This window comes from Sphingomonas sp. dw_22, from assembly GCF_018449795.1.
In the GTDB taxonomy this organism is placed as follows: Bacteria; Pseudomonadota; Alphaproteobacteria; order Sphingomonadales; family Sphingomonadaceae; genus Sphingomonas.
This window is the reverse complement of record NZ_JAAVVE010000020.1, coordinates 1-57,671: the sequence shown is the minus strand read 5'-3', so window position 1 is coordinate 57,671 and position 57,671 is coordinate 1. Positions and strand designations below refer to the sequence as shown.

The window sequence follows — 57,671 nt, the reverse complement described above, 5'->3', positions numbered from 1 at the left end:
GCCTCGCCATGCGCCTTCTCGCTGCCGGCGCGCGGGGAACCCCAGCCGATCACCGAATGGACGAGGATGAAGGTCGGGCGATCGTCGGTGGCGCGGAACGCCGCGAGCGCCTGCTCCAGCGCGTTGGTGTCGTTGGCGTCGTCGATATGGAGGACGTTCCAGCCATAGGCTTCGAAACGCTTGCCGACATCCTCGTCGAAGGCGAGGGCGGTCGATCCCTCGATCGTGATGTGGTTGCTGTCGTAGATCCAGCACAGGTTGGAGAGCTTGAGGTGCGCCGCGATCGATGCCGCCTCGGACGAGACGCCCTCCATCATGTCGCCGTCGCCGCACAGCACATAGACGTCATGGTCGAACAGCGTGAAGCCGTCGCGGTTGAAGCGTGCGGCCAGTGCTCGCTCGGCGATCGCCATGCCCACCGAATTCCCGCAGCCCTGGCCAAGCGGCCCGGTGGTGGTCTCGACGCCGGTGGTCATCCGGTATTCGGGATGACCGGGCGTCTTGGAATCGAGCTGGCGGAACGCCTTGATGTCGTCGAGGCTCACCGCGGGCTTGCCGGTCGGTTTGCCGTCCGCGTCGATCTCCCGCACGCCGGCGAGGTGCAGCACGGCGTAGAGCAGCATCGAGGCGTGGCCGACCGACAACACGAACCGGTCGCGATTGGGCCAGTCCGGCGCCTCGGGATCGTAGCGCAGGAAATCGCGCCACAGCGTGTAGGCCACCGGGGCCAGCGCCATCGGCGTCCCCGGATGGCCGGAATTCGCCTTCTGCACGGCATCCATGGCCAGGGTTCGGATGGTGTCGATTGTGAGGCGGGAGGAAGATCCGTCCTCGTGGAGGCCGGCTATTGCGGGAGCTTCGGTCATCACTGTCCTTGATCCATGTAAGCGCCAAACGAGGGATGGCCGGGAAGGATGCGGCCGGAAAGCGACTTTCGGTCTTTATCTTCGTCCGGCCGGTCGCGGCGCACGACGCCCTGCTCGGTTCCGAGGTAGAGCGTGTTGATCTCGCGCAGGAACAGGCCGTGCCCGAGCATGCCGGGGATCTCCGAGAGTGCCGCCGCCAGCGCCGCCGGATCGGCGATCGGCCCGAAGGCGCAGTCGAGTACCCAATTTTCCTGGTCGGTGCGGAAGGGGGCATCGTCCGTAGCCTTGCGCAGCGCCGGTGCGCCGCCGAGCTGGGCTATCCGCCGCTCCGCATAGGCGCGCGCGAACGGAAGTATCTCGACCGGGACGGGCCGGCCGCCGAGCTGCGCCACCTCCTTGGAGGAATCCGCGATCGCGATCATCCGCGCCGCGGCCGAGGCGACGATCTTCTCGCGCAGCATGGCGCCGCCCGCGCCCTTGATCGCCCGCAGCATCGGATCGATCTCGTCGACGCCGTCGATGCCCAGGTCGATCGCGGCGACATCGGCGAAGTCGATCACGCGGATGCCGGCTGCCCGTGCCGCCTCGGCGGTGCGTTGCGACGTTGCGACGGCCTCCACCGCCAGACCTTCGGCCACCCGGGCCGCGAGCGCCGCGACGGCATAGGCGGCGGTGCTGCCGGTACCGAGGCCGACGATCATGCCGCTGGCGACTTCGGCGACCGCGGTCTCCGCCGCGGCGCGCTTGCGATCGTCGGCGGACGGCATCGTCATCTCAGCACAGGCTGCCGGGTTCGGCGGCTGCTGGCGGGCGCGAGCCCATCTGGTGGGAAGCTGATCTTAGATGCTTCAATGCCAGCACCACCCTGCAATGCCCGGAACACTGTATTTGGGCGCAGTGTTCGCGGCCACAAGGGGGCTTGATAACGTTTGCCGCCCGATGTCTGCCTTTACCGTCTCGTACCGTCTACAGGTCGATCGACGCCGACAGCTTGAACGTGCGCGGCGTGCCCTGGAGCAGGGCGGCGTTGAAGCTGTCGAAGGCTGAGGCCCAGTAGCGCTTGTTCGCGACGTTATCGACGTTGAAGCGCAGCGTCAGCGGCATCTGGCCGACCAGCGCGACATAGCGGGCGCCGAGATCGAAGCGCGTCCAGCTCGGGATTTCCAGCGTGTTGGCGGCATTGACCTGCTGCTTGCCGGTCTGGACGAAGCGGCCGGTGAGCGTGGCGCCGGGGAGGAAGGGCGTGTCCCACTCCACATTGGCGTTGACGAGATAGTCCGGCACGCCGACCGCGGTGTTGCCCTCGTTCACGCCGCCCGCCGTCTTGCGCAGCTCGGCATCGTTGAGCGACGCGCCGGCGATGATGCGCAGGCCGTCGACCGGCTGGCCGTCGACGCTGAACTCGATGCCGCGATTGCGCTGCTCGCCATAGACGCCGAAGCGCTGGAAGCCGGGATTTTCCGGATCGGGCGCGGCATAGGCGTTGGGCTGGGTGGTCTGGAACAGCGCGAGGCTGGCGTTGAAGCGGCCGAAGCCGAGCTTGCCGCCGATTTCGTACTGCGTCGACTTGTAGGGCGCGAAGATCTCGCCTTGGTTGATGACGGTGGGATCGATCGGCGCGGACGGACCCTGGGCGAGCCCTTCGATGCGATTGGCGAACAGCGAGACGTGATCGACCGGCTTCACCACCAGGCCGATAACGGGCGTGATCGCGTCCTCGTCATATTCGGTCGTCAGGTCGCGGGCGACGATGCCGTTTGCCGGATCGTCGGTGGCGGCATAGCCTTTCGCCACTATGGTCTGCAGCCGCAGGCCGGCGGTCAGCAGGATCCGGTCGTTCCAGAAACCGAGCGTGTCCGATGCGAAGACGCTGCCCAGCCGCGTGCGGCTGATCGGAAAGGGATCGTTCAGATCGCCGCCGACCAGGCTCGAACTCGGCAATGCGATATCGGGGGTATCGTAGAGATTGGTCGCATAGCCGGCGAAATCCGGCCCGTAGCGGAAATCATAGGCGTTGCGATTGACCTGCCAGACATAGCTGCCGCCGAAATTGATCTCATGGCTGATGCCGCCGCTGGCCAGCTTGACGCGCAGCCCGACCTGCGCGGCTTCGTTATTGTCGGTGCGCGGCACGTAGAGCGCGTTGCCGGTGCCGGCACCGGTCAGCGCATCGGTGACGGTGATGCCGTCATAGATGCCGTCCTCCGATCCGTCACGCGCGCCGAACGAGGCGTAGAGCATCGCATTGTCGGCGATGTCCCATTCGCCCTTCACCATTCCGAAGATGTCGCGCAGCGTCGTGTAGCTGAACGACTGGCCGTAATTGTGATCGGCCTCGGGCACCTTGGGGATCGTAGCGGACGCGATCGTCACCTTGGGGCGCAGGTGGCGCACCTGGACGCGCTGATAGGCGAGATCGAGCGACAGGCGGACGTCGGTGCCGCGATAATCGAGCGCGCCGCCCAGCACATAGGTGCTGCGGAATTCGTCGTCGATCGCGACGTCGCCCTCGCGCCCGGCGCCGTTGATGCGCACCCCGATCGCGCCGTCGGCGAAGCGGCGCGACATGTCGAAGCTGCCGCCGACATGGCCGCTGGAGGTGTAGTTGGCGGTGACGCGGGTGAGGGGATTGTCGCCGGCGCGCTTGGGGATCAGGTTGACGCTGCCGCCCTGGCCGCTGCCGCCGGGCGCGGCGCCGTTGAGGAAGGCGCTGGCACCGTTCAGCACCTGGACCTGATCGTAGAGCTCGGGCGCGATAAGCTGGCGCGGGGCGAGGCCGTAGAGTCCATCCAGGCCGATATCGTCTCCGAAGAGCGTGAAGCCGCGGATGACGAACTGCTCGGCGGCATTGCCGAAGCCATAGGTGGTGCGGATCGAGGGATCGTTCTCAAGCACCTGGCCCAGCGTCTGCGGCTGCTGGTTGAGGATCAGCGCGGCATTGTAGCTCTTGATGCTGAACGGCAGATCCTCGGCCGGCTTGTCGCCGAGCACGCCGGCATTGCCGCTGCGGATCACCTGGGTCTGATTGTCGCGCTGCGCGGTGACGACGATCTCGTCGTTCGGCGTCTCCTCCTGCGGCGGGGCCTCCTGCGCGAAGGCGGGAGAGGCAAGCGCCAGCGCGGAAACGGTGGCGAGGAAGCGCAGCGAAACAGGGGACATGGCAGGGCCTTTCATCGAAATCAGGTGCGTTTGAAGCGCATCGCCCAGGCGATAGCGGCGACGGGAATGGAGAGGGCGATCCATGACAGCGCATCGCGTATGCCGTCGCCGGTCAGCGCGCTGACCAGGCCGACGATGCTGGCGACCGCGACGAGCGCGGGAATGGCGAAAGTGGAGCGGATCATTCGGCCGCCACCGGGGCCATGCGGCCGCCGCTTTCGACTTCGCGCACGCGCTGGTCGAGCGGGGCGCGGCGCTTGCCGAGCCAGAGATACAGGCCGGAGCCGAGCACGACGATCGTGAACAGGTCGAGCACTGCCCACAGGATCTTGAGGATCGGGCCGCCATAATCGCCGAAATGGAGCGGTCGTGAGAGCGACAGCGCCTGATTGTACCAGGGCATCGGCCTTACGTCGGTGAGCGCGCCGGTCTCGGCATCGATCAGCGCGGGGGTGAGCAGCCGCTCGGTGAGCGGCGTGCCGCCCTGGAAGAACACGGCATAATGATGCTTGCTGCTGAACGCGCCGCCGGGAAAGGCGATGAACTGCGGATTGTTGCCCGGCAATGCCTTGCGCGCTTCGGCCATCGCCTTGTCGAGCGAGCCGTAGCGCGACGGCGGCAGCGCCTCGCGCCCGGCATAGGCCCGCGTCATCTCGGCGAGCTCGTTCATCTGCCACAGCTTGGTGATGGGCGTGGCGAGCGCGTTGATGACGCCGGTCACGCCGACGACCAGCATCCAGGCGAGCGCGACGATGCCGAGCAGATTGTGATAGTCGAGCCACTTGATCCGCTTGCTGCGGCTGGTGCGCAGCGTGCCGAAATCGAGCTTGCGCATGAACGGGGCATAGAGAACCGTGCCCGAGACCAGCGCGGCGACGAACAGGACGCCCATCGCCCCCAGGAACAGCATCCCCGGCAGGCCCAGGAACATGTCGGTATGGAGCGTGAGCAGGAAGTGCATCACGCCGTCCTCATTCTCCTGGCCGACGGAGGCGCCGGTCGCGCGATCGAGCAGCTGGATCGTCATCCCGCTCCCGGCGACGTCCGGCCGGGCGCCGGTGGTGATCGTCATCAGCGAGCGATCATTGTCGAACGCCATGAACAGCGGCACCTCGCCCGGCCGTGCGGCCAGTGCTTTTGCCAGCATCGTATCGAGCGGCAGCCCGCCTTTCGATGACGCGACCGCGCCCTTGGCGAGCGCCGGGGTCGTTTCGGTCAGCGCGTCGATCTCGGCATGGAAGATCAGCGGCAGGCCGGTAACGCACAGCATCAGCAGGAAAGCCGTGCAGACGAGGCTCGTCCATTTGTGCACGAGATACCAGGCGCGGATCGCCGAACGGGTCATGGCTCAGGCTATACGGTATTGCGAGGCATTATCAAGAAGGCGAATGGTGCATCGCCAGAAAGGGGGCCGGGGTGACGATGGGGGTTTTGCTGCCGTTGTACTCTAAACTCCGGATGTCGGTCCGTTCTGGGGTTCCCTGATCGTCTCACCTGCCTAAAGAATGATCGGAGGGAGGAGGCCCCGTGGAAACGATCACGCTCATTCTGGTTCTGCTGTTCGCCGTGGTCGTGAGCGGCGTGGTGTCGCGCGCATTGCCTTTGGCCATTCCGCGGCCTCTGGTGCAGATCGCGCTCGGCGGTGCCGTCGGGCTGGTCGCGGACTGGCGGGTCACGCTCGATCCCGAGATATTCTTCCTGCTGTTCCTGCCGCCGCTGCTGTTCCTCGACGGCTGGCGGATTCCGCGCGAGGAGCTGTTCAAGGACGGCAAGACCATCCTCGAGCTGGCGCTCGGCCTGGTCGTGTTCACCGTGCTCGGCATCGGGTTGCTCATCCACTGGATGATCCCCGCGATGCCGCTCGCGGTCGCGTTCGCGCTTGCCGCAGTGGTGTCGCCGACCGATCCGATCGCGGTATCGGCCATCGCCCAGCGCGTGCCGATTCCGAAGCGGATGATGCACATCCTCGAAGGCGAATCGCTCCTCAACGACGCATCAGGCCTGGTCTGCCTGCGCTTCGCGATCGCCGCAGCCCTCACCGGCGCCTTCTCGGTCCAGGACGCCGCGCTCAACTTCCTGTGGGTCGCGGTCGGCGGAGTGGTGGTCGGGGCCGGGGTGACCTTCGCGGTGGTCCAGGCCAAGGGCTGGATCAGCGCGCGCTTCGGCGAGGACAGCGGCTCGCAGATCCTCATCAGCCTGCTCATTCCGTTCGCGGCCTATCTCGTCGCCGAGCACCTCCATTGCTCGGGCATCCTTGCGGCCGTTGCCGCGGGGCTGGCGATGGGCTTCGCCGAAAGCTCGGGGCAGGCGCTCGCTGCGACCCGCATCCGCCGCAACACGGTGTGGGACACGATCCAGTTCACCGCGAACGGCGTCATCTTCGTCCTGCTCGGCGAGCAATTGCCGCTCATCCTGGGAGGGGCCGCCGAGACGGTCCGGCTGACCGGCCATGACCAATTCTGGTGGCTGGGAGTCTATGTCGTCGCCATCAATGCCGGGCTGGCGGCGCTCCGCTTCCTGTGGGTGTGGCTGTCCTTCCGCCTTACCTTGCTCCGCAAGGGCGTGACCGGCCGCACCCCGAGCTGGCGGATCATCACCGCCATGTCCTTCGCCGGCGTGCGCGGCGCGATCACCCTCGCGGGTGTCCTCACCCTTCCGCTGGCGATGAATGACGGCTCGCCCTTTCCGGCGCGCGACCTCGCCATCTTCCTGGCGATGGGCGTCATCATCGTGTCGCTGGTCGTCGCCAGCGTCGGGCTTCCCTGGCTGCTCAACGGATTGCAGATGCCGGCGGAGCCGTCGCAGCAGGCAGAGATCGAGGCGGCGCGCCTGGCGGCGGCCCTGGCGGCGATCGCCGAAGTCGAGCGCGTCGAACATGCGCTCGCGGAAGCCGAGGGCGACGCCGATCTTCATGTCGAGGTGGCTGCGCGGATCATGGACATCTATCGCCGCCGGATCGAGACCCGCACGCTCGTTTCCGAAGACGCGGCGACGGCCAAGCGGATCGACAGGCTCGAACGAGACCTCCGCCTCGCGGCCCTGCGCGCCGAGCGGACCGAGATATTCCGGCGGGTGCGCGAGCGCGAGCTGGGCAGCGAGAGCGCGCGCAAGCTGATCCGCGAGCTCGATCTGATGGAAACCCGATATGCCGGCTGATCGGCGGGGCGAGGGTGTGCGCCGGGCCGCTCGCCTCAGCGCGCCGAACTCCACGGCTTGCTCAGGAGCACGGCCGAATTGATGAGGCCGACCAGCGAATAGGTCTGCGGGTAATTGCCCCATAATTCCCCGGTGACGGGATCGATGTCCTCCGAGAGCAGGCCGGCGCGCGTGCGCCGCGACAGCATTTCCTCGAACAATGCGCGCGCATCGGCGTCGCGGCCGGTGGCATGCAGCGCCTCGATCAGCCAGAAGGTGCAGACGTTGAAGGCGGTCTCCGGCAAACCGAAATCGTCCTCCGTCGCATAGCGGAGCATATGGGTGCCGCGCCGCAATCCCGTCTCGACCGCCTCCAGCGTCGAACGGAAGCGGGGATCGTCGGGCTTGAGGAAGCGCAGGTCGAGCAGCTGGAGGATGCTGGCATCGAGATCGTCGCCGTCGAACGTCGCCGACAGCCGGCTCGTCCCGGCGCGCCATGCCGCCTGCTCGATCCGGGTGCGGACGATCTCGGCGCGATCGCGCCAGAAGCGCTCGCGATCCTCCAGCCCCAGCGTCTCGGCGATGTTCGCCAGCCGGTCGCATGCCGCCCAGCACATCGCCGCGGAATAGGTATGGACATGCGCGCGGGTGCGCAGTTCCCACAGGCCCGCATCGGGCTGGTCATGCGCGGCCCAGGCGCGCTCGCCGACCGGCTCCAGCGCCTTGAACTCCTCCACGCCCGCCACCCGATAGAGGCGCTGGTCGAGGAATGCCTGCGCGTTCGAGAGTATGATCTGGCCATAGGCATCGTGCTGGACCTGCCGATAGGCATCGTTGCCGATGCGCACCGGCCCCATGCCGCGATAGCCGTTCAGGCCCTGGGCGACATGCTCCTCCAGCGTCGCCTCGCCGCCGACGCCGTAGAGCGGCTGGATATGGCCGCCTTTGGCATTGTCGACGATGTTGCGCAGATATTCGAGATAGGATTCCAGCACGTCGAGCGCGCCGAGCCGGTTGAGCGCCTGGACGGTGAAATAGGCGTCGCGGATCCAGCAAAAGCGATAGTCCCAGTTGCGCTGCGAATCCGCATGCTCGGGGATCGAGGTGGTGAGCGCGGCGACGATCGCGCCGCTTTCCTCGTGCTGGCAGAGCTTGAGCGTGATCGCCGCCCGGATCACCGCCTCCTGCCATTCGAGCGGCGTCGCCAGGCCGCGCACCCAATGGCGCCATTCCTCGATCGTGCGCTGGAGCATGGTTTCCACGCCGAAGCGCAGATCGTCCGAGAAGCTCTCGTCGGGGCCGAGGAAGAAGTGGAGCGGGCGTTCTACGCGGAACATGCGCTCCGCCTCGATATTCTCGGGCGGCGCGGTGGTGGTCAGCCGCAGCGTCATCTCCGAAAGCAGGTAGCGGATATGGTTGGAACCGCGCGTGCGGGGCGGATCGCCGCCACCCCAGTTCATCGACGGGCGCAGGCGGACGCGGATGCGCGGGCTGCCCTGGACCGGCCGGACGATCCGCGCAAAGGCGACCGGGCGGTACATCCGGCCATGGACGCGGAAGCGGGGGCAGAAATCGACCACTTCGATCGCGTTGCCCGCCTTGTCGACGTGTCGCGTGACCAGGATAGGCGTGTTGCGGCGATATTCCTGCTCGGTGCTGACGCAGTCCTCCAGGTCGATTTCCCAGAAGCCGCGCGCGCCCTCGCCGGCGCGGGGCGCATCGTCGAGCAGCGAGGAGAAGACCGGATCGCCGTCGACGCGCGGCACGCAGCCCCAGACGAAACGGCCGGCGCGATCGACCAGCGCCGATACCTGGCAATTGCCGATCGGCCAGAGATCGAGCGTGGCCGTCATTGCGGCGCCTCGCCGAGCCAGGCACGCGCGGATGCCGGATCCGGCAGGCGGTAACGCGCCGCGGTGGGGCGCGGCGGGCCGATCAGGATGCCGGTGCCGCCCAGTTCCAGTACCGCCTCGAATCCGTCCTCATCGGTGACGTCGTCGCCGAGGAAGATCGGCCGCGTGCCGGCCATCGGCGGGCGGCTCATGAGGCGGCGCACCGCGCCGCCCTTGCTGCCGCCCGGCGGGCGCAGCTCCACCACCATCTTGCCCTGCTGGAGCGAGAGACCGAGCTCCGCCGCCAGCTCGGCGCCGAGCGCCTGGGCGGCGGCTTCCGCCTGCGGCGCCATGCGATAATGGAGCGCCACGCCGAAGCTCTTCTCCTCCACCAGGGTTCCCGGATGGCCCTTCGCGAACGCCTTCATTCGCTTGGCCGCCGTCTCCAGTTCCGGTGGCGGGACGGGATGCGCGGAAATGCCGTCCCAGCGATGCTCGCAGCCATGGCTGCCCGACAGCGCGATCCGCTGGGTCAGGGGGCCCAGCAAGGCGTCGAGCTGGGCGATCGAGCGGCCGCTCACGATGGCGATCCGTCCCGCATGCCGTTCGTGCAGAAGCGCGACGAGTGTGCGCAGCGTCTCGTCGACGGCGACCATGTCGGGACGATCCGCCAGGTCGACCAGGGTGCCGTCGAAATCCATGAACAGGCTTGCCCCGTCCAGCAGGGCGGGCGGCGGCGGAGGAAGCGTCATGATCGCACGCGCCGCCGTTGGGGCGCCGGCGCGTCCTCGAAGGCGAGAATGCGCTGCTTCTGCCGGATGCGGGCGGCGTCGATCAGCATCCGGCCCGCCCAGCGATAGACATTCTGCTCCCGGACCTGCTGGCGCATCAGCCGCATGCGCTCGCGCTGCTGCTGGGCGGGCATGCGCAGCGCGGTGTCGAGCGCGGTCGCCATTTCGCGCTCGTCATAGGGATTGACGATCAGCGCCTCCGAAAGCTCGCGCGAAGCACCGGTAAAGCTCGACAGGATCAATACCCCCTCCTCATCCTCGCGAGAGGCAACGAATTCCTTGGCAACAAGGTTCATGCCGTCGTGCAGGCTGCTGACGATGCACAGGTCGGCGGCGCGGAACAGCTCGAACACCTCGGCCGGCTCATGGTGCCGCACGATGAGGCGGATCGGCTGATAGCCGCCTTCGCCATGGCGGGCGTTGATCTCCTCCGCGAGCGCCACGGCCTCGTCCTGGAGGCTGCGATAGCTGGCGAGCTTGCTGCGGGTGGGCGCCGCGACCTGGACGAAGGTGAACTTGCCGCGCCATTCCGGCATCAAGGTGAGCAGGAGATCGATCGACCGCATGCGATCGAGGATGCCCTTGGTATAATCGAACCGCTCGATGCCGACGGCCAGCTTTGCATCCGGCGCCAGCCCCAGGGCTTCCCGGACCCGGGCGCGGCAGACCTCGACCGGGCGCTGGCCCTCCAGGCCCTTGGGAGGCCATTCGATCGAGATGGGATAGGGCCGCACCATCGCCTCGTGCCCGCCCAGCGTCACCGTCGCATGCTCCCGGTCGATGCGGCTTTCGACGAAGCGATCGACGGTCTCCAGGAAATTGTTGCAGTGGAACTGGGTGTGGAAGCCCAGGACGCTGCTGCCGAGCAGCCCCGCCAGTATCTCTTCCTTCCACGGGCAGATCCCGAAGGTTTCGGCGTTCGGCCAGGGGATGTGCCAGAAGGTGATGATCGTCGCGTTGGGCAGGCGCTCGCGGATCATGCGCGGCGCGAGCGCGAAGTGATAATCCTGCACGAGCACGATGGGGTCTTCGGTGCGCGCCTCCTGCACCACGGCTTCGGCGAAACGGGCGTTGATCTCGCGATACATCTGCCAGTCGCCGTCGCGGAAGATGGGCCGCACGAAGGCGATATGGCAGAGCGGCCAGAGGCCTTCGTTGGCGAAGCCGTAATAATAGCCGTCCTGCTCGTCCTCGGTGATCCACAGGCGGCGCAGCGTGTAGGAGGGATCGTCGGGCGGGACGGCGAGGTGATCGTTGCTGTCCACCGTCTCGCGGTCGGCCGTCCCGCTGCCATGCGCGATCCAGGTGCCGCGGCAGGCCCGCATGACCGGCTCCAGCGCGGAGACCACACCGCTCGCGGGCGTCTGGAGGACGATGCCGTCGTCGGTTCGGTTGTGGATATAGGGCTCGCGATTGGCGAGGACGATCACTTCCGCCTGGGGCAGCGCCTCCGCGAGCAGCTCTTCGAGCGATTCCGGCGTCCATTCCTTCTCGGGCGCCTCGGTGGGCGTGCGGCCCGAGTCCAGATTCTTCAGGAGCTTCTGGATCTCCTGCGCCATCGAGGATCGGTCGCCATTGGGCGCAGTCGTAGCCCGCCCCGCGCGGACGTCCTCCACGGCCCGGCGCAGCGCATCCATCCAGCCCCGGACGAACGCCAGGATGAAGAAGAAGCCGACGAGCGCGGCAAGGATCGCGACGCCCACGACCGCCGCCACCACATAGGTCCGCACCCGGCCGGATCGCGCATCGATATAGCTGAGATCGTGGAAGACGACGAGATAGGCCCTTCCTTCCGGCAGGGTGATCGGAAAGGATGCGACCAGCACGCGCTTCCGGTTGCTCCGCATGCTCGAAAAGCTCTCGGATTCCGAGTTCACCGCCTGGTCGCAGGAAAAGGCGCGGGGCAGCTGCCCGGTAAAGGCGTGCAGGCTGCCGCCTTCGCCGCAAAGCCCCACGGCGAGGATGTGATCGTCGCGGGCCACGCCCTCGAGGATGCCGATGAGGCGCGGCGTATCGCCGGTGGCGACGGCGCGGGAGATCGAGGCCTGGGTGGATTCATACACCAGCCGCGAGCGGGATTCGACCTCGGCTCTGGACCATTGCTCCACCATGGAGCCCGAATAGGGGGCGACGAACAACGTGATCGCCGCGAGCAGCCCCAGCACGGCAAGGCCGAGATGATAGGGCGAATATCTCCAGGGTCGATGGGACGCGCGACGGTTCAATTTGGTCCTTCGGCAAGCATTGTCGCCTGTCCGCCAGCATGGGGCGGGGCATCGGGCAAATCGGATGCGGCAGGCCGTGCCGGTGCGTCCGTGAGCGGAGCCGGGAGCCACGACTCGTTCATTCCGGCGAGGAGGGGCGGGAGGGTGTTGTCGCGGCGGTAAGCCCTGGCACCCGGCCGAAGTGAAATCCCGCGGCCATTCCATTATTGTTATTGCGACGCGCTATCGATAGACGCGATCGGGCTATTTTGGACACGCTCCGGCCTGATGCCCTCTTCCCGTCGTTCCCTTGCGGACCTGGTCCGGCGCCTCCACGCGCCGCTCACGGCCTTTGTCCGCAGCCGGCAGCGGGGCGAGGAGGCGTCCGACATCGTGCAGGAGACCTGGCTGCGCGCCAGCCCGGGGCTGGAGACGGGCGGTGTCGCCAATCCGCGCGCCTATCTTTATCGCATCGCGACCAATGTGATGGTCGACCATGCCCAGCGCGCACGGCGCCAGGCCGAGATGACGGCGAGCGGCGAGGAGGCCGAGCAGGTTCCGTCCTCCGAACCTTCCGCGGAGGCGGCGGCGATCGCGCGCAGCGAACTCGCGCACCTGCGCCGTATCGTCGATGAACTGCCGCCGCGCTGCCGCGAGGTCTTCGTGCTGCGCAAGTTCGATCAGGTCGATCCGGCGGTGATCGCCGAGCGGCTGGGGATCACGCGCGGCATGGTGGAAAAGCATCTGCGCAACGCGCTGCTCCATATCGCGGCGCGGATGGGCGAGATCGATGATGCGGAATAATTTTGCCGGCGAGGTCGTGTTTCCGGCGGCTGCCCGGTCATGGTCTGCGAGAGGGTGCGTGGCGACACGCGGAAACGGAGTGGGATGAGGGTGGCGCAGGACAGGTTTCCGATTGCGCCGTCGATCGCGGCCGAGGCGGCGGACTGGATCGTCCGGCAGGACGGCGGGCCGCTGGGCGCGGAGGAAACCGCGCGCCTCGCCGCCTGGCGGGCCGCCGATCCGCGCCATGAAGCGGCGCTGCGTCGGCTGTCGGGCTTGTGGGATCGTTGCGACGCGCTCGCGGCCGTTCCGCCGCTGCCGTTGCCCGTGGCGGCGCGGCCGAGGGGACGCGCCGCGATGCCTGGCCTTGCGCGCCGGCCGGGGCGTCTTGCCGCCGGTGTTGCCGTTGCGGCCTGCCTTGTCCTGACGATGGCTGGACCGCTCGAAACGATGCTGACCCGGCTGCGTGCCGATTATACGACTGGCGCGGGCGAGCGGCGGAGCGTGCGCCTGCCGGACGGATCGACGGCCATGCTCGATTCCGGAAGCGCGATCGCGCTCGAATATCGCGCCGATCGGCGGGTCGTGCGGTTGCTGGCCGGAGAGGCGGCTTTCCAGGTGACGCCCGATCCCCAGCGGCCGTTCACGGTCGCGGCCGCCGGGGGCACGAGCACGGCGCGCGGCACGGCCTTCCTCGTGCGCCGCGAGGGCGGCGGCGCGGAGGTCACCGTCACCGAGCATCGCGTGGAAGTGGCGGCGGAGCAGGGGCCTGCGCGGATCGTGCCCGAGGGTTGGGAAGTGTCCTATGGCGGGGACGGGCGCGTCGGCGTGCCCCGGCGCGTCGATGTGGCCGCCGCGACCGGCTGGATGCGGGGGAAGCTGATCGTCGAGGATCGGCCGCTCGCCGAGGTGGTCGGGGAACTCGCCCGTCATCATGCGGGCTATCTCGGCGTCAGCGGCGCGGCCGGGCGGATGCGGGTGAGCGGCGTCTATGATCTCGATCGTCCGCTGGCGGCGGTCGCGGTGCTGCAATCCTCGCTCGGCCTGCGCTCGATGCGCGTCACCGATCGGTTCATCCTGCTTTACCGTCCGAAAAAAATCTGAAGCCGATGGTCGTGTTTTCCGCGGCACCCCGGTCTTTGCTATTGAGAGTGGTTCGCAACAGTGCGGCCGCCATGGCAAAGGGAGCCCTCGGGGGTAGATGAGCAACAGGAACGACAAGCTGAACCGGAACATCCATGCGCGGCGCCGGGCGATGGCCCTGCTGCTGGCGGCGGCGGGGACGATCGCGATCGATGCGGGCATCGCGGTGCCCGCGCACGCCCAGGCGGCGGGCGAGCATCGCTACGACATTCCCGCGGGTCCGCTGGCGATGGCGCTCAACCGCTTCGCCGAGGAGAGCGGGTTGCAGCTTTCCTATGACGCGGCGCTTACCCAGGGGCGCACCACGCCGGGCGTGCAGGGTGCGCTTTCGCCGGCGGATGCGCTCAGCCGGCTGCTGGCGGGGACGGGGCTCACCTGGCGCTTCACCGGCCCGAACGCCGTCACGCTCGAGGCCGCGCCATCGGCGGGCGGGGTGATCGCCCTCGATACGCTGCGCGTGCAGGGCGGCGACCTGTCCGGCACGGGCGCCGGCCCGGTGCGCGGCGACGAGAGCCCGGCCGCGCTGGCCGACCGGCCCTATCGCACCGCCGGATCGTCCAGCTATATCTCGCAGGAGCAGATCCAGCGCTTTCGCGGCACTTCGACGGGCGACATGTTCAAAGGCGTGCCCGGCGTGATCTCCGGCATGAACCGCAACGGCGCCGCGCTGAACATCAACATCCGCGGCCTGGCCGGCATGGACCGGATCAAGACCACGATCGACGGCAGCGAGCAGACCACGACGAGCTGGCGCGGCTATGCCGGCGTCGACGACCGCGTCTATGTCGATCCCGACCTGATCGGTGCGATCACCATCGCCAAGGGGCCGACCGACGATGCGGCCGGCACCGGCGCGATCGGCGGCAGCGTGCAGATCCGCACGCTCAATGCCGAGGACATCGTGCCCGAGGGCGAGCATTTCGCCGCGCGCGTGCGTGCGGGCATGAGCGACAACGCCATTTCCCCGACCGCGCCTTTCGTGATGAAGCCGCCGGCGTTCATGCAGACGCCGCGCACCGACGGCTCGGCGCTGTTCGACTTCAACAACGGCTTCGGCAACATCGCCATCGCCACGAGGCAGGACAGTTTCGACATAATCGCCGCCTTTGCCCGGCGGCGCTCGGGCAATTACATGGTCGGCCAGAAGGGCACGACGACCTATGCCGACGAGCGCGGCGCCACGCGGGCGCTGTCGCTGGTCAAGCCGGGGCAGGAAGCGTTCAACACCTCGGAGGACGTGACCTCCGGCCTCGTCAAGGCGACGTTCCGCTTCGGCGACGGCCATGCGCTCCAGCTCGGCTATAGCCGCTACGAGAATGAGTATGGCGAGGCGCAGCCCACCATGCTGAACAGCCAGATCACCTGGCGCCAGACCAACCTCTCGCGCACGAACACCGACACCTATACCGCGCGCTATCGCTGGAATCCCGGCAGCGACTGGGTCGACCTCAAGGCCAATCTGTGGATGAGCCGCGTCGATGCGGTGCTGCGCTACAATTCGCTGCCGACCAGGGACGATCCGATCCCGACCCTGTCGCGGCTCTATGGCGGCGACATCAGCAACAGGAGCGTGATCGATACCGGGCAGGGCGTGCTGACGCTCCATTATGGCGGCACCTACAGCCATGAGCGGGCACGCTCGCCGCTGAGCAACATCCTGGAAGTGGGCGTCAACGGCGACCGCGACCTCTACGGCCTGTTCGCCAATGGCGAGTGGAAGCCGCTGGGCTGGCTGACCGCCAATCTCGGCGCGCGGCTCGACGGCTATCATTTGACCGACAAGAGCGATCCGGCGCTGTTCCCGGCCAATTGGGCGATCCGCGGCTACAACAGCCGGGAGGGCGCCAATGCCAGCATCAGCGCGAGCATCGTCGCCGAGCCGGTGCGCGGGCTGCAATTCTACGCGCTGCATGCCGGCGGCTATCGCCCGCCGACGATCCGCGAGACGGGCCTGAGCGTCTCCTTCCTCTATCCCAATCCGGACCTGAAGCCGGAGACGGCGAGCAACTGGGAGATCGGCACGAACTTCTCGCGAGACGGCCTGCTGTTCGGCAAGGACAAGGCGCGGCTGAAACTCTCGTATTTCTGGAACAACTATAACGACTATATCAGCCGCGTCGAAATGCCGCGCGAGATGCAGACCATCGCCTATTTCACGGTGGTCAATATCGACAAGGTGCGGTTCACCGGCGTCGAGGCTTCGGGCAGCTATGACGTGGACAAGGTCTTCTTCGAAGGCGCGCTCACTTATTACGACAGCGCCACCTTCTGCGACGGTGCCAACCCTTGCGGCAACAAGATGCCGGACGGCGCCTATACCGCGAACGACATCCCGCCGCGCTTCTCCGCCAGCGCGACATTGGGCGTGCGGCTGTTCCGCGACCGGCTGGAGCTTTCGGGCCGGGTTTCGCGGATCGGCTCGCGGCTGGTCGCCGCGCAGCAGGTGCTGGGGCTCAACAATGTCGGCATCTGGGTGCCCTATACCGTGGTGGACCTGTCGGGCAGCGTGAAGCTGACGCGCGAATTCTCGCTCCAGCTCAGCGCCGAGAACCTGACTGATCGTTATTATATTGACGCCCTCAACAATTCCGCGCTGCCTTCGCCGGGACGGACCATCCGTGCCGGCCTGACGGCGCGCTTCTGAAAGGACCGGGACATGACCGTCACCCTGCTGGAATCGAGCCGCGCCAAGCGGCTCAAGGCCGCCACCGTCCAGGCGCATGACGCGCTCGACACGCGGATCATGGCCGCCGCGCCCTTCGCCAGCCGCGAGCGCTATCTGCGCTTCCTCGCCATGCAGCACGGCTTCCACCACGACATCGCCGCATTGTACCGGAATCCGGCGCTTGCCGGCGTGGTGCCCGATCTCGCCGGGCGCGCGCGGCTTGGGGCAATCGAGGCCGATTTCGCCGATCTCGGTGCGGTGCCGCCGCCCGTGGCGCCGCCGCTGTTCGGCCTGGACGTCGATCTGCCGACGGCGTTCGGCTGGCTGTATGTAGCCGAAGGCTCGAACCTCGGCGCCGCCTTCCTCGCCAAGGAGGCGCGCGCGCTGGGGCTCAGCGATCAGTTTGGCGCGCGGCATCTGGCCGGGCATCCGGACGGACGGGCACTGCACTGGCGCGGCTTCACCGCGGCGCTGGACCTGCTGGCGCTCGACGATGCGGGCGAGGGCCGCGTGATCGCCGGGGCGGTCGCGGCGTTCGGCCGGGTGCATGGGCTGGTGGATCGGGTATTCGATGCCTGAACCGGAGCCAGGACCGGAGCAGGAAGAGGGACCGCGCCTGCATGCGCGGATCGGGCGCGGTCTCTATGCCGCGCTCGGTTTCGTCATGCTTGCGCTGGCGGTGATCGGGGCGCTGCTGCCGGTGATGCCGACCACCATCTTCGCCATCCTGGCGGCATGGTGCTTCGGCCGGTCCTCGCCGCGCTTCGAAGCCTGGCTGCTCGATCATCCCCGCTTCGGGCCGACGCTGCGCGCCTGGCGGGCCGAGGGCGCGATCGCGCCGCGCGCGAAGCTGTTCGCGTGCGGCGGCATGGCGCTGGGGTTCGTGCTGTTTTTGGAGGGCGCGCATCCCCATTGGCCGTTGATCGCGCTGGTCGCGCTGCTGCTGGCGGCATGCGCGACCTATATCCTCACGCGGCCCACGCCCGGACGGCGGCGGTGAGCGGACTGGCGGCGCGATCTCCCTTGCAGGAACGGCACATACCCGCTTCGCCTCTGGCGTCTGCGCCCTATGTGCCCACGCCGCGCCACCGCTATGTCGGCGGCCGCAACTGGCGTTCCCGCATGGCGGGCATGTCGGCGTCGCTGGCAGTGCAGCTTGCCGTCGCGCTCGCGTTCCTCGTGCAGTTCAACCATTCCTGGTCGGCCGATGTGCCGCGCCCGGCCGCCCCGTCGCTGACCGTCACCCTGCTCCCGCTCGCCGCGCCGCCCGAGCCCGTACAGGAAAGGCAGGCGGACAAGCCGGTCCAGCAGCATCTGCGGGCATCGGAGACGCGGCCCGTGCCGCAGCCGCAAGTGCAGATCCCCCGAAGCCAGCCCGCGCCGCCGCCGGAAGCCCAGCCTGTGGCAGCCCCGAGCGATCCGGCGCCGGCTTCGCCCGCCGCTGCCCCGCCTTCGCTCGCGGCGCCGCCGGCGCCGGTGGCGTCGAGCAATGCGCGGCGGAACTGGCAGGGCGAGATATTGGCGCGGCTGGCGCGCTTCCGCCGCTATCCGGCGGGCGCCCGGGCACGGCGCGCGCAAGGCGTGGCCTATGTCCGCTTCCGCATGGACCGCGGCGGGCATGTGCTGAGCCTGGCGCTCGATCGCTCCTCGGGCGCCACGGACCTCGATCGCGCGGCGATGGAGACGGTGCGCCGGGCCGATCCGCTGCCCCGCATCCCGGACGACCTGCCCGATGAAGTGGAGCTCTCGGTGCCGGTGGAGTTCCTGCTGCGCTGAGCTGTCATGCCGGCCGCCGGGCAGGAGTTTCTGGCCTTCGGCTGGGGACGTCGCGTATCGCTGGGTTCTACAGCCGGCTGAACCCGGGAGGAACCATGCCCGTTACCGATATCGCCACCCGCACCTACGATCATGGCTGGCGGCTCGATCCGATCGTGCGCAGCCTGCTCGATACCGATTTCTACAAGCTGCTGATGCTGCAGATGATCCGCCATCTGCACGGCGACGTGCAGGCGACCTTCTCGCTCATCAACCGCAGCAGGACGGTGCGGCTGGCCGAGGTGATCGACGAGCAGGAGCTGCGCAGCCAGCTCGATCACGCCCGGACGGTACGCTTTTCGAAGAAGGAGCTGATCTGGCTCGCCGGCAACAGCTTCTACGGCCGCGAGCGCATGTTCGCGCCCGACTTCATCGCCTGGCTCGCCGATTTCCAGCTGCCCGAATATGAACTGCGCACCGTCGATGGCCAGTTCGAGCTCAGCTTCGCCGGGCCGTGGACGCATACGACGATGTGGGAAATCCCGGCGCTTGCGATCGTCAACGAGCTGCGCTCGCGCGCGGCGCTGAAGGGCAAGGGAAGGTTCGAGCTCGACATCCTCTATGCCCGCGCCAAGGCGAAGCTGTGGGGCAAGGTCGAGCGGTTGCGCGAGCTGCCCGATCTCGTCCTCTCCGATTTCGGTACGCGGCGGCGGCACGGCTTTCTGTGGCAGCGCTGGTGCGTCGAGGCGCTGAAGGAGGGGCTCGGCAGCCGCTTCATCGGCAGCTCGAACGTGCTGCTGGCGATGGACAATGATCTGGAGGCGATCGGCACCAATGCGCATGAGCTGCCGATGGTGCTGGCCGCGCTTGCCGACGACGATGCGGGCGTCGCCGTGGCGCCCTATCGCGTGCTGGAGGAGTGGCAGGCGCATTATGACGGCAATCTGCTGATCGCGCTTCCGGATGCGTTCGGCACCGCTGCGTTCCTGCGGAACGCGCCCGATTGGCTGGCGGACTGGACCGGGTTCCGACCGGACAGCGCGCCGCCGATCGCGGCGGGCGAACAGATCATCGACTGGTGGAAGGCGCGGGGCAGGGATCCGGCGACCAGGCTGCTGATCTTCTCGGACGGGATGGACGTCGATACGATCGAGCAGACCTATCGCCACTTCCATGGTCGCGTGCGGATGAGCTTCGGCTGGGGCACCAACCTGACCAACGACTTTCGCGGATGCGATCCCGCCGGCGGCCACGGCCTCGAGCCGATCTCGCTGGTCGCCAAGGTGACGAGCGCCAATGGCCGCCCCGCCGTCAAGCTGTCCGACAATCCGGCGAAGGCGACCGGCGATCCCGCGGAGATTGCCCGCTATCTGCGGATATTCGGAGAAGCGGGGAGGGCGCTGCAAGACGTCTCGGTGTGAGCTGCACGGCGTGCGCTGTCATAAAAGGTGCAAATCTACTCGATAGCGAGCCCCTCGTTCAGGGGGGGCGCTCGTGAGTTGGCTTCGTCCAATCGATATCTGGTTTTCCGAGCAGGTGCTGCCGCACGAGCGTCACTATGTCCGCCTGGCGCGGCGCTGGACCCGGAACGCGGACGAAGCGACGGACATGGTCCAGGAAGCCTATCTCAAGCTGCTGCAATATGAGGACTGGCGGGCGATCCACGATCCGCGATCGTACACGGTGACGACGATCCGCAACCTCGTCCTGCAGCGGATACGCCGGTCGCAGATCGTTTCGATTGCCGACATACCGGCGCAGGATCTCCTCGAAGTGCGCGACGAGCGCCCGGGCGTCTTCGATATCGTGGCGAACCGCGAGGCACTGGCCGGACTCCTGGCGGATGTCGAGCGGCTCGCACCGGCCTGCCGGCGCGTCATCCGCATGCGCAAGTTCGAGGATCTGCCGCCCCGCGAGATCGCGCGGCGCCTGGATATCAGCCTCTCGACGGTCGAGACGCATCTGGCGCGCGGCATGCAGCAGCTCATGAACATGCGGCGCGCGCTGTATATACATGATCCGGCAGCCGCGCCGGGCAATGGCAATGAAGACGAAAGGCTTGCATCCCGCTGAAGCGGGAATGCCCGGACGAGCGCAGTAGCGGTTTTGCTAGTGCCAGGCATCTTGGTGTGTTGTAGCGACTAAGGTGTCATGGACGAGGCTGTGCGGGATCAGGAAAATATCGACGGCGAAGCTGCCGCCTGGCTGGCCGCCATCGATTGCGGCACGGCCGATCGGGCCGCGTTCGAGCGCTGGCGTGCGGCCGATCCTGCGCATGCGCTTGCCTTTATCCGGGCGACCCAGCTCGGCCAGGGACTGGACCTGCTGCGCGAGACCGGCCTGGCGGAGAAGCCGGTTTTCCCGGATGCGCCGGAGGAGTCGCCGAACGATGTCCGTCCGCTCGATCGCCGGCGTTTCCTGAAGGCAGGCGGGGCAGGGGCGCTCGCGCTGGGCGCGGTCGGTATCGGCTGGTCCGTGGCGGCTGCCGCGCAGGACGCGCAGACCGCTATAGGCGAGAGCCGGCGGATCGTGATTGGCAGGGGTATCTCGCTCGACCTGAATACGGATAGCCATATTCGCTGGCGCACGCGCGATGCGGGCTTCCAGATCCAACTGCTGAAGGGGGAGCTTCTTCTCGAGCGCGAGCCGGGGAGCGCACCGTGCAGCATCGTCTGCCAGGACGTGCGGATCGAGCCGGCGGCGGGCCGCATAGATACGCGGCTGCGCGAGAATGGAGTCGAGGTCGCCGTGCTGCATGGCGAGGCGAATGTCCGCTCGATATCCGCCTCGGGCGTGACGCGCGTCGCCACGATGCAGCGGACCCTGCTCGGCAAGGATGCCCGGCCGGTGCTGTCCAGCATGTCGGAGACCCAGGCGGTGGCCACCGAAGCCTGGAAAAGGGGCGAGGTGCAATTCAACGGCGAGCAGCTCGACTACGCGGTCGCGGAGTATAACCGCTATCTGTCCCGCCCGCTGGTGATAGCCGACGAATCGATCAGCCGGATACGGCTGGGCGGGCGCTTCTCGAACTCCGACCCCTCCGATTTCCTCAAGGCGCTTTCGGTCATCTATGGCGTGCGCGTGCATGAGGAAGCGGACCGCGTGCGCCTCAGCCGTACCTAGCGCCGGAATTATTTCCTCCCCTGTAGCGGTTTCCACCGCCTCGCGCATCCGGACCCATGAGCGGCGATCGCTGCCGTCATCCAGAGTCCAATCGTCCGGGGGAAATCATTTTGTCTTCGCTTCGCCACGCCCTTCTCGGCGCGACCATATTGGCTGCCAGCACGACATCGGCGCTGCCGGCGAGTGCCGCGGCCGTCGCGTCTCCTACCCAGAATCTCGTCGATTTCAGCATTCCTCCGCAAAATCTCGGCAGCGCGCTGAACCAGTTGGCGCAGCAGGCCAATGTCCGGATCGCCTTCCCTGCGGAAGTGGTGGCGAAGCATCGGGCTTCGGGCCTGAAAGGGCGCATGACGGCAGTCGAGGCCGCGCGGCGGCTGGTCGAGCCCATCCATCTCAAGGTGATCGAATCGAGCAACGGCTCGATCATGGTCGTGCAGAATGCATCGGCCGCTTCGCAGGCGGAGCAGGGCGGGAAAGGGACGGTCTCCGGCCAGGTCGTCAATCCCGCGACCGGCGAATATCTGCGCGACGCCATCGTCGAGGTGGTGGCTGCGGATGGCGATCGCACCACGACCACCTCGGGCGACAGCGGCGAATATCGCCTGCGCGACCTTCCGGCCGGCCCGGCCAGGGTGACGGTCCGGTTCACCGGCTATGCCGATGAGACGGCCGACGTCCAGATCCGTCCCGACAGAATCGCGAAGCTCGATTTCAGCCTCTACGAGGCCGGGCGGGACAACCGGGCGAAGGACAGCGAGATCGTCGTCGTCGGCGGCGTGCGCGAGGGCGACGCCCAGGCGATCATGCAGCAGCGCCGCTCGATGGACATCACCGAGGTTCTCTCCGCCGATTCCTACGGCGACATCGGCGACGGCAACCCCGCCGAATTCCTGAAATACATGCCCGGCGTGGATACGGACGGCACCAACGGCACCGCGATCAACGTCTATCTGCGCGGCCTGCCGCAGGATTATACGACGGTCACGCTCAACGGCATGAACCTGGTCTCCGCCGACGCCAATACCGGCGCAGGCTCGGCGCGCGTCTTCAGCTTCGAGGCGATGTCGCTCGCGGGCATCGATTCGATCGAGATATCCAAGACCACCAGCGCCGACGTCGATGCCAACGCGCCGGCCGGCACGATCAATATCCGCACCAAGCGCGCCTTCGACCGCAAGCGGGGCCTGCTGACGGTGCAGCTCAGCGGCGCCACGCACGAGGATATGTGGGACGGCAAGACCGGCACCGGTCCCCAGGACGGCGGCTGGGGCCGCAAGCGGTTCCTGCCCAACGGCCAGATCAGCTACGCCAACAGCTTCTTCGATCATCGCCTCGGCGTGATGGCGAGCATCGGCAAGACCGATACCTATATCGAGCGCGAGCAGATCACGCTCAGCCGCAACTATGTGCCCACGGCCAAGAGTCCCGATCCGCTAGGGATCACCGCGATCGCGCCGGAAGCGGAAGGCCGCGAGACCCAGCGCCTTTCCGCGACGCTCAGCCTGGACTTCAAGGCCACCGACAATCTGGTGCTTTCGGTGATGGGCATGGCCTCGCGGGGCAGCGTCTATCAGAGCGACATCACGCCCACCTACACGACCGGCATCCGCTCGGCCGGCGTGGCCGGCGATCCGTACTATGACTTCACCACGCAGCAATCGGCGACGGCCAAGACGCTTGCGACGACGAGCTCGACCCAATTCAAGGTCAATAACGGCAATTTCGTCGCGCCCAGCTTCGAGTGGAACCACAAGAACGTCAAGCTGGACGGCTATTTCGTCTATTCGGACGCGACCAGCTATTATGATACGCCGCAACGGGGCGAGGTCGTCACCATGACGAGTGCCCTGTCGTCGGTCGGCAATTTCTCGGCGCAGCGCGCCGGGAGCCTGAAGGACGCGGATTGGGACATCACCCAGACCAGCGGCAAGGACTGGAGCAACCCCGATTCCTATACCCTGGCCGGCACGCCGACCATCCGCACCACGAACGGGAGCACGGCCGAAACCTATCTGAAGGCCGGGGCGATGAACCTGACCTATGACTCGGTGTTCGGTGGGGTGCCGGTCGAGTTCAAGACCGGCTTCAAGATCGCCGACGCGATCTACAAGTTCGACGATACGTCCGGTAACAATCTCTATGCATATACCGGCCCGATGACGAATGCCGAGTTCCTGCGCGCGGTCCAGAGCAGCAGCCAGCTTTCCTATGGGGACAGCAGCGGCAGCATCAGCACGCTCTCCGGCTCCGACTATCTGTATACGCCGAGCCTGGCCAAGCTCTACCAGATGTACAGGCAGAATCCGGGCGAGTGGCAGCACACGCTGACCGCGGCGAACTGGTATGCCGCCAACGTCGCCAACAAGTCGCATTACGAAGAGAATACCAAGGCCGTCTATCTGATGGGCACCGCCGAGCTGACCCGGAAGCTGAAGGTCCGGGCGGGCGTGCGCTGGGAGCATACCGGGACGACGACGCTCGGCTTCGATCCGCTGTCGGCCGGGGCGGTGGAGTCGGCCGGTTATGCGGTTTCGGCCAGCACGGGCCGGGCGACGACGATCGAGGGCCTGCAATATCAGTATCTGACGAACCCGATGGGCGCGCGCGAGGCCGATTATTCGTTCTTCTTCCCCAGCGCCTCGCTGAAATACGAGTTCGACCATCAGACCCAGCTACAGCTCGGCTATAGCCGGACCATCCTGCGGCCGGAGCCCGACGTGCTGTCCGGCGTCACGGTGGTCGATGAGGTCAACCAGACGGTTTCCCAGCCGAATCCCGGCCTCAAGCCCGCGATATCGGACAATTTCTCGGCGCGGCTGGCGCGCTATTTCGAGCCGGTCGGCATCGTGGCGGTCGGAGTCTACATGAACCGGGTCAAGGGCCTGTTCCAGCAGCAGGAACTCACCGCGCAGGACGTCGGCTACACCGGCACCGACTATGCCGATTATACCTTCATCACCACCACCACGGTTCCCGGCAACGCGGTCAACATCAAGGGCGTCGAGGTGGAGTTCAACCATTCGATGAACTATCTGCCCAAGCCGTTCGACAAGCTGTCGATCCGCGGCTCGTTCATGTACAATCACCCCGATATTCCGGTCGTGCGCGTTGCCGACAAGATCGCAACCTTCTCCTTGTCGTGGAGCGGCGGGCCGGTGAAGCTGTACCTGAACAGCGTCTGGACCGGCGACAAATATCGCAGCACCACCCCCTCCTGGTTCGACGATCGCCTGGATATGAGCCTGTCCGGCAGTTATCGTTTCTATCGCCATCGCAGGAACTCGGTGGAGACGTTCTTCTCGATCTCGAACCTGCTCAACAAGTCCGTCAACGTGATCGTGCCGGGAAGCCTGGCGAAGACCGGCACGCTGGCCGATCACACCGCGATCTACGTCCATAACGGGCGGAACGGGACATTCGGCATCCGCGCGCGCTTCTAGGCGCGCCCATCAACCTCCGGGCAAAGGAAACCTACGCATGTCGAATACGCCTCCGTTCACGCGCCGCCGCTTGTTCACCGGCGCGGCGCAACTCGCCTCGCTGGCGGCCGCTACCGCGCTGCTGCCGCCCAATGTGCAGAAGCTGATGGCGCAGACGCCGAGCCGCCGGGGTTCGCTCAAGGACATCAAGCACGTCGTCCTGCTGATGCAGGAGAACCGCTCGTTCGACCATTATTTCGGCACGCTGTCCGGAGTGCGCGGCTTCGGCGACCCGCACGCGCTCACTTTGTCCAGCGGCAAGAGCGTGTTCCACCAGCCCGATGCGGAGAACCCGAACGGCCATATGCTGCCGTTCCACCTCGACACCGCTTCGACCAATGCGCAGAAGCTGCCTTCGACCAGCCATGCCTGGAAGGTCCAGCACCAGGCCTGGAACGGCGGCAGGATGGACCAGTGGCTGCCGGCGCACCGCGCGGTGGATGGCGCGCACGGCCCCTATACGATGGGCTATTTCAAGCGCGAGGACATTCCGTTCCACTATGCGCTGGCCGAGGCGTTCACGATCTGCGACGCCTATCACTGCTCGGTGATGGGGCCGACCTGGCCCAACCGGCTCTATTACCTGACCGGCACCATCGACCCGGACGGGCAGGCTGGCGGCCCGGTCACCAGCAACAAGAAGCCGCCGGAAGGGTTTCGCTGGACGACCTATGCCGAGCGGCTGGAAGCGGCCGGCATCGACTGGCGCGTCTATCAATATGGCGAACTGGGCAAGCGTGCCCATAACATGTTCAAATATTTCCCGCATTTCGCGGATGCGCCCGCCGGCTCGCCGCTCGCCGTGAAGGGGCTGCCCGACTCGGACGAGGAGCGGTTCGCGAACGACGTGCTCCACGATCGCCTGCCGCCCGTCTCGTGGATATTCCCCAGCGCCGAGGCGAACGAGCACCCCGACAACATGCCCGCCGCCGGCGCCGATTTCATCGCCCGCAGGCTCAACGAGCTCGCCGTCAATCCGGACGTGTGGGCCAAGACCGTCTTCATCCTCAACTATGACGAGAATGACGGGCTGTTCGATCACGTGGCACCGCCGGTGCCGCCCGCGGGTACGGCGAGCGAATTCGTGGGCGGCCTGCCGATCGGCGGCGGCTTTCGCGTGCCGTGCATCATCGTCTCGCCCTGGACGGCGGGCGGCTGGGTGTGCAGCCAGCCGTTCGACCACACGTCGGTCCTGCAATTCCTGGAGCGCTTCACCGGCGTTCGCGAGCCCAATATCACCGACTGGCGCCGCAAGGCCTTCGGCGACCTGACCGCGGCGTTCCGTTTCGGCGATCCAGCCGGCAAGCCGCCGGTCCTGCCCGGTACGGAAGAGGTGCTGCGCCGCGCGAACTATGCCGCCGCGAACCTGCCCGCGCCGCCCATTCCCGGCGCCGAGCAGCAGGTGCCCGTCCAGGAGCCCGGCAAGCGCAAGCGCGTGGAATAGGCGTGGTGCGTGCCGCCTGGTTCCTGGTTCCGTGCGCGGCGTGGATAGTCTCCACGCCCGCATGCGAAAGCGCCGCGCGGAGCGGCGTATCCGGCGGCCATGCGCGCGCCGGGGCGGCGCAGGGCAGGGCGCTCTACGCTGCGCGGTGCGCTGCCTGCCATGGCCCCGACATGGAAGGCATCGACGATTCCCCGCCGCTTATCGGCGTCCGCTTCGACAAGGAGTGGCGCGGCAAGCCGGCCGAACTGTTCTCCAAGATCAAGCTCTCGATGCCGCAGGACGATCCGGGATCGCTCTCGGCGGAGCAGGCGGCCGATATCGTCGCGGCGATACTCGATGCCAACGGCGTGGCCTTCGCACCGTCGGCGGCCCGCGCCAGGCCGTGACGGCTTCCCGATCCCACGCTCCGATGAGGTACAGATGACGAATCGCGGTTTCCGTTTTCGCGCGGCGTGCGCTTCGATGGCCGTCGCGGTCTTCCTGCCGGGAGCCTCGCCGCTGCCGGGGCCCGTTGCCGCCGCCGCGCCGCGGCAGCAGCGGGGATGCGGCGAATTCACGATCGCCGTCATACCCGACACGCAGAATTACGTGGACTATCAGCACCAGAAGGCGACCGGCTATCCGGTCGACGGCGCCGAGATGTTCTTCGAGCAGATGCGGTACATCGCCGATCACGCGAAGGGCGCCGGCGGTGATATCGTGTTCGCGACGCATCTCGGCGATGTCTGGCAGCATTATTCGCTCTGGATGGATCCGGGGCACGCCGAACGCGGCTTCAAGGGCATGCCCAACTCGCAGAGTTCCGAAGTCGCCGAATCTCCCAGGAAGGAGACCCGTTCCTTCGAGATCCCGACCGCCATCAAGGGCTTCCGGCTTCTCTCCGGTAAGCTGCCCTTCTCGGTGGTGCCGGGCAATCATGATTTCGATGCGCTGTGGACCGATCCCGAACATCCTGCGCAGCCGGAACAGCGGGGGCGATTGAAGACCGGCATCCGTCATCTCGGCGGGGTTGCAGGTTTCCAGTCGGCCTTTTCCGATCAATCGGAATTCTTCAAGGGGCAGGCCTGGTATGTCGCGTCCCATGACGGTGGCGCCGACAGTGCCCAGGTCTTCACCGCCGGCTCGTGCAAGTTCCTCCATATCGGCCTGCAATATCAGGCGCCGGACGAGTCCCTGGCCTGGGCCGAGCGCGTCCTCTATCGCTTCCCCGGGGTGCCGACGATCGTCACGACCCATGACTATCTGGACCGTGCCGGCGAGCATGACGACAATTCCAACCCGGACAACAGCATCCTCGATCCACGCGACAACAATCCCCAGATGCTGTGGGACAAGTTCATCAGCCGGCACGACCAGATCTTCATGGTGCTGAGCGGCCATATCGGCGGGCAGGGCTACCGCGCCGAGCCCAATCTATATGGGCATGCGGTCCACCAGATCATGGCCGACTATCAGGGTCGCTGGCAGGTGGCGAAGGATCTCGGCAGGAAGGATGCTGGCGCCACGCTCGGCGACGGCTGGCTGCGGCTGATGACGTTCCACCTGGATGGGGACAAGCCCGATGTGCGCGTCCGCACCTATTCGACGCATTATGGGAAATTCAGCACCGAGATGAAGGACTATGCCGCCTGGTACAAAGGGCATGACGGCATGTCGAAGCTCACCGACGCCGATTATCTGCGCCGCGACGATTTCACGATCGACCTGGGCGATTTCCGCTCGCGGTTCGGCGCGCGGGCTGGGGGCGGCAACCGGTAACGCTCAGGCGAGATCGTCGCGCCCGAGCGACTTATCCGCCTGCAGCCGTTGCGCGGCGCATTCGCGGACGAGGAAATCCAGCAGCGCCCGCACCGAGGGCAACAGCCCGCGCCGCGAGGCGAATGTCGCATGGACGATGCCTGCGGGCGGATGCCAGCCCGGCAGCACTTCGACCAGCCTGCCGGCGGCGAGATCCTCCCAGATCATCATCATCGGGAGCTGGACGATGCCGACACCGGCATAGGCGGCATCGCGCAATGCCGGCATGTCGTCGGTGACCAGGCGAGGGGCGTGGCGCACCGCCGCCGTCCGGCCGTCCTCATGGCGCAGGTGCCAGACATGCTCGCGCTGCGGCGGCCCAAGATCGAGGCTGGGCAGGCCGGCGAGATCGGCGGGAGACAAGGGCGCCTGCGGTACGAGCGCGGGACTGGCGACCAGGCATTGTGTGCTCTCGTCCAACTGGCGCATCACCAGATCGCTCGGCGCCAGCGGCGGAAAGCGCACGCGGATCGCGATATCGAACCCTTCGGCGATGACGTCGACGCGCCGGTTGGTGCCCTCCAGATGCACCTCGATCGCCGGATGCTCGGCCATGAACCGGGCGACGAGCGCGCCGAACTGAAAGGAGAGCAGGGCAGTGGGGCAGCTGATCCGGATGACGCCGCGCGGTTCGGCGCGCACCTGGGCGATCACCTGTTCGGCGGCTTCGGCCTCGACCAGCATCGCGGCGCAGCGATCATAATATTCGCGGCCGATCTCGGTGATCGAGAAGCGGCGCGAGGAGCGATTGAGCAGGCGCACGCCCAGCCTTTCCTCCAGCAGCAGGATGCGGCGGCTGAGCTTCGATTTCTGGATGCCCAGCGCTCGGCCGGCAGGCGCGAAACCGCCATGATCGACCACCTGGACGAAATAGAAGAGGTCGTTGAGATCCTGCATATCGTCCTGTGGATAGGACGCTGCGTCGAGTGTCGCAATCTTTCGCCGCTAACGTCCTGCGCTTATCTCTGCATCAACGGCAACCGGCAAGCCATTCGCCGGCCGCCACGGAGAAGTTCGATGCGCAAGAAGATACTCGGCCGCTACGGCAACGATCGCGGCCATTGGGTGGGTGACGGTTTCCCGGTCCGCTCGCTGTTTTCCTATCATGACCTCGGCGCGCATATCAGCCCGTTCCTGCTGCTTGACTATGCGGGGCCGCACCAGTTCGCGCCGACGACCGAGCGGCGCGGCGTCGGCCAACATCCCCATCGCGGTTTCGAGACGGTGACCATCGTCTATGACGGCGAAGTCGAGCATCGCGATTCCGCCGGCAATGGCGGCGTGATCGGACCCGGCGACGTCCAGTGGATGACCGCCGCGGGCGGGATCATCCATGAGGAATATCATTCTCCGGCCTATGCCGAAGCGGGCGGGCCGTTCCGGATGGTGCAGCTCTGGGTCAATCTGCCCGCCAGGGACAAGATGGCGCCCGCCGGCTATCAGGGCATCCTCTCCGCCGATGTGCCGGTGGTCGATCTGCCGGGCGGCGCGGGCAGGGCGCGGATCATCGCCGGCGACTATCTGGGCACCAGGGGACCGGCGCGCACCTTCACCCCGATCAACGTGTGGGACGTGCGGCTGAACCGGCGCGCTGACGTTGGACCTGCCCGAGGGGCATACCGCCATGCTGGTCGTGCTGGATGGGCATGTCACGGTGGAGGGCGAGCCGCTCCGCGATGCTGAGATGCTGCTGCTCGATCGCGCGGGCAGCGAGGTGACGCTCCAGAGCTTCGGCGAGGCGACCCTGCTCGTCCTCACCGGCGAGCCGATCGACGAGCCGATCGCCGGCCATGGCCCGTTCGTGATGAACAGCCAGGCCGAGATCCGCCAGGCGATCGACGACTTCAACAACGGCCGCTTCGCGACGATCGCGGCCTGATCCCCGCCCCGGTCCGGCAAGGGACCGGGGCACCCTTCCATCGCCATCGGGACGGCGTGCGCTCGCTCCGTCTCCAGCCGCCGGACGCTGGTCCGCGCGGAAACCCAGCGAGCGCCCGAAAGGAATGCATCATGCCCACCGACGACACCCTGCTGACGAGCGACAATCACGCGCTCCTGCTGATCGACCATCAATATCTGCAATTGCTGGCCGTGCGCTCGCACGCCAACGACACGATCGTGAACAACACGGTGATGCTGGCCAAGGGCGCCAGGATCTTCGGCGTGCCGACGCTGTTCACCACCGCCTTCGCCGAACGGCAGGAACTGATCCAGGAGATCCAGGCCGTGCATCCCGAGCAGGTTCCGATCGACCGCAGCGGCCTGAATAGCTGGGACGACGAACGCGTCCGCGACTGGGTCAAGGCTAGCGGCAAGAAGAAGCTGGTGATGGCGGGCCTCTGGACCGAAGTCTGCCTGACCATGCCGGTGCTCTCGGCGATCGCGGCCGGGCATGAGGTCTATATCGTCACCGATGCTTCGGGCGGCGGCAGCGTCGAGGGGCATGAGCGCGCCGTGCAGCGCATGATGCAGATGGGCGCGCGCCCGCTCACCGTCGCCTCCTATGTCAGCGAGCTCCAGCGCGACTGGGGCCGGACGGAGACGGCCGACGACGTCGCCAATCTGTTCGCCGAGCTGGGCGGCGGATTCGGACAGGGGCTCCGCTGGGAGTGGCAGCTGCTGGGCCTGAAGGAAGGCACCCGCTGAGCCCCCGCCGCCCGAAGAGGACGTCCCCCAAGCCTCTTCGGGCGGCATTGCTGCCGCTCGCGCGTTGCTTCCACATGCCGCATACTTTGCTGGTCTAAGCTATTTTCGTTCGATCAATTTTGTAACTCTAAAGTACATTAATAACTATTCTTCAATAAAATTGCCGAATACATAAAAAGTATGCCAAATATACTCCGGATTTGATCGTAGCTCGATCTTCCAACCTACAATGGCTGTGCCGCCATTGTTTGGATGGGGCGATTGGAGTGGCGATGATAACTAGAGATTCAGCCGAGGGGATCGCTAATGCCGGCGCGAATGCGCTTGCTTCCGGCTTGGTGTCCTATGCCGAGGCCCGGCATGGGGACGAGCATGTCCGCGTGCCGGCGGAGCAGCTCGATGCGCTGATGGATCGGGTGGGCGAGCTCACGATCATCCAGAGCCGCGTGTCCCAGGTCGCCAATGGCGATCTCGCGGTGAGCAGGCTCGCGCTGCACTCGGTCTCCGAGGAGATCGAACGGCTGGCCAGCGAGCTGCGCGACACGATGATGGTGCTGCGCATGGTGCCGGTCGCCAGCCTGTTCGGCCGCTTCCGCCGCCTCGTCCATGATCTGGCGCACGACGCCGGCAAAACGATCGAGCTCGTCACCGAAGGCGAGGCGACCGAGATCGACAAGACCGTGATGGAACGGCTCGCCGATCCGATCGTCCATCTGATCGACAATGCCTGCAGCCATGGGCTGGAGACGCCCGGGGAACGTATCGCCGCCGGCAAGCCTGCCGCGGGGCAGGTCAAGCTCTCCGCCCACCAGGCGGGCGGCGAGGTGATGATAACGATCTGCGACGACGGCCGCGGCATCGATCGCGATCGGGTCCGCGCCAAGGCCGAGGCCCAGGGGCTGATCCAGCCCGGCCAGATTCTGAGCGACCAGGAACTGCTGCACCTGATCTTCCATTCCGGCTTCTCCACGGCGGCGCATGGTGTCGGCATGGATGGGGTCAAGCGCGTCATCGAGAGCCTGCGCGGCTCGATCGATATCGAAAGCACGCCTGGCGAAGGCTCCACCGTCACGCTGCGCATTCCGCTGACGCTCGCGATCATCGACGGGCTGCTCGTCCGCATCGGCAACGGCCGCTACGTGATCCCGCTAGCGGCGGTCGAGGAATGCATCGAGCTGAGCCTCGAAGAGGATCTGCGCTCGCGGGGCCGCAGCTTCATCACGCTGCGCGACCGGCTGGTGCCGTTCCTGCGCCTGCGCGAATTGTTCGTCACCGGCACCGAGCCCGACACCTATCAGAAGATCGTGGTGATCGCGACCGGCGCCGAGCGGGTGGGGCTGGTGGTCGATCAGATCGTCGGCAGCCACCAGACGGTCATCAAGTCGATGTCGTCGCTTCATCACGACGTGGCGACCTTTGCCGGCGCGACGATCCTGGGGGATGGCGAGGTCGCGCTGATCCTCGACGTCGCACAGCTCGTCACCCTCGGCCAGAACCAGGAGGGATAAGCCATGCATGAAGCCGCCCACACCCAATGGGATGCGAACGGCCAGCTCGAAGTGCTGACGTTCAACCTGCAGGAAGAGACGTTCGCGCTGGAAGCCATATCGGTTCGCGAGATCCTCGACCTGCTGCCTGAAACGGCGGTGCCGGGGGCGAGGCCACTGGTCGGCAGCGTCGTCAATTTCCGCGGCAAGATCATTCCGATCGCCGACCTGCGCCTCGCCTTCGGCATGCCCCAGGGCGCGCCGACCGTCGACAGCCGCATCGTCGTGATCGAGACCGAGATCGACGGCGAGACGCTGCAGCTCGGCATCCGCACCGACAAGGTGCACGAAGTGACCATTCTCGCCCGCGACGCGAGCGAGGAGCCCCCGGCGGTCGGCATGCGCTGGCGCCGCGACTATGTCCGCGAACTGGTCCGCAGGCAGGACGGCGTGATCGTCCTGCCCGACCTCCCCGCAATCTTCCACGCGCTTACCGGCGACGGCGATCCCGCCGTTGCACCGTCATCCATTCACTGAACCCATCAAGATCAAGGAAGCCTGCCATGCGTGCCACGATCAAGCTCAAACTCGGGGTGACATTCGCCCTGCTCCTCATCATCATGTCCACCGTCACCGTGCTGGGCATCGCCCGCCTTGCCACGCTCAACGACGCGATCGGCCAGGTCATCAACGGCCCGGCCGCGCAGCTCGATCGTGCCCGTGCCATCGACGGGGGCGTCAGCATGATGATCCGTGCCGAGAAGAACCTGGTGATGACCAGCGACCCGGAGATGCGGCGCGAATTCGAAAGCTCGATCACGACCTGGCGCGGGCGCGTCAACGAGGCGGTCGAGCAGGCCAATGCCGGCGCTTCCGAGCGGACCAGGCCGATATGGAAGCAGCTCCGCGACCATTGGAACGACTTCCAGCCGGTGAACGAGCGCGTCCGGGCGCTGAGTGCCACAGACAAGGCGGCCGCCGCGGCGCTCAGCATGGGCGAATCCCGCGAGAAGGCGTCGGTCCTCACCAAGACCGTCGAGCAACTGGTCGATGCGCAGCAGACGATGATGAAGGAAGCCGACGACGAGACCGAGGCGCTCTATACCAATGCGCGCGGCCTGTTGTTCATCGCGGCGGGCATCGCCCTGGTGATCGCGATCGCCAGCGCGGTGTGGATTTCCCGGATCGTCTCGGGCGGCCTGCGCCGCATCTCGGTGGCGATCAATGCCGTGGCGATCGGCGACCTCGACCAGGAGGTGAAGGTCACGTCGAACGACGAGATCAAGGATCTGGTCGACACGGTGAACAGTATGACCGGTAATCTTCGCGTCAGCGCCACCCTTGCCGACAAGATCGCCGATGGCGACCTGACCGTCGATCACAAACCGCTCTCCGACAAGGACAAGCTGGGCCTGGCGCTGGTGCGGATGGTCGAGCGCCTGCGCGGCGTGGTGGGCGACGCGAACGTCGCGGCGGAGAATGTCTCGACGGGCAGCCAGGAATTGTCGTCGAGCTCGGAACAGGTGTCGCAAGGCGCCACCGAACAGGCCGCCGCTGCGCAGGAAGCCTCCGCGTCGATGGAAGAGATGGCGTCCAACATCAAGCAGAACGCCGATAACGCGGCGCAGACCGAGAAGATCGCCCGCCAGTCGTCCAAGGACGCGGAAGCAAGCGGCGTGGCGGTCGATCGCGCGGTGGGCGCGATGCGCACGATCGCCGAGAAAATCTCGATCGTCCAGGAGATCGCTCGCCAGACAGACTTGCTGGCGCTGAATGCAGCGGTGGAAGCTGCTCGGGCCGGCGAACATGGCCGCGGCTTCGCGGTGGTGGCGTCGGAAGTGCGCAAGCTCGCCGAGCGCAGCCAGACCGCGGCCGCGGAAATCGGCGAGGTGTCGTCCGACACCGTCAAGGCCGCGACCGAGGCGGGCGAGATGCTGACCCGGCTGGTGCCGGACATCCGCCGGACGGCCGAACTGGTCTCCGAGATCAGCGCGGCCTGCCGCGAGCAGGATGTCGGCGCCGCCCAGATCAACGAGGCGATCCAGCAGCTCGACCAGGTGACGCAGCAGAATGCCGGCGCCTCCGAGCAGATCTCGGCCACGTCGGAAGAGCTCGCCGCCCAGGCCGAGGAGCTCCAGACCAGCATCGCCTATTTCCGGGTCCATTCGGCCGATGGACGTGCCCAGCATGCGCAATCCGCCGCGCGTTCCAGGCAGTCGCCCGTTCATGGACTGGGGCAAAAACAGCCTGCCGCAGCCAAGCCGCGCATCAATTCGATTGTGCACCAGCAGGCCCGTGCCAAAGGCTATGAGCTTGAGCTCGTAACTGGCGGTCCCGACTCGAAAGATGCTGATTTCAGAGCACAAACGGCATGATGGCGCCGGACGGATCCGGTCCGTTCCCTTCCGTCCGGGGCAAGGACCGTCGCCGTGTCCGTAGCCCGCGTCCTTAAGACCCTCGAACGTCAGGAAGCATTCCACATTCCGAAGGGGCCGGAATATCTGCTTGGCCTCACCGATAGGCGCGGTGAGGGTATCCCCAGGTCGATTTGCGCTTGAAACGCGGATTTCCGCACGCGGTGCCCCTCGGGGCACCCCGGCCCCCACCGTCACCAGGTGAGCAGGATGAATACCGATACGGCCGTTACGAGGCGGCGGCGGGGTCGCCCGAAGAGCAAAGTCACACGGGAGGCCATCGTCGCCGTCGCGCGGGAGCTGTTCCTGGAAATCGGACCCGACGTCCCGATCGAGGTGATCGCGACGCGCGCGAGGATCTCCAAACCCCTCCTGTATCGGCAATTCCTGGACAAGGACGATCTCATGGAAGCCGTGCTGCAACGCGAGGCCGAGCAATCGATATCGCAGCAGCAGGAAAGCACATATGCGGCAATGGAGTTTACCGAGGCGCTTGTGGCTTTCGGGGTGCGCTATGTCGGGTTCGTCAACGATCAGCTAAGGGGATGGGGGCATCTTATCGTCTCGCTGCTGCCGCGACATCCCGATCTTGCCCGCCGTTTCTTCGAGAAGGGGCCGGCCAGGGAGCATGCCTATCTGATCGCGCTCATCGCCGCGGGCGCCGCGGAAAAGATCCTCGTCGTGGACAATCCCGCCGAGGCGGCGGGCGATCTCCTCGGCTCCTGGCTCGGCATCCCCGGCCTGGAGATCAATCTCCGGGCACGCGATCCCATGTCGGAGGACGAGATCGCGATGCGCGTCGAACGGGGCGTCGCGCGGTTCATGCAATTCCACGCGGCGCAGGAACCATCACCGTATTGATGATGACCGGTGTCATTCAGCGCATCGCCCCGAAGGCTGGGCCGATGCCTTGATCGCGTTGGGGGCGGGACCATTTTCTTTCGATGCGCTAATGGCGGGGCTGACCAGGCGCTGAAAGGCCTGGCCCGTTCGTTGCGAAGGGAAGGGTGGCGACATGTCGAGCGATGAACCTGAAGGCGTAAGGCCCTATCCCGGCCCGGCCGGGGGATGGGGTGCGCTGCGGGCGGTGGCGCGGGCGGTGCGCGAGCAGATGGGCTTCAGCACGCAAACCCGGGCGCTGCTCCAGATGAACCAGCCGGATGGCTTCGATTGCCCCGGCTGCGCATGGCCCGATCCCAAGCACACCTCGTCCTTCGAATTCTGCGAGAACGGCGCCAAGGCCGTCACCTGGGAAGCGACCGCCAAGCGGGTCGATCCCGACTTCTTCGCCCGGCACAGCGTCAGCGAGCTGTGGGGATGGTCCGACTACGCGCTGGAGGACGCCGGGCGGCTGACCACGCCGCTGCGCTATGACGCCGCGACCGACCATTTCGTGCCGATCGGCTGGGACGACGCCTTCGCGCGCATCGGCGCCGCGATGCAGGCCATGGACCATCCCGACCGCATGGAATTCTATGCGTCCGGCCGCGCGTCGAACGAGGCGGCCTTCCTCTATCAGTTGCTTGCCCGCGCCTATGGCACCAACAATTTCCCCGACTGCTCCAACATGTGTCACGAAGCGACCAGCGTCGGGCTGCCGCAGTCGATCGGGGTCGGCAAGGGCACCGTGACGCTCGAGGATTTCGAGCATGCCGACGCAGTCTTCTGCATCGGTCACAATCCCGGAACCAACCATCCGCGCATGCTCGGTACGCTGCGCGAGGTCTCCCGCCGCGGCGCGCCGATCATCGTCGTCAATCCGCTGCGCGAGCGCGGGCTCGAGCGCTTTCAGGATCCGCAGGAGCCGGTCGAAATGACCATCCTCGGGTCGACGCCTCTCGCGTCAGCCTATCATCTGGTCCGGATCGGCGGCGATGCGGCGGTGTTCAAGGGGATGATGAAGGCATTGCTGGAGGCCGACGCCGTGAGCCTGGGCACCGGAGGCGACGGACTGCTGGATCGCGCCTTCATCGCCGAGCACACGACGGGCTTGGAAGCGCTTGCGGCCGATATCGCGAATACGGGTTGGGATGATATCGAACGGCGCTCAGGGCTCAGCCGCGCTGCCATCGAGAGCATGGCGACGGTCTATTGGCAATCCGAGCGGGTGATCGTCTGCTATGGCATGGGGCTGACGCAGCACCGCCATGGTACCGAGAATGTCCAGCAACTCGCCAATCTGATGCTGCTGCGCGGCAATATCGGCAAGCCCGGAGCGGGCATCTGTCCGCTGCGGGGCCACAGCAATGTCCAGGGCGACCGGACCGTCGGCATCACCGAGATCCCGACCGAAGCCTTTCTTGCGCGCCTCGACAAGGCGTTCGGCATAACCAGCCCGCGCAAGCATGGCCACAACGCGGTCGAGGCCGTCGAGGCGATGCGCGACGGCGATGCGAAGGGCTTCATCGGACTTGGCGGCAATCTCGCCGCGGCCATGAGCGATCCCGACGCGACGTTCGCCGCCTTTCGCAAGCTCGATCTCAACGTCCAGATCTGCACGAAGCTCAATCGAACCTGCCTGCTGGTCGCCAAAGAGAGCATCGTGCTGCCCTGCCTGGGCAGGACCGAACTCGACGTGCAGGCAGAGGGGCCGCAGGCGGTGACGGTCGAGGATTCGATGTCGATGGTCCATGCTTCGCGCGGGCGCCTCAAGCCCGCGTCGCCGGAGCTCCGCTCGGAGCCGTCGATCATTGCGGGCATCGCCAAGGCGGCGCTTCCAAGCGTCCGCGTCGATTGGGACGCCCTTGTCGCGAACTATGACCGGATCCGCGACAAGATCGAGGAGGTCTTCCCCGATTTTCACGACTTCAACCGGCGCGTGCGCCCGAAGGGCGGGTTCCGGCTTCGCGTCGGCGCATCGAATCGCGAATGGGACACGCCGGATGGGAAGGCGCACTTCCTGGTATTTTCCGGCACCGACGAGGATGAAGGGAAGGACGATAGCCCCCTGACACTCGCCACCATCCGCAGCCACGATCAATATAACACGACGATCTATGGGCTCAACGATCGCTATCGCGGCGTCACGGGCCGGCGGGACGTGGTGTTCGTCAATGCCGAGGATCTCGCGGGCCTGGGCCTGAAACATGGCGACCGCATCGATGTGGTCGCCGGGCCGGGCCGGGTACTTTCCGGGCAGACGGCGATTGCACATACGATCTCGAAGGGATCGGTCGCCGCTTATTATCCGGAGGCGAACTGCCTGATCGCGCTGGGAGATCACGACAAGCGCAGCGGAACGCCTTCGTACAAGTCCACCCCCGTCACCTTGCGGCCGGCGGCACCGGCCTAGCGAGCCCGGTCTCTTGGGCGCTCGCGAGGATCAGAACCGCCCCTCGAAGCTGAGCCCCACCACCCGCGGATCGCCGACGACGCCGAGCAGCCGGCCGTCGCCATTGACGAAGCTGTTCTGGACATAGCGGGCGTCGAACAGGTTGTTGGCGAACACGAAGGCGCCGAAATGCTCGCCCTGCCAGCCGAGCTTGGCGTTGACGAGCGCGCGCGCATCGACCTCGCGGGACGACTGGACCAGCGCGTCCTGATAGGCGGCGCTGCGATAATTGGCGTTGATATTGGCGAACAGCCCGCTTTCCGCTTTCCAGGTCGCGCCGCCGTTCAGCGTCCAGCGCGGCGCGTTGGCGAACTCGTTGCCGGTCGCCACGAAGATCTGCGTGCCGGTATCGACGTTGAAGCTGGTGAACTTGGTGCGGGTGAAGCCCACGCCCGCATTGAGCGTCAGCGTCCTGGTCGGGCGGCCGAGCGCCTCGACCTCGAAGCCCCATAGCCGCGAGGTGCCGGCATTGACCGTCTCGGAATCATAATTGTTGCCCGGCGTCAGGTTCACACGGACCTGCTGGTCGCTCCAGTCGATCCGGAACAGATTGGCGTTGAGCGTGAGCCGATGGTCGAACCATTCGGTGCGCAGCGCGAACTCATAGTTCCAGGTATATTCGGGATCATAGGTGAAATAGCGGGCGCGCGCCGTGTTGGTGCCGCTGCCGCCCGAGCGGTAGCCGCGCTGCACCGTGGCGCTCAGCGCGACGTCGCGGGTCGCCTGCCAGGTCAGGCCCAGCTTGGGAAGGAAGGCCGAATAGCTGACCGTGGAGGGCGGCTGGACATTGTTGGCGGAGCTGACCTGGCCGAGGATGATCTGGTTGATGCCGGCGACAAGCGGCCGCAGCGCGGCGATCGGCACGCTCGCCGGATCGGGCAGGGGCTGCGCGAGCGTCACGGTCTGGTCGAGGGCCTGGTCCTGCTTCTCATGGTCCCAGCGGAAGCCGGCATGCAGCTTGAGGCCGTCGACGAACTCCCAGGTGGCGTCGCCGAACAGCGCCTTGTTGCGCGTCTGCTTGGGCGTGACGAGGAGCGAATCGATCTGCACGCCGCGGCCCGGATACAAGTCCATCACGTAATTGGCGGTCGCCTGGGGCAGGCCGAAACCGGCGGGCGGCGGCGCGACGAGCTGGCGGTCGAGGCCGATCGTCGAGAAGACGATCCGCTGCGTGCCTTCGGAATAGGAGCCGCGGCCATCCTCGTTCGAATAATAGCCGCCGATCAGCCCCTGGAGCCGGGCGAAATCGAAGTTCAGCCGCACTTCCTGCGAGAAGGTGTCGGTCGGCTCATAGGCGTGCCCCGTGCCGATCGCGCTGGCGCTCCAATCGGTATCGTAGCTGTAATCATAGCGCACCTGGCCGTAGCTGGTGACCGACGACAGCGTCAGGTGCCGGTCGATCTCATAGCTGGCGTCGAGCGTCGCGATATCGCTCTTCACCGTCTCGTGCGCCGGGGTGTTCATCAGCGTGACGCGGTCCCAGGGCGTATAGGGCGCCTCGAACTCGACATAGGTGTTGCCGCCCCACGCATGGCGATCATGCAGGAAGCCGGCGATCAGCTTGAGGCCGGGCAGGGCGGTGGGCGTCGCCATCAGCTTGGCGCGGATCGTCTCGAACTGGCGCGGATCATAATCGTCGTGGATCGTCGCGCCATAGTTCAGCCCGTCCGAGCGCCCGATCTCGCCCGCGATCCGGAAGGCGAACTGGTCGTCGACGATCGGGCCGCCGATCGCGGCGGCGAAGCGGCGCCCGCCGTCGGCATCGGTGATCTGCGCGCGCGCCCGGCCGGACCATTCATAGGCGGGATCGGCCGTACGGATGATGACCGCGCCGGCCAGCGAGTTGCGGCCCTGAAGCGTCGACTGGGGACCGCGATAGACTTCGACCTGGGCGATGTCGAACAGCTCCAGCGGCCCGGCGCGTACCGCCCGCATCGGCAGCGCCGCACCGTCGAGATAGACCGAGGCCAGCGCGCCGTCGCCCGCGCCGGACACGTTGAACGCGTCGATGCCGCGGATCGAGAAGCTCTGCTTGTCGGCGGTGACGGCGACGTTCGCAGTCTGCGCGAGCGCGTCATAGACGCTGGTCAGGTTGCGGTCGGCGATGTCCTCGGCGGTGGTGACGCCCACGCTGGTCGGCGTGTCCTGGAGGGTACGGCTCGCCTTCTGCCCGGTGACGATGATCTCGGTGCCGTCGCTGCCGGCCTGGCTCGCCTCCGGTGCGGGCTCCTGCTGCGCGAAAGCGGGCGTGGCGATGGCGACGAACATCGTCGTGGCGAGCAGTAGCGGCTTCATGCAGACCCCCAAAGTTTGCGATCGAGCGGCCCGCTAGACGTTTATGCTGTTGCGAGTCAATTGCATTATCAATAGATGGCGGCGCCATGGCTATTGGGGGCTTGGACTTGATCGATTCGGTGATCGTGCTGGGGGCTCTGGCGCTCTCGCTTGGGGGAATCCTGCTGATCTGGTCGGCATGGCGGGAGCGGCGCTGGGGGCCGCGCGCTTGGGCCGCGATCGGCTTCTGGATCGGCTCGGCCGGGCTCTGGATCGCGCGTTTTGGTGCGGAGATCGGGATTCCGCTCGCGCTCGAGACGGCGGCGCTGGCTGGATTCGCCTTCATCCTGTCGCGGATGGAGCGCCGCGTAGCGCGCACGCCACGGGAACGTGAAGTGCCGCCGCTGCCGGCTTCCCGCTATCGCCGGCTGCGCGGCGCGGCGAAATTCCTGATCGCTGGGCCGATCGGCATGTTCGCGGCGATGGGGATCGCCTTCGTCGTCGCGACCGGTGCGCCGCTCGCCGAACAGACCCGGCTGATCCTCGCGGGCCTGATCGTGCCTTCGCTCTGGGCGGTATTCATCGGCTGGACCGTCGCCGACCGGCGGCTCGGCGTGCCTGCCGCGATCCTGCTGGCGATCGGCGGCGCCGGCTTCGGCTTCACCATGATCCCGAGGGCCTGAGCATGCGCCTATCCATCAGCCCCGCTTTCTCGCGCGCCGTGCTCGACAGCCATTCGCTGCTGGGCGTGCTGTTCGGCACGGTGACCTTCCTGCTCTGCGTGTCGGGCACGCTCGCCGTGCTGTCGGACGAATTCGCGGTGTGGGAGACGCCGCACGGTCCGCATGTCGCCAGCGCCTCGCCCGAGCTGCTCGCGCGCGTCGCGACCAACACTTATGCCGCGGCAAAGGCCGAGGGGATCGCGCACGACATGTTCGTGACGGCGCCGACGCCCGAACTGCCGCGCCTCACCGCGAGCGCGTTCGATCATGGCCGCAGCCGGATCTGGAACGCCGATGCGGAAGGGCGGCTGGGGCCGCGTCCGGAAACGCCCTGGACCAGCTTCCTCCAGGATCTGCATTTCAACCTGAACCTCGGGATTATCGGACGCTATCTGGTGGGTATCGTCGGCACGTTGCTGCTGGCGAGCCTGATTACCGGCGTGGTCGCGCATCGCCGCATCCTCAAGGACGCCTTCCGCCTGCGCTGGGGCGGATCGAAGCGGCTCGCCAATGCCGATCTCCACAACCGGGTGGGGGTCTGGGCGCTGCCCTTTCACCTGATCGTGTCGCTCACCGGATCGCTGCTCGGGCTTTCGGGGCTCATCATCATGGTCCTCGCCTATGTCGCCTTCCAGGGAGATACCGAGAAGGCGATCGCGGCGCTGCTCGGCCCGCAGGCGGTGGAAGATGCGCGGCCGGCACCGCTCGCGGACGTGCGGCCGATGATCGCCTTCATCGGCGCGCGCATTCCCGGCGCGTTGGTCACCTCGCTCGATTATGACGATGTCGGCACGCGCGGCCAGCGCGTCACCGTCTCGGTGGCGGCGCCCGGCCATCTGACCCGCGCCGAGGCCTGGACGTTCGACGGCGCCGGGCGCTTCGTGTGGAAGGCTGGCTATACCGATGGCAGCGTCGGCATGCGGATCTACGGCATGATTACGCCGCTCCATTACGGCACCTATGGCGGGATCTGGCTCAAGCTGATCTATGCCCTGCTGGGCACCGGGCTTTGCACCGTCGTCGCCTCGGGCGGCAATATCTGGCTGGCGCGCCGGCGCGAGCAGGGTCGCGCGGCGCCGCGGCTCGAGCGGCTGTGGAGCGCGCTGATCTGGGTCCAGCCGTCGGCCTGGGCCGGCACCGCCATCGCGGCGATGCTGGGGGCGCCGCCGCTACCGGTCTATTGGGGCGGGGTAATCGCGGTCCTGGTCGCGAGCCTGTGGGTGGCGAGTCCGGCCGTGATCGTGCGCGGGCTGCGCATCGCGGGCGCGGTGGCCTGTGTGGCGCTGGCGACCCTGCATATGGCGACCGAGGGGACGACTTCGACGATCGCGCTCCTGGTGGATATCGGCATCCTGCTCTGCGGCATGATCCTGCTGTGGCTGACGGGCATATTGCCCGCCTTCTACCGATCGGTGCGTACCGTGCTTCCGCGCACCTACCCGGTGGAGGGGATCTGAAAGCTGATATAAAGAAATCTTTATATGCCGCTTGACGCGGCCTCGCCGGGAGCCGATGCTTGATGGGTCGAAGGTTCTCCGGCCGTGCAAGCGCGCCGGAGCTAAGACGGGAAGCCGGTGCGGACGCCTGTCCAATGCCGGCGCTGCCCCCGCAACTGTAAGCGGCGAGCGGCGGCCATGAAGTGTCACTGGGGTCCGCCCCGGGAAGGCCAGGCCGACGTGACGACCCGCGAGCCAGGAGACCTGCCTCCGACGCGATAACGTCCACCGGCGGGGTGTCCGGGCTGGCCGCTTGCATGCTGCGGCCAGCGCGATTTGGTCCGCGTCTGCTTGTGTCTGGTTCTCTGCCTCGCCCTTCATCGGGGTAATGAAGACCATGACTGCCACTGTTGCCACGCTCGGATTCCCGCGCATCGGCCCGCGCCGGGAGCTGAAGTTCGCGCTCGAGAAATACTGGTCGGGCAAATCGACCGAAGCCGAATTGCAGGACGCCGCATCGGGCCTGCGCACCGCCGCATGGGCGCGGCAAAAGGCGCTGGGCGCCGATTGGCTGCCGTCCAACGATTTCTCGCTCTACGATCACGTCCTCGATACCAGCGTGATGCTGGGTGCGATTCCGGATCGCTACGGCGCCGGGGCGGGGGAGGCGGATCTCGCCACCTATTTCGCGATGGCGCGCGGCACGACCGCGACGGACGATGGCTGCGGCCAGGCGCATGCCAGCCTGACGGCGTGCGAGATGACCAAATGGTTCGACACCAATTATCACTATATGGTGCCCGAGCTGGTGGCCGGACAGAAGCTCACGCTGAACGGATCGAAGATCGTCGACGAATATCGCGAGGCCAGGGCGCAGGGTTTCGAGACCCGGCCGGTGCTGCTCGGCCCGGTGACCTGGCTGAGTCTTGCCAAGGGCCGCGACGTCGATCCGTTCGACTTCCTCGATGAAGTGCTGGGACTCTACAGCGTCATCCTCGGCCATCTTGGGCATGCCGGCGCCGAATGGGTGCAGATCGACGAGCCGGTGCTGGTGCTTGATCTGGACGAGCGGCAGCGCAAGGCGCTGACCCGCGCCTATGCGAAGCTGACGCGCTGCGGCGTCAAGCTGATGCTGGCGACCTATTTCGGCGGGCTTGAGGACAATCTCACTTTTGCTGCTTCGCTTCCGGTGGCGGGGCTGCATATCGATCTGGTGCGGGCGCCCGACCAGCTCGATCGCGTGCTCAAGGCCGCGCCCAGATCGCTGCTGCTGTCGCTCGGCGTGATCGACGGCCGCAATGTCTGGCGCAGCGATCTGCAGCGCATCCTCGATCGCGTGGAGCCGATCGCCGCGGGGCGGGACATCGTGCTCGCGCCGTCCTGCTCGCTGTTGCATGTGCCCGTTGATCTCGCGCTGGAGGGCAGGATCGACGACGAGGTGAAGCAATGGCTCGCCTTCGCGGTGCAGAAGATCGAGGAGCTGGCGATACTCAAGCGCGCGCTCAACGAGGGCCGCGCGAGCGTCGCGGTCGAGCTGGCCGCGTCCGCGCAGGCCGCGGCGAACCGCCTGACATCGGCGCGCATCCATGACGCGAACGTCTCCACCCGTGTCGCGGCCGCCACGCCGGCGATGCGCGAGCGGCATTCGGCCTATGAAACCCGCGCCTTGGCCCAGGCGGAGGTTCTCGGGCTTCCGGCATTCCCGACCACCACGATCGGATCCTTCCCGCAGACCGCCGAGGTGCGCCATGCCCGTGCCGAACATAATCGCGGGCATCTGGACGACGCCGCGTACCAGCAGTTCCTGCGCGAGGAGACTGCGCGCGCGATCCGCTGGCAGGAGGAAGTGGGGCTCGACATGCTCGTCCACGGCGAGTTCGAGCGCAACGACATGGTCCAGTATTTTGGCGAGCAGCTCTCGGGCTTCGCCTTCACCGTCAATGGCTGGGTCCAGTCCTATGGCTCGCGCTGCGTGCGTCCGCCGATCCTCTATGGCGACGTCTCGCGGCCCGATCCGATGACCGTCGAATGGTGGCGCTACGCGCAGTCGCTGACCGGCAAGCCGGTGAAAGGCATGCTCACCGGCCCGGTCACGATCCTGAACTGGTCGTTCGTGCGCGACGATCAGCCGCGCGAAGCCTCGTGCCGGCAGATCGCCTTCGCGATCCGCGCCGAAGTGCTCGATCTCGAAGCTGCGGGCTGCAAGGCGATCCAGATCGACGAAGCGGCCCTTCGCGAGGGACTGCCGCTCCGCAAGCGCGACTGGCAGCAGTATCTCGACTGGGCGGTGGACTGTTTCCGGCTTTCGGCGGCGGGGGTCGGCGATGCCACCCAGATCCACACCCATATGTGCTATTCGGAGTTCAACGACATCCTGCCTTCGATCGGCGCGATGGATACTGACGTGATCTCGATCGAGACCGCGCGCTCGCAGATGGAGCTGCTCGAAGGCTTCGCGCGCTATCGCTATCCGAGCGCGATCGGGCCGGGCGTCTATGACATCCATGCCCCGCGCGTGCCGTCCGGAGAGGAGATGGTGCAGCTGATGCGCCTCGCCCAGCAGCATCTGCGGCCTGAACAGCTTTGGGTGAATCCCGATTGCGGGCTCAAGACCCGCAGATGGGAGGAAGTGAAGCCGGCGATCGAGGCGATGGTCGAGGCCGCGCGGACCTTGCGCGTCGAGGCGATGGCGGCGGCATGACGATGGCTGCCGGCAGCGGCGTCGTCCGGTTGATCGACATGATCTTTCCGGGCGACACCAACCATCACGGCACGCTGTTCGGCGGCGTGGCGCTCGCGCACATGGACAAGGTGGCGTTCCTCGCCGCCTCGCGCCATGGCCGGGCGCCCTTCGTCACGGCGTCTTCCGAGCGGATCGATTTCGCCGCCCCGGCGCTCAAGGGCGAGCTGATCGAGGCGACGGGGAGTGTGGTGCGCGTCGGCACCCGCTCGCTCGACGTGGAGGTCGAGCTGGTCGCCGAGGTGCTGCTCAGCGGCGAGCGGCGGCTGTGCACGCGGGGGCGGTTCACGCTGGTAGCGGTGACGGAGGCGGGAGGACGGCCGGCGCTGCCGCCGCTCGGCCCCGCATCCGCCGATGCCGAGGATGGCGCGCTCCATATGGTCGACATGGTCTTCCCGCCGCAGACCAACCATTACGGCACGCTGTTCGGCGGGGACGCGTTGCGGATGCTCGGCAAGGCCGCCTTCATCGCCTCGACCCGGCATGCTCGCGCGGTGATGGTCATGGCGGCGTCCGACCGTATCGATTTCGTGAGCCCGGTGCATGAGGGCGAGATGATCGACCTGGTCGCGCGGATCAGGATGACGGGGCGGACCTCGGTTCGCGTCGGCGTCGAGCTATGGGCCGAAAATCTGCTGACCGGGGACCGCCGCCGTGCGGCGGCGGCCGAATTCGTCATGGTGGCGGTGGACAGGAGGGTGAAGCCTGTCGAAATCGAATGACCGTCCAAACGCGTGGAAACGCGCATTGTCAATCGGGATGCACGGCGAATTGACTCGCGCCATGGTGCGGCGCATCAATAGCCCGTGCTGAAGCTGCTTCGCCATCTCCTGTGCCTGGGCATATTGTTCGGCCTTGCCGGGAACGGTGTCGCTTTGGCCGCGCCGTGCATCCTGATGACGCACAGCCAGCCGGCGGCGATGGCGGACATGCCCGATTGCGACATGGCCCAGTCCAGCCCGACGCACCATGAGAATGGCAAGGACAAGGCGCCGGGCTGTTTGGCGATGGCCGCGTGCACCGCGGTACTCGCGATGAAGGAGCCCGCCGCTCCGGCCGCGGTCGCGCTTCGGAGCCCCGCGGCGGATTTCTGGCCGGCATCGACCATCCTCACCGGGCGCGATGTCGCCCCGGAACCGGAACCACCGGCCTTCCTTGGCTGAACCTGCGCGCACGCGCGGCTGACCGGCTGCGCCGTCCTTCGACGGCGGCCACGAACCGATCCGCGTGCATCGACAAGATTCATCCAAGGATTCGAACGATGATCAAGACGATCATGGCTGCCATGCTGGCAGCGGCGACATTCGTCGCACCCTCTGCCCATGCCCAGTCCGCTGCGCTCTCCGGCAAGGGCGTTCCAACCCTCTCGGCGCAGGAACGCCAGGCCCAGCAGGCATGGTGGGCGGCACGCGCTACCCGGCACACGGGGAAGCGCATGGCCGCCTGCATGGCGATGCCTGAATGCAGCGACCGGCGGATGCTGTCCGCCGCGCCTTCCAACAAGGGCTGACGGTCGCCGCCTGCGGCGGGCGCCTAGGTGCGCGTCGCGGGCGGTCGATCTTCTCGAGGAGGCTGCCATGCGACTCTCCCTGTATCCGGTGCTGCTGGGGACCGCGCTCGTCGTGCTGCCGTCGGCGGGGCTGGCCGATCCGATCAGCTATGCCGAGGCGCTCGAACGCGCCGCCGCCAATGCCCCCAGCCTCAAGGCGCGCGCCGCCTCGACCGATGCGGCGCGTTCGTCGGCGATCGCGGCCGATCGCCTGCCCGATCCGACGCTCGATTTCGGCATCCGCGATTTCCCGGTGACCGGACCCAATGCGGGCAGCTTCACGCGTGACGATTTCACGATGCCGACGATCGGGTTCAGCCAGCAATTCCCCAATCTCGCCAAGCGCCATGCGCGGGCCGCGCGCGCCACTGCTGAGATCGGCGTGGCCGAGGCCGGCGAGCGGGTCGAGGCGCGCAACGTCCGGCTCGAGACCGCGCTCGCCTGGATCGACCTCTATTATGGCGAGCGGCGGCTGGCCCAGCTCGGCCTGCTCGAGACGAGCCTTGGCGATCTCCAGAAGACGGTGACCGCGCGCCTCGCCTCGGGAAGCGCGCGGCCGAGCCAGGCGCTCGAGCCCGAGCAGCTCCGGGCCGCCGTCGCCGATCGCCGCGCCGAAATGGTCGCGGTGATCGCGCAGGCGCGCGCAAGGCTGGCGCGGTACACCGGCGATCCCGACCCGCAGGTCATGGGCGACCCGCCGGCGCCGGAGGTCGATCCGGATCGGCTGCGTGCCGGGCTCGACACCTTGCCTGCGCTGCGCGCGTTCGACGCCGGCATTGCCGCCGCCGATGCCGATGTCCGCATGGCGCGTGCCGACAAGCGGCCGGACTGGCGGGTCGGGGTTTCCTATGGGCGGCGCGATCCCGCGTTCGGCGATCTTGCCTCGGTGGGCGTATCGGTCGACCTGCCGCTGTTCGCCGGCCGGCGCCAGAATCCGAAGATCGACGCGAGCGCGAGCCAGGCCCAGCGGGCGCGGTTCGATCGCGAGGCGGGCAGGCGCGAACTGGTCGCGGCGCTCGACGCCGACCTTGCCGATCATGCCATGCATCACGAGCGGCTGCGCAATGCCCGCGAGACGCTGGTGCCGCTCGCCCAGCGCCGCGCCGAGCTGGATCGCGACAGCTATGCCGGCGGCAAGACCGATCTTGGCACGGCGCTTCTCTCGACGCTCGCGCTCGCCGAAGCCGAGGTCGAGATGCTCAACCGCGAAGCCGAAGTCGCGCGCGACGCCGTGCGCATCGCCATCACTTATGGGGAGGAGCGGCCATGACGCCCGCATCCACGCAAAAGGCCCGCTGGGGCGCTTCCTTGCTCGCGGCGGCACTGGTCGCCGGTGGGGCCGGATATTGGCTGGGGCATCGTAGCGAGCCCGCGCCGCAAGCGGCGCCCGCCGCCGCGGGGCGCCAAATCCTCTATTATTACGACCCGATGGCGCCGGCCCAGCATTTCGACAAGCCGGGCAAGTCGCCGTTCATGGATATGCAGCTCATCCCCAAATATGCGGATGAAGGCGGCGCGGCCGGCCCTGCCGGAGTCGCCATCGATTCGGCGGCGCGGCAGAGCCTGGGCATCCGGGTGGTCGCGGTGAAGACGGGCAGCCTTGCCGGTACGCTCAATGTTACCGGGACGATCGATTTCAACCAGCGCGACGTGGCGATCGTCCAGGCGCGATCGGGCGGGTTCGTGCAGCGCGTCTATGCCCGCGCGCCGGGCGATGTCATCCGCGCGGGGGCGCCGATTGCCGATCTGCTGCTGCCCGATTGGGGCGGCGCCCAGGCCGAATATCTGAGCGTGAGACGGCTGGGCCGGCCGGACCTCACCGCCGCCGCGCGGCAGCGCCTGCGGCTGATGGGCATGTCCGACGGGCTGATCGCCGGCGTCGAGCGCAGCGGCCGGCCGAACGGCGTGGTTACCGTCACGACACCGATCTCGGGCGTGATCCAGACGCTCGATGCGCGGCAGGGCGTCACGCTGGCGATGGGCCAGACGCTGGCGCAGGTCAGCGGGCTGGGCACCGTCTGGCTCAACGCCGCCGTGCCCGAGGCGCGCGCGGGCGATGTCCGGATCGGGCAGGGCGCGACGGCGGCGCTGGCCGGATTTCCGGGCGAGACGTTCGCGGGTCGCGTGATCGCGATCCTTCCGACCACGCAGGCGGACAGCCGTACGCTGACCGTCCGCATCGAGCTCGCCAATCGCGGCGGCCGGCTGCGGCCGGGCATGTTCGCCACCGTCGCGCTCGGCGGCGATGCGCGGCCGGCATTGCTGGTGCCGAGCGAGGCGGTGATCCGCACCGGCACGCGCGTCCTGGTGATGCTGGCGGCGGACGATGGCCGCTATCACCCCGCCGAGGTGCGGGTGGGCCGCGAGGCGGGCGGGCAGACGGAAGTCCTCGCCGGCCTGTCGGAAGGGGAGAAGGTCATCGCCTCGGGCCAGTTCCTGCTCGATTCCGAAGCGAGCCTTTCGGGCATGGAAGTGCGGCCGATCGGGGCTCCGCAGCCCGCGGCAAAGCCCCGATCGGCACTCGAAGAGGCGGGGGGCCAATGATCGCCGCACTCATCCGCTGGTCGGTCCGCAACCGCTTCTTCGTCCTGGTCGGCGTGCTGGCGCTGGCCGCCGCCGGAGTGTGGGCGGTGCGCTCGACTGCGATCGACGCATTGCCGGACCTTTCCGATACCCAGGTCATCATTCGCACGAGCTATCCCGGCCAAGCGCCGCAGATCGTCGAGAACCAGGTCACCTATCCGCTCACCACCACCATGCTCTCGGTGCCGGGCGCCAGGACGGTGCGCGGCTATTCCTTCTTCGGCGACAGCTTCGTCTATGTGATCTTCGAGGACGGCACCGACCTCTATTGGGCGCGCAGCCGCGTGCTCGAATATCTCAACCAGGTGCAGGGGCGGCTTCCGGCCGGCGCGAAGAGTGCGCTCGGGCCGGATGCGACCGGGGTCGGCTGGGTCTATGAATATGCGCTGGTCGACAGGAGCGGTCGGCACGACCTGTCGCAGCTCCGATCCTTGCAGGACTGGTTCCTGCGCTACGAGCTGAAGACCGTGCCCGGCGTCGCCGAGGTCGCCAGCATCGGCGGCATGGTCCGGCAATATCAGGTGCTGCTCGATCCGGTGAAGCTCGCCGCCTACGGGATCACCCAGCAACAGGCGGTACAGGCGATCCAGCAGGCCAATCAGGAGGCCGGCGGCTCGGTGCTGGAGATGGCCGAGGCCGAATATATGGTCCGCGCCTCGGGCTACCTGAAGACGCTCGACGATTTCCGGGCGATCCCGCTGCGCGCCGCCGCCGGCGGCGTGCCGGTGACGCTGGGCGACGTCGCCACGCTCCAGATCGGCCCCGAGATGCGGCGCGGCATCGCCGAGCTGAACGGCGAAGGCGAAGTCGCGGGCGGGGTGGTGATCCTGCGCTCGGGCAAGAATGCGCGCGAGACGATCGCGGCGGTCAAGGACAGGATCGCCACGCTCAAGGCGAGCCTGCCGCCCGGCGTCGAGATCGTCCCCACCTATGACCGTTCGCAGCTCATCGATCGTGCGGTGGACAATCTCACCCACAAGCTGATCGAGGAGTTCATCGTCGTCGCGATCGTCTGTGCGCTGTTCCTCTGGCATGTCCGCTCGGCGCTGGTCGCGATCCTGACCCTGCCGCTGGGTGTGCTGGCGGCGTTCGTGGTGATGCGGTTCCAGGGCGTGAACGCCAACATCATGTCGCTGGGGGGAATCGCCATCGCGATCGGTGCGATGGTCGATGCGGCGGTGGTGATGATCGAGAACGCCCATAAGAAGATCGAGCGCTGGGAGCACGATCATCCCGCCGAGGTGCTGGCCGGCGAGACGCGCTGGAAGGTCATCACCGATGCGGCCGCCGAGGTCGGGCCGGCGCTGTTCTTCAGTCTCGTCATCATCACGTTCTCCTTCATCCCGGTGTTCACGCTGGAGGCGCAGGAGGGGCGGCTGTTCGCGCCGCTCGCCTTCACCAAGACCTATGCGATGGCGGGTGCGGCGATCCTGTCGGTGACGCTGGTGCCGGTGCTGATGGGCTGGCTGATCCGTGGCCGCATCCCGGCCGAGCAGGCCAATCCGGTCAACCGCGCGCTCACCGCGCTCTATCGCCCCGCGCTGGACTGGACGATGCGGCGGCCCAGGACGGTGCTGCTGATCGCCGCTTTGGTCTTCGCCACCACGGCCTTTCCGCTGTCGCGGCTCGGCGGCGAGTTCATGCCCAATCTCGATGAGGGCGACCTGCTCTACATGCCCTCGGCGCTGCCGGGACTGTCGGCCGCCAAGGCATCGGAACTGCTCCAGCAGACCGACCGGCTCATCAAGACGGTGCCCGAAGTGCAAAGCGTGTTCGGCAAGGCGGGGCGCGCCGAAAGCGCCACCGATCCGGCGCCGCTGGAGATGTTCGAGACCACCATCCAGTTCAAGCCGCGCGACCAATGGCGGCCCGGCATGACGCCGGAGCGGCTGGTCGAGGAACTGGACCGCACGGTAAAGCTCCCCGGCCTCGCCAATGTCTGGGTGCCGCCGATCCGCAACCGGATCGACATGCTCGCGACCGGCATCAAGAGCCCGATCGGGGTGAAGGTGTCGGGCGCCGATCTCGCCCAGCTCGATCGCATCGCCCATGATGTCGAGACGGTCGCCAAGACGGTGCCGGGCGTCAGCTCGGCGCTGGCGGAGCGGCTGACCGGCGGGCGCTATGTCGATGTCGATATCGATCGTGCCGCCGCCGCGCGGTTCGGGCTCAACATCGCCGACGTCCAGGCGATCGTCTCGGGCGCGATCGGGGGCGAGACGATCGGCGAGACCGTCGAGGGGCTGGCGCGCTATCCGATCAGCGTGCGCTATCCGCGCGAACTGCGCGGCAGCCTCGAAGGGTTGCGGACGCTGCCGGTGCTCACGCCTTCGGGCCAGCAGGTCACGCTCGGTACGGTGGCGGCCATCTCGATCGCCGAGGGGCCGCCGATGCTCAAGACCGAGAATGCCCGGCCTTCGACCTGGGTCTATGTGGACGTGCGCGATCGCGACCTCGCGTCGGTCGTAAGTGACCTCCAGCGTGCGGTGGCGAAGCAGGTGAAGCTCTCGCCCGGCGTCAGCATCGCCTATTCGGGCCAGTTCGAATATCTCCAGCGCGCGATCGAGCGGTTGAAGCTGGTCGTGCCTGCGACGCTGCTCATCATCTTCGTGCTGCTCTACCTGATCTTCCGGCGTTTCGACGAAGCGGCGCTCATCATGGGCACGCTGCCGTTCGCGCTGACGGGCGGCATCTGGACGCTATGGCCGCTGGGCTTTCACCAGTCGGTGGCGACCGGGGTCGGGTTCATCGCGCTGGCCGGGGTCTCGGCCGAGTTCGGCGTGGTGATGCTGATCTACCTCAAGCATGCGCTGGAGGAACGTGGTCCCGATCCGGATGCGGACAAGGTGGAGGCGGCGGTGCGCGAAGGCGCGCTGCTGCGCGTCCGGCCCAAGGCGATGACGGTGGCGGTGATCCTTGCCGGCCTGCTGCCGATCCTGCTCGGCACCGGGACCGGCTCGGAGGTGATGAGCCGGATCGCCGCGCCGATGATCGGCGGGATGCTCACCGCGCCGCTGCTTTCGATGTTCGTCCTGCCCGCCGCCTATCTGCTGCTCCGGCGGCCCACCCGTCAACCTGTCTCATCATGAAGGAGAAGACCATGAAGCCTGCGCAATTGGCGATTGTCCTGGGGTTTGCCACCCTGACTGCCGCGTGCGGCCAGAAGGCCGATGCGCCCGCGGCGGCGGAGGCGAGCCAGTCCTCCGCCCAGTCCTCCACGATGTCCGGCACCATGAACGAGGACATGGCCGGCATGGGCAACATGGCGATGCCCGTTGAGGCGAAGACCGCCAGGGGCACCGGCACCGTGACTGCGATCGACAAGGCGACCGGCAAGATCACGCTCGACCATCAGGCCATCCCCGAAGCCGACTGGCCGGCGATGAAGATGGCGTTCGATGCCAAGCCCGCCGTCGTCGAGGGCGTCGCGATCGGCGACAAGGTGACGTTCGACCTGGCGCTCAAGGGGGGCGGGGCCGAAGTGACCGCGATCACCAAGCAATAGGATCGACTGGCCGGCCATCGCAGGACGAGATGGCCGTGCTCCCGAACGAAAGAAGCCGCGCCTTGCTGGGAAGGCGCGGCTAGTGTGAGCTGGGGAGAAAGGGATCCCGAAGCCCGTTTCCGAAACAAAGCCGAGAGAGCGAATCCGGCCTCACCGGGGAACGGATCTGAACATCCATCAAATTAGTGGATATTATAAGCAATTTCGGCTATGCGCGGCTAAAGGCAATCTCTCGCCCTTTGCCCCGATGAGCGGCTATCCAGCACAGCTTGGCGCCTATCGGGCGCACTCCCTTTCAGGCCCGGAGAAGCATGACCGACCTCGTCCTGTTGTATGAACATCCCGCATGGTTCCTGCCGCTGCTGGACGCGCTCGATCGGCGCGGCGTCGCCTATGCCGCGCAGCATGCCGACGGCCATGGCTTCGATCCGGCCGATCGCTCGCTGCCGGCACCGATCGTGTTCAATCGTATCGCCATGTCGAGCTTCCTGCGCGCGCCCGAGCATCCGATCTTCTATGCTCAGGCGCTGATGGCGCATTGGGCCGCGGCGGGTGCCCGCGTGCTCAACGGGGCGGATACGCTGGCGGTCGACGCGTCGAAGGCGCGCCAGCTTTCGGTGATCGCCGGGCTCGGGCTGCCGATCCCGGCGACGCGCGTGGTGCACCGCGCCGCCGATCTGGTCGCAGCCAGCGAGGGGCTGCGTTTTCCGATCGTGGTGAAGGCCAATATCGGCGGATCGGGCGCGGGCATCGTCCGCTATGACAGCCGCGAGAGCCTGGCCGCGGCGGTGGACGAGGGCATGGTGCCCGACAGCATCGATCGGGTGCTGCTCGTCCAGGAATATGTGCCGGTGCGCGACGGGAAGATCACCCGGATCGAGACGCTGGGCGGCAGGTTCCTCTACGCGATCGATGTCGATGGCGGCGGCAGCTTCGATCTCTGCCCCGCCGATGTGTGCCTGGCCGCGCCGGGCAAGCCGGTCATCACCATCACCGAGGCGCGTCCCGACGAAGCGCTGATCGAAGCTGCCGAACGGATCGCGCAGGCCGCGAAGCTGGATGTCGGCGGGATCGAAGTGATGATCGACGATCGCGACGGCACGCCGCGTTTCTACGACGTCAACGCGCTCTCCAACTTCGTCGCCAACCCGCTCGATGTGCTAGGCTGGGATCCGCACGAGCGGCTGGTCGATTGGCTGGAAACCCTGATCGCGGAGGCCAGGGCGTGAGATATGGATATTGGATGCCGGTGTTCGGCGGCTGGCTGCGCAACGTGCCCGACGAGGGCATGGAGGCGAGCTGGGACTATGCGCGCGATCTCGCGGTGTGCGCCGAGCAGATCGGCTATGACCTGACGCTGATCGCCGAATTGAACCTAAACGACATCAAGGGCGTGACCGAGCCCGCGCTCGATGCCTGGTCCACCGCCGCGGCGGTGGCGGCGGTGACGAAGACGCAGGAACTGATGGTCGCGGTGCGCCCCAATTTCCACCAGCCCGCCTTGTTCGCCAAGGCGGCTGCGAATATCGACCGCATCTCGGGAGGGCGGCTTTCGCTGAACGTGGTCTCCTCCTGGTGGGCTGACGAGGCGCGGCAGTACGGCCTGCAGTTCGACCAGCATGACGATCGCTATGCCCGCACCTCCGAATGGCTGGAGGTAGTGCAGGGCCTGTGGCGCGAGGAGCGGTTCAGCTTCGAGGGACGGTTCTACCGCACCGAGGATGCGATCTGCGCGCCCAAGCCGGCGCATCCACCGATCCTCTATGCCGGCGGCGAGAGCGAGGCGGCCAAGACGATGATCGCCGGTCAGTGCGACGCCTATGTGATGCATGGCGATCCGGTCGAGGCGATCGCGCCCAAGATTGCCGATATGCGCGCGCGCCGGGCGGCGGCGGGCGGCAGGCCGATGACCTTCGGCATGGCTGCCTATGCTATCGTGCGCGACAGCGAGGCCGAGGCGAAGCGCGAGCTCGCGCGCATTACCGAGGTGAAGGAACTCCCCGCCGGCTACGCCAATTTCGACCAGTGGCTCTCGGGCACCCAGCTCGAGCGCGAGCTGAAGATCCAGGAATATTCGGTGTCGAACCGTGGCCTGCGCCCCAATCTCGTCGGCACGCCCGAGCAGCTCAAGGAACGGATCGCCGAATATGAGGCTGCGGGGCTCGACCTGCTGCTGCTCCAGATGAGCCCCCAGCGCGAGGAGATGGAGCGGTTCGCCGCCCAGGTGATCGCGGCATGATCCGGCTCGAAGGCGTCCACAAGCAATTCGACGGCGTGCATGCCGCGCTTGCGGGCGTCGATCTGGAGATCGCGCGCGGAGAGGTGTTCGGAATCATCGGCCGATCGGGCGCAGGCAAGTCGACTCTGGTGCGGCTGCTCAACGGGCTCGAACGTCCGACGGAGGGCAGGGTGTTGATCGAGGACATGGATGTCGCGGGCCTTGCGGGCGAGTCGCTTCGCCGGCTCCGGCGCCGGGTGGGGATGATCTTCCAGAATTTCGGCCTGCTCTCTTCGCGCACGGTGTTCGACAATGTGGCGCTGCCGCTCAGGATCGCGCGCGTGTCCCGCGCCGAGATCGCCGCGTGCGTGCCCGAGCTGCTCGCGCGCGTCGGGCTCACCGATCATGGCGCTAAATATCCGGCGCAGCTTTCGGGCGGGCAGAAGCAGCGCGTCGGCATCGCCCGCGCGCTTGCCACCGGCCCCGACATATTGCTGTGCGACGAGGCTACCAGCGCGCTCGATCCCGAGACGACGCGCAGCATCCTTTCCCTGATCGCCGACCTCAATCGCGAGTTGGGCCTGACCATCGTGCTCATCACCCATGAGATGGACGTGGTCCGCCAGGTCTGCGACCGCGTCGCGGTGCTCCATGCCGGGCGGGTGGTCGAGAGCGGCGGCGTTGCCGAGATATTCCTCCATCCGCGCGCAGCCGAGACGCGCGCCCTGCTTGCCGAGACCGACACGCAGGCGGAACCCGCGGCCTTTGCGGGACGGGTCGTCCGCCTGACGCTACACGGACCGGCGGCGGGCGAGCCGCTGCTCACCCGGATCGCGCGCGAGACCGGCGTCGACTTCACGATCCTCGACGGCCGGATCGGACGGCTCAAGGGCGCGGGCTTCGGGCAATTGACCCTGGGGCTGACCGGTGGCGACGCCGATGCTGCGATCGCGGCGCTACGTCGCCAGGGCGAGGTGGCGGCATGAGCGGGTGGTTCGTCCATATCGACTGGGCCGAGATCGGTCAGGCCGGTCTCGACACGCTGGCGATGCTGGGAGGATCGCTCGCGCTCACCATCCTCTTTGGCCTGCCGCTCGGCGTGCTGCTCTTCCTCACCGGCCCCGGCCAGGTCTGGGCAAGCCGCTCTGCCAACGGAGCGCTGGCGATGGCGGTGAACCTGCTCCGCTCGGTGCCGTTCATCATCCTGCTGATCGTGATGATCCCGGTCACCGTGCTGCTGGTCGGCACGTCGCTGGGCGTCGCCGGCGCGATCCCGCCGCTGGTCGTCGGCGCCGCGCCCTTCTTTGCGCGCCTCGTCGAGACGGCGCTGCGCGAAGTGGACCGCAATACGATCGAGGCGGTGCAGGCGATGGGCGCCCCCACGCGCGACCTTGTCCTGCGCGCGTTGCTGCCCGAGGCGATGCCCGGCATCATCGCGGGCGCGACCGTCACCGCGGTCGCGCTCGTCTCCTTCACCGCGATGGCGGGGGTGGTCGGCGCCGGCGGCCTGGGCGACCTTGCCATCCGCTTCGGCTATCAGCGCTTCCAGACCGACGTGATGCTCGTCACCGTCGCGCTGCTGCTGCTTCTCGTCCAGCTCCTCCAGATGGCGGGCGACGGCCTCGTCCGACACTTTACACGCCGATAGGACCGTCCATGCATCGCCGCCTGCTCCTCGCCGCCTTCGCCGCCCTGGCCCTTGCCGGCTGCGGCAAGTCCGGCTCGACGGATGATCCGAACGCGCTCAGCGTCGCGGCGACCGCGGTGCCGCATGCCGAGATCCTCGATTTCGTGAAGCCCACGCTCGCGAAGCAGGGCCTGAAGCTCGATGTCCGGGTGTTCAACGACTATGTCCAGCCCAACACCCAGGTCGCGGAGGGGCGGATCGCGGTCAATTATTTCCAGACCGAGCCCTATCTTGCCGAGTTCAACCGCTCGAAAGGCACGCATCTGGTGACGATCGCGGGCGTGCATGTCGAGCCGTTCGGCGCCTATTCGCGCAAGTGGAAGACGCTCGGCGACCTGCCCGACGGCGCGACCGTCGCCATCCCCAACGAGCCGAGCAATAGCGGCCGCGCGCTCCAGTTGCTCGCCAAGGCCGGGCTGGTCACTCTGCTCGATCCGAAAAGCACCTCGGCGACGCCCAAGGACATCGTCGAGAACCGCAGGAACCTGAAGTTCCGCGAGCTGGAGGCGGCAACGCTGCCGCGCGTGCTCGACCAAGTCGATCTCGCGCTCATCAACACCAATTATGCGCTCGATGCCGGGCTCAATCCCACGCGTGATGCGCTGGCGATCGAGGGGAAGGACAGCCCCTATGTCAATTTCCTGGTGGGGCCGGAGAGCGCGCGCAACGATCCGCGCGTGCGGAAGCTCGTCACGGCGCTGCGCAGCCCGGAGGTGAGGGCGTTCATCGAGCGCAAATATGGCGGGGCGGTGATTCCGGCGTTCTGAGCCGGCGCATGGTTTCAGAGCCGGCTGAAAATTGTTCGCACCGGGATGTCGATTTTTCTAAAAACAGGGTTGACGGTCCCGCGTCGCCCGCATAGATGACGCCTCCACCGACGGGGTGCTCTTCAACGGAGCGTTA

The 57,671-nt window shown here is 67.1% G+C and carries 45 protein-coding genes, 2 pseudogenes and 1 riboswitch (1 of these 48 running past the window's edge); of the genes and pseudogenes, 37 read left to right on the top strand and 10 right to left on the bottom strand.

All coding sequences use genetic code 11. The features are described from left to right. The 5 genes and pseudogenes from tkt to HB724_RS10980 all read right to left on the bottom strand — a co-directional run. Positions 1-866: the 5' portion of a transketolase gene (gene tkt / locus HB724_RS11000; RefSeq protein WP_213980978.1), read on the bottom strand. The gene continues 1,222 nt to the left of window position 1, outside the view; the window shows 866 of its 2,088 coding nt (coding positions 1-866); it begins with the start codon at positions 864-866; the stop codon falls past the left edge of the window. 95 nt (positions 867-961) lie between these two features. After that, positions 962-1,633, bottom strand: a pseudogene (rpiA, locus tag HB724_RS10995) (ribose-5-phosphate isomerase RpiA); the annotation flags it as partial. Positions 1,634-1,832: 199 nt separating this feature from the next. Then, positions 1,833-4,025, bottom strand: coding sequence for a TonB-dependent siderophore receptor (locus tag HB724_RS10990; RefSeq protein ID WP_213980977.1), 2,193 nt, complete (start codon positions 4,023-4,025; stop codon positions 1,833-1,835). A 20-nt stretch (positions 4,026-4,045) separates the two neighbouring features. Continuing rightward, positions 4,046-4,210, bottom strand: a complete 165-nt coding sequence (locus tag HB724_RS10985) for a hypothetical protein (protein WP_213980976.1) — start codon at positions 4,208-4,210, stop codon at positions 4,046-4,048. Beyond that, positions 4,207-5,370, bottom strand: coding sequence for a PepSY-associated TM helix domain-containing protein (locus tag HB724_RS10980; protein ID WP_213980975.1), 1,164 nt, complete (start codon positions 5,368-5,370; stop codon positions 4,207-4,209). The genes HB724_RS10985 and HB724_RS10980 overlap by 4 nt, the downstream gene beginning before the upstream one ends. 182 nt (positions 5,371-5,552) lie before the next feature. Here HB724_RS10980 and HB724_RS10975 point away from each other — a divergent pair, with 182 nt between their 5' ends. Further along, the gene (locus HB724_RS10975) at positions 5,553-7,181 is read left to right on the top strand and encodes a Na+/H+ antiporter (protein ID WP_213980974.1); all 1,629 of its coding nucleotides are present in this window, start codon (positions 5,553-5,555) and stop codon (positions 7,179-7,181) included. Between the two features lie 35 nt (positions 7,182-7,216). Here the strand turns inward: HB724_RS10975 and HB724_RS10970 are convergent, their stop codons facing one another. Genes HB724_RS10970 through HB724_RS10960 form a run of 3 tightly spaced genes read right to left on the bottom strand, consistent with a single transcriptional unit; the run spans position 7,217 to position 12,008 of the window. Then, entirely contained in the window at positions 7,217-9,013 is a 1,797-nt protein-coding gene (locus HB724_RS10970; RefSeq protein WP_213980973.1) for a glycoside hydrolase family 15 protein, read from the bottom strand. Further along, positions 9,010-9,744 carry a trehalose-phosphatase gene (gene otsB, locus HB724_RS10965; protein WP_213980972.1) on the bottom strand — a complete coding sequence of 245 codons (735 nt, stop codon included), beginning with the start codon at positions 9,742-9,744 and terminating at the stop codon, positions 9,010-9,012. The genes HB724_RS10970 and otsB overlap by 4 nt, the downstream gene beginning before the upstream one ends. Continuing rightward, on the bottom strand, positions 9,741-12,008 hold the full coding sequence (locus tag HB724_RS10960) for a trehalose-6-phosphate synthase (protein ID WP_213980971.1): 2,268 nt from the start codon (positions 12,006-12,008) through the stop codon (positions 9,741-9,743). Before HB724_RS10960 ends, otsB begins: the two co-directional genes overlap by 4 nt. A 267-nt stretch (positions 12,009-12,275) precedes the next feature. Here HB724_RS10960 and HB724_RS10955 point away from each other — a divergent pair, with 267 nt between their 5' ends. From HB724_RS10955 to HB724_RS10895, 13 genes are all read left to right on the top strand, one after another. Next, entirely contained in the window at positions 12,276-12,791 is a 516-nt protein-coding gene (locus HB724_RS10955; protein WP_213980970.1) for an RNA polymerase sigma factor, read from the top strand. Between the two features lie 84 nt (positions 12,792-12,875). After that, positions 12,876-13,874 carry a FecR family protein gene (locus tag HB724_RS10950; RefSeq protein ID WP_213980969.1) on the top strand — a complete coding sequence of 333 codons (999 nt, stop codon included), beginning with the start codon at positions 12,876-12,878 and terminating at the stop codon, positions 13,872-13,874. A gap of 97 nt (positions 13,875-13,971) precedes the next feature. Next, positions 13,972-16,557 carry a TonB-dependent receptor gene (locus HB724_RS10945; RefSeq protein WP_213980968.1) on the top strand — a complete coding sequence of 862 codons (2,586 nt, stop codon included), beginning with the start codon at positions 13,972-13,974 and terminating at the stop codon, positions 16,555-16,557. Between the two features lie 12 nt (positions 16,558-16,569). Continuing rightward, positions 16,570-17,157 carry a biliverdin-producing heme oxygenase gene (locus tag HB724_RS10940; protein ID WP_213980967.1) on the top strand — a complete coding sequence of 196 codons (588 nt, stop codon included), beginning with the start codon at positions 16,570-16,572 and terminating at the stop codon, positions 17,155-17,157. Continuing rightward, entirely contained in the window at positions 17,150-17,578 is a 429-nt protein-coding gene (locus HB724_RS10935; protein ID WP_213980966.1) for a YbaN family protein, read from the top strand. Before HB724_RS10940 ends, HB724_RS10935 begins: the two co-directional genes overlap by 8 nt. A gap of 71 nt (positions 17,579-17,649) precedes the next feature. After that, positions 17,650-18,354 (top strand): energy transducer TonB, encoded by a 705-nt coding sequence (locus tag HB724_RS10930; RefSeq protein WP_213980965.1) that lies wholly within the window; start codon positions 17,650-17,652, stop codon positions 18,352-18,354. A 95-nt stretch (positions 18,355-18,449) separates the two neighbouring features. Beyond that, positions 18,450-19,754: a nicotinate phosphoribosyltransferase gene (pncB, locus tag HB724_RS10925; RefSeq protein WP_213980964.1), complete on the top strand. Its 1,305-nt coding sequence runs from the start codon at positions 18,450-18,452 to the stop codon at positions 19,752-19,754. Positions 19,755-19,827: 73 nt separating this feature from the next. Continuing rightward, positions 19,828-20,406, top strand: a complete 579-nt coding sequence (locus tag HB724_RS10920) for an RNA polymerase sigma factor (RefSeq protein ID WP_213980963.1) — start codon at positions 19,828-19,830, stop codon at positions 20,404-20,406. Between the two features lie 78 nt (positions 20,407-20,484). Continuing rightward, positions 20,485-21,456, top strand: coding sequence for a DUF4880 domain-containing protein (locus HB724_RS10915; protein ID WP_213980962.1), 972 nt, complete (start codon positions 20,485-20,487; stop codon positions 21,454-21,456). Positions 21,457-21,566: 110 nt separating this feature from the next. Further along, the gene (locus HB724_RS10910) at positions 21,567-24,896 is read left to right on the top strand and encodes a TonB-dependent receptor (RefSeq protein ID WP_213980961.1); all 3,330 of its coding nucleotides are present in this window, start codon (positions 21,567-21,569) and stop codon (positions 24,894-24,896) included. A 37-nt stretch (positions 24,897-24,933) separates the two neighbouring features. After that, the gene (locus HB724_RS10905) at positions 24,934-26,379 is read left to right on the top strand and encodes an alkaline phosphatase family protein (RefSeq protein WP_213980960.1); all 1,446 of its coding nucleotides are present in this window, start codon (positions 24,934-24,936) and stop codon (positions 26,377-26,379) included. 2 nt (positions 26,380-26,381) lie between these two features. After that, positions 26,382-26,765, top strand: a complete 384-nt coding sequence (locus tag HB724_RS10900) for a cytochrome c (protein ID WP_213980959.1) — start codon at positions 26,382-26,384, stop codon at positions 26,763-26,765. 34 nt (positions 26,766-26,799) lie between these two features. Then, positions 26,800-28,137: a serine/threonine protein phosphatase gene (locus tag HB724_RS10895; protein ID WP_213980958.1), complete on the top strand. Its 1,338-nt coding sequence runs from the start codon at positions 26,800-26,802 to the stop codon at positions 28,135-28,137. 3 nt (positions 28,138-28,140) lie between these two features. On the opposite strand, the gene HB724_RS10890 is transcribed toward HB724_RS10895, so the two are convergent. Next, positions 28,141-29,073, bottom strand: a complete 933-nt coding sequence (locus tag HB724_RS10890; RefSeq protein WP_213980957.1) for a LysR substrate-binding domain-containing protein — start codon at positions 29,071-29,073, stop codon at positions 28,141-28,143. A gap of 120 nt (positions 29,074-29,193) precedes the next feature. Here HB724_RS10890 and HB724_RS10885 point away from each other — a divergent pair, with 120 nt between their 5' ends. From HB724_RS10885 to HB724_RS10855, 8 genes and pseudogenes are all read left to right on the top strand, one after another. Then, entirely contained in the window at positions 29,194-29,859 is a 666-nt protein-coding gene (locus HB724_RS10885) for a pirin family protein (protein ID WP_256731456.1), read from the top strand. After that, positions 29,801-30,055: a pirin-like C-terminal cupin domain-containing protein gene (locus HB724_RS20490; RefSeq protein WP_256731455.1), complete on the top strand. Its 255-nt coding sequence runs from the start codon at positions 29,801-29,803 to the stop codon at positions 30,053-30,055. Before HB724_RS10885 ends, HB724_RS20490 begins: the two co-directional genes overlap by 59 nt. Positions 30,056-30,186: 131 nt before the next feature. Next, positions 30,187-30,822: an isochorismatase family protein gene (locus HB724_RS10880; protein ID WP_213980956.1), complete on the top strand. Its 636-nt coding sequence runs from the start codon at positions 30,187-30,189 to the stop codon at positions 30,820-30,822. Between the two features lie 368 nt (positions 30,823-31,190). Beyond that, a pseudogene (locus HB724_RS10875) lies at positions 31,191-32,330 on the top strand (chemotaxis protein CheA); the annotation flags it as partial. Positions 32,331-32,333: 3 nt separating this feature from the next. Further along, the gene (locus tag HB724_RS10870) at positions 32,334-32,846 is read left to right on the top strand and encodes a chemotaxis protein CheW (protein ID WP_213980955.1); all 513 of its coding nucleotides are present in this window, start codon (positions 32,334-32,336) and stop codon (positions 32,844-32,846) included. A 26-nt stretch (positions 32,847-32,872) separates the two neighbouring features. Next, positions 32,873-34,684 carry a methyl-accepting chemotaxis protein gene (locus tag HB724_RS10865; protein ID WP_213980954.1) on the top strand — a complete coding sequence of 604 codons (1,812 nt, stop codon included), beginning with the start codon at positions 32,873-32,875 and terminating at the stop codon, positions 34,682-34,684. Positions 34,685-34,933: 249 nt separating this feature from the next. After that, positions 34,934-35,584 (top strand): TetR/AcrR family transcriptional regulator, encoded by a 651-nt coding sequence (locus tag HB724_RS10860; protein WP_213980953.1) that lies wholly within the window; start codon positions 34,934-34,936, stop codon positions 35,582-35,584. 154 nt (positions 35,585-35,738) lie between these two features. Then, entirely contained in the window at positions 35,739-38,015 is a 2,277-nt protein-coding gene (locus tag HB724_RS10855) for an FdhF/YdeP family oxidoreductase (RefSeq protein ID WP_213980952.1), read from the top strand. Between the two features lie 30 nt (positions 38,016-38,045). On the opposite strand, the gene HB724_RS10850 is transcribed toward HB724_RS10855, so the two are convergent. Then, positions 38,046-40,349: a TonB-dependent receptor gene (locus HB724_RS10850; protein ID WP_213980951.1), complete on the bottom strand. Its 2,304-nt coding sequence runs from the start codon at positions 40,347-40,349 to the stop codon at positions 38,046-38,048. Between the two features lie 101 nt (positions 40,350-40,450). Here HB724_RS10850 and HB724_RS10845 point away from each other — a divergent pair, with 101 nt between their 5' ends. The 15 genes from HB724_RS10845 (at position 40,451) to HB724_RS10775 (ending at position 57,535) form a co-directional block, all read left to right on the top strand. After that, positions 40,451-41,011, top strand: a complete 561-nt coding sequence (locus HB724_RS10845; protein WP_213980950.1) for a hypothetical protein — start codon at positions 40,451-40,453, stop codon at positions 41,009-41,011. Between the two features lie 2 nt (positions 41,012-41,013). Next, on the top strand, positions 41,014-42,507 hold the full coding sequence (locus tag HB724_RS10840) for a PepSY-associated TM helix domain-containing protein (protein WP_213980949.1): 1,494 nt from the start codon (positions 41,014-41,016) through the stop codon (positions 42,505-42,507). A 54-nt stretch (positions 42,508-42,561) separates the two neighbouring features. Continuing rightward, positions 42,562-42,773: riboswitch (cobalamin riboswitch) on the top strand. 110 nt (positions 42,774-42,883) lie between these two features. Beyond that, on the top strand, positions 42,884-45,187 hold the full coding sequence (gene metE, locus HB724_RS10835; protein ID WP_213980948.1) for a 5-methyltetrahydropteroyltriglutamate--homocysteine S-methyltransferase: 2,304 nt from the start codon (positions 42,884-42,886) through the stop codon (positions 45,185-45,187). Continuing rightward, entirely contained in the window at positions 45,184-45,948 is a 765-nt protein-coding gene (locus HB724_RS10830) for a hotdog domain-containing protein (protein WP_213980947.1), read from the top strand. The genes metE and HB724_RS10830 overlap by 4 nt, the downstream gene beginning before the upstream one ends. Positions 45,949-46,032: 84 nt before the next feature. Beyond that, complete coding sequence (locus HB724_RS10825) at positions 46,033-46,389, top strand: hypothetical protein (RefSeq protein WP_213980946.1); 357 nt, start codon at positions 46,033-46,035, stop codon at positions 46,387-46,389. A gap of 98 nt (positions 46,390-46,487) precedes the next feature. Beyond that, on the top strand, positions 46,488-46,736 hold the full coding sequence (locus tag HB724_RS10820; RefSeq protein ID WP_213980945.1) for a hypothetical protein: 249 nt from the start codon (positions 46,488-46,490) through the stop codon (positions 46,734-46,736). Between the two features lie 67 nt (positions 46,737-46,803). After that, positions 46,804-48,045 (top strand): TolC family protein, encoded by a 1,242-nt coding sequence (locus HB724_RS10815; protein WP_213980944.1) that lies wholly within the window; start codon positions 46,804-46,806, stop codon positions 48,043-48,045. Next, positions 48,042-49,319: an efflux RND transporter periplasmic adaptor subunit gene (locus HB724_RS10810; protein ID WP_213980943.1), complete on the top strand. Its 1,278-nt coding sequence runs from the start codon at positions 48,042-48,044 to the stop codon at positions 49,317-49,319. The genes HB724_RS10815 and HB724_RS10810 overlap by 4 nt, the downstream gene beginning before the upstream one ends. Then, positions 49,316-52,447 carry an efflux RND transporter permease subunit gene (locus HB724_RS10805; protein WP_213980942.1) on the top strand — a complete coding sequence of 1,044 codons (3,132 nt, stop codon included), beginning with the start codon at positions 49,316-49,318 and terminating at the stop codon, positions 52,445-52,447. The genes HB724_RS10810 and HB724_RS10805 overlap by 4 nt, the downstream gene beginning before the upstream one ends. 11 nt (positions 52,448-52,458) lie before the next feature. Beyond that, on the top strand, positions 52,459-52,863 hold the full coding sequence (locus HB724_RS10800) for a copper-binding protein (protein ID WP_256731454.1): 405 nt from the start codon (positions 52,459-52,461) through the stop codon (positions 52,861-52,863). A gap of 311 nt (positions 52,864-53,174) precedes the next feature. Continuing rightward, the gene (locus HB724_RS10795) at positions 53,175-54,092 is read left to right on the top strand and encodes an alpha-L-glutamate ligase (RefSeq protein WP_213980940.1); all 918 of its coding nucleotides are present in this window, start codon (positions 53,175-53,177) and stop codon (positions 54,090-54,092) included. Next, positions 54,089-55,102: an LLM class flavin-dependent oxidoreductase gene (locus HB724_RS10790; RefSeq protein ID WP_213980939.1), complete on the top strand. Its 1,014-nt coding sequence runs from the start codon at positions 54,089-54,091 to the stop codon at positions 55,100-55,102. The genes HB724_RS10795 and HB724_RS10790 overlap by 4 nt, the downstream gene beginning before the upstream one ends. After that, positions 55,099-56,067 (top strand): ATP-binding cassette domain-containing protein, encoded by a 969-nt coding sequence (locus tag HB724_RS10785; protein WP_213980938.1) that lies wholly within the window; start codon positions 55,099-55,101, stop codon positions 56,065-56,067. Before HB724_RS10790 ends, HB724_RS10785 begins: the two co-directional genes overlap by 4 nt. Continuing rightward, positions 56,064-56,729, top strand: a complete 666-nt coding sequence (locus HB724_RS10780) for a methionine ABC transporter permease (RefSeq protein ID WP_213980937.1) — start codon at positions 56,064-56,066, stop codon at positions 56,727-56,729. Before HB724_RS10785 ends, HB724_RS10780 begins: the two co-directional genes overlap by 4 nt. Before the next feature lie 8 nt (positions 56,730-56,737). Next, a complete protein-coding gene (locus HB724_RS10775) occupies positions 56,738-57,535 on the top strand; it encodes a MetQ/NlpA family ABC transporter substrate-binding protein (RefSeq protein ID WP_213980936.1) in 798 nt (265 codons plus the stop codon). Positions 57,536-57,671: the final 136 nt, after the last annotated feature.

Excerpts from the sequence above, each read along its gene's own strand:
- HB724_RS10990 (WP_213980977.1), bottom strand. The coding sequence starts at position 4,025 with ATGTCCCCTGTTTCGCTGCGCTTCCTCGCCACCGTTTCCGCGCTGGCG.
- HB724_RS10985 (WP_213980976.1), bottom strand. The coding sequence starts at position 4,210 with ATGATCCGCTCCACTTTCGCCATTCCCGCGCTCGTCGCGGTCGCCAGC.
- HB724_RS10980 (WP_213980975.1), bottom strand. The coding sequence starts at position 5,370 with ATGACCCGTTCGGCGATCCGCGCCTGGTATCTCGTGCACAAATGGACG.
- HB724_RS10970 (WP_213980973.1), bottom strand. The coding sequence starts at position 9,013 with ATGACGGCCACGCTCGATCTCTGGCCGATCGGCAATTGCCAGGTATCG.
- otsB (WP_213980972.1), bottom strand. The coding sequence starts at position 9,744 with ATGACGCTTCCTCCGCCGCCGCCCGCCCTGCTGGACGGGGCAAGCCTG.
- HB724_RS10955 (WP_213980970.1), top strand. The coding sequence starts at position 12,276 with ATGCCCTCTTCCCGTCGTTCCCTTGCGGACCTGGTCCGGCGCCTCCAC.
- HB724_RS10950 (WP_213980969.1), top strand. The coding sequence starts at position 12,876 with ATGAGGGTGGCGCAGGACAGGTTTCCGATTGCGCCGTCGATCGCGGCC.
- HB724_RS10945 (WP_213980968.1), top strand. The coding sequence starts at position 13,972 with ATGAGCAACAGGAACGACAAGCTGAACCGGAACATCCATGCGCGGCGC.
- HB724_RS10940 (WP_213980967.1), top strand. The coding sequence starts at position 16,570 with ATGACCGTCACCCTGCTGGAATCGAGCCGCGCCAAGCGGCTCAAGGCC.
- HB724_RS10935 (WP_213980966.1), top strand. The coding sequence starts at position 17,150 with ATGCCTGAACCGGAGCCAGGACCGGAGCAGGAAGAGGGACCGCGCCTG.
- pncB (WP_213980964.1), top strand. The coding sequence starts at position 18,450 with ATGCCCGTTACCGATATCGCCACCCGCACCTACGATCATGGCTGGCGG.
- HB724_RS10915 (WP_213980962.1), top strand. The coding sequence starts at position 20,485 with ATGGACGAGGCTGTGCGGGATCAGGAAAATATCGACGGCGAAGCTGCC.
- HB724_RS10905 (WP_213980960.1), top strand. The coding sequence starts at position 24,934 with ATGTCGAATACGCCTCCGTTCACGCGCCGCCGCTTGTTCACCGGCGCG.
- HB724_RS10895 (WP_213980958.1), top strand. The coding sequence starts at position 26,800 with ATGACGAATCGCGGTTTCCGTTTTCGCGCGGCGTGCGCTTCGATGGCC.
- HB724_RS10890 (WP_213980957.1), bottom strand. The coding sequence starts at position 29,073 with ATGCAGGATCTCAACGACCTCTTCTATTTCGTCCAGGTGGTCGATCAT.
- HB724_RS10885 (WP_256731456.1), top strand. The coding sequence starts at position 29,194 with ATGCGCAAGAAGATACTCGGCCGCTACGGCAACGATCGCGGCCATTGG.
- HB724_RS20490 (WP_256731455.1), top strand. The coding sequence starts at position 29,801 with ATGCTGGTCGTGCTGGATGGGCATGTCACGGTGGAGGGCGAGCCGCTC.
- HB724_RS10880 (WP_213980956.1), top strand. The coding sequence starts at position 30,187 with ATGCCCACCGACGACACCCTGCTGACGAGCGACAATCACGCGCTCCTG.
- HB724_RS10870 (WP_213980955.1), top strand. The coding sequence starts at position 32,334 with ATGCATGAAGCCGCCCACACCCAATGGGATGCGAACGGCCAGCTCGAA.
- HB724_RS10865 (WP_213980954.1), top strand. The coding sequence starts at position 32,873 with ATGCGTGCCACGATCAAGCTCAAACTCGGGGTGACATTCGCCCTGCTC.
- HB724_RS10860 (WP_213980953.1), top strand. The coding sequence starts at position 34,934 with ATGAATACCGATACGGCCGTTACGAGGCGGCGGCGGGGTCGCCCGAAG.
- HB724_RS10855 (WP_213980952.1), top strand. The coding sequence starts at position 35,739 with ATGTCGAGCGATGAACCTGAAGGCGTAAGGCCCTATCCCGGCCCGGCC.
- HB724_RS10850 (WP_213980951.1), bottom strand. The coding sequence starts at position 40,349 with ATGAAGCCGCTACTGCTCGCCACGACGATGTTCGTCGCCATCGCCACG.
- HB724_RS10840 (WP_213980949.1), top strand. The coding sequence starts at position 41,014 with ATGCGCCTATCCATCAGCCCCGCTTTCTCGCGCGCCGTGCTCGACAGC.
- metE (WP_213980948.1), top strand. The coding sequence starts at position 42,884 with ATGACTGCCACTGTTGCCACGCTCGGATTCCCGCGCATCGGCCCGCGC.
- HB724_RS10830 (WP_213980947.1), top strand. The coding sequence starts at position 45,184 with ATGACGATGGCTGCCGGCAGCGGCGTCGTCCGGTTGATCGACATGATC.
- HB724_RS10820 (WP_213980945.1), top strand. The coding sequence starts at position 46,488 with ATGATCAAGACGATCATGGCTGCCATGCTGGCAGCGGCGACATTCGTC.
- HB724_RS10815 (WP_213980944.1), top strand. The coding sequence starts at position 46,804 with ATGCGACTCTCCCTGTATCCGGTGCTGCTGGGGACCGCGCTCGTCGTG.
- HB724_RS10810 (WP_213980943.1), top strand. The coding sequence starts at position 48,042 with ATGACGCCCGCATCCACGCAAAAGGCCCGCTGGGGCGCTTCCTTGCTC.
- HB724_RS10805 (WP_213980942.1), top strand. The coding sequence starts at position 49,316 with ATGATCGCCGCACTCATCCGCTGGTCGGTCCGCAACCGCTTCTTCGTC.
- HB724_RS10800 (WP_256731454.1), top strand. The coding sequence starts at position 52,459 with ATGAAGCCTGCGCAATTGGCGATTGTCCTGGGGTTTGCCACCCTGACT.
- HB724_RS10795 (WP_213980940.1), top strand. The coding sequence starts at position 53,175 with ATGACCGACCTCGTCCTGTTGTATGAACATCCCGCATGGTTCCTGCCG.
- HB724_RS10785 (WP_213980938.1), top strand. The coding sequence starts at position 55,099 with ATGATCCGGCTCGAAGGCGTCCACAAGCAATTCGACGGCGTGCATGCC.
- HB724_RS10780 (WP_213980937.1), top strand. The coding sequence starts at position 56,064 with ATGAGCGGGTGGTTCGTCCATATCGACTGGGCCGAGATCGGTCAGGCC.
- HB724_RS10775 (WP_213980936.1), top strand. The coding sequence starts at position 56,738 with ATGCATCGCCGCCTGCTCCTCGCCGCCTTCGCCGCCCTGGCCCTTGCC.